The 57088-nt window shown below is 38.2% G+C and carries 64 protein-coding genes and 1 pseudogene; 42 read left to right on the forward strand and 23 right to left on the reverse strand.

Annotation, left to right across the window (positions count from 1 at the left end):
* Positions 1-32 precede the first annotated feature (32 nt).
* The 3 genes and pseudogenes from AC504W_RS28105 to AC504W_RS28115 all read right to left on the reverse strand — a co-directional run bounded on the left by AC504W_RS28105 (position 33) and on the right by AC504W_RS28115 (position 6526).
* The gene (locus tag AC504W_RS28105) at positions 33-464 is read right to left on the reverse strand and encodes a DUF7680 family protein (RefSeq protein WP_494879717.1); all 432 of its coding nucleotides are present in this window, start codon (positions 462-464) and stop codon (positions 33-35) included.
* Between the two features lies 1 nt (position 465).
* Positions 466-3697 (reverse strand): annotated as a pseudogene (locus tag AC504W_RS28110) (ATP-binding protein).
* A gap of 195 nt (positions 3698-3892) precedes the next feature.
* Positions 3893-6526, reverse strand: coding sequence for a DEAD/DEAH box helicase (locus AC504W_RS28115; protein ID WP_494879718.1), 2634 nt, complete (start codon positions 6524-6526; stop codon positions 3893-3895).
* Positions 6527-6995: 469 nt separating this feature from the next.
* On the opposite strand from AC504W_RS28115, the gene AC504W_RS28120 reads away from it, so the two are divergent.
* Both AC504W_RS28120 and AC504W_RS28125 read left to right on the forward strand, forming a co-directional pair.
* Entirely contained in the window at positions 6996-7127 is a 132-nt protein-coding gene (locus AC504W_RS28120; protein ID WP_494879720.1) for a hypothetical protein, read from the forward strand.
* Between the two features lie 3 nt (positions 7128-7130).
* Positions 7131-7349, forward strand: coding sequence for a hypothetical protein (locus AC504W_RS28125; RefSeq protein WP_494879722.1), 219 nt, complete (start codon positions 7131-7133; stop codon positions 7347-7349).
* Between the two features lie 68 nt (positions 7350-7417).
* On the opposite strand, the gene AC504W_RS28130 is transcribed toward AC504W_RS28125, so the two are convergent.
* Positions 7418-7948, reverse strand: coding sequence for a hypothetical protein (locus AC504W_RS28130; RefSeq protein WP_494879724.1), 531 nt, complete (start codon positions 7946-7948; stop codon positions 7418-7420).
* A gap of 821 nt (positions 7949-8769) precedes the next feature.
* Here AC504W_RS28130 and AC504W_RS28135 point away from each other — a divergent pair.
* The 3 genes from AC504W_RS28135 to AC504W_RS28145 are packed head-to-tail and all read left to right on the forward strand — an operon-like array spanning position 8770 to position 12108.
* Positions 8770-10182 carry a TIR domain-containing protein gene (locus tag AC504W_RS28135; RefSeq protein WP_494879726.1) on the forward strand — a complete coding sequence of 471 codons (1413 nt, stop codon included), beginning with the start codon at positions 8770-8772 and terminating at the stop codon, positions 10180-10182.
* Positions 10172-10579, forward strand: coding sequence for a hypothetical protein (locus AC504W_RS28140; protein ID WP_494879728.1), 408 nt, complete (start codon positions 10172-10174; stop codon positions 10577-10579). Before AC504W_RS28135 ends, AC504W_RS28140 begins: the two co-directional genes overlap by 11 nt.
* A 14-nt stretch (positions 10580-10593) precedes the next feature.
* Positions 10594-12108, forward strand: a complete 1515-nt coding sequence (locus tag AC504W_RS28145) for an argonaute/piwi family protein (protein WP_494879730.1) — start codon at positions 10594-10596, stop codon at positions 12106-12108.
* Positions 12109-12349: 241 nt separating this feature from the next.
* Here the strand turns inward: AC504W_RS28145 and AC504W_RS28150 are convergent, their stop codons facing one another.
* A complete protein-coding gene (locus AC504W_RS28150) occupies positions 12350-12550 on the reverse strand; it encodes a hypothetical protein (RefSeq protein WP_494879732.1) in 201 nt (66 codons plus the stop codon).
* 58 nt (positions 12551-12608) lie between these two features.
* Complete coding sequence (locus tag AC504W_RS28155) at positions 12609-12953, reverse strand: ParA family partition ATPase (protein ID WP_494879733.1); 345 nt, start codon at positions 12951-12953, stop codon at positions 12609-12611.
* 255 nt (positions 12954-13208) lie between these two features.
* Between AC504W_RS28155 and AC504W_RS28160 the strand changes: the two genes are divergently transcribed.
* Entirely contained in the window at positions 13209-13607 is a 399-nt protein-coding gene (locus AC504W_RS28160) for a hypothetical protein (protein ID WP_494879735.1), read from the forward strand.
* A 394-nt stretch (positions 13608-14001) separates the two neighbouring features.
* Complete coding sequence (locus AC504W_RS28165; protein ID WP_494879737.1) at positions 14002-14685, forward strand: DUF1822 family protein; 684 nt, start codon at positions 14002-14004, stop codon at positions 14683-14685.
* Between the two features lie 193 nt (positions 14686-14878).
* On the opposite strand, the gene AC504W_RS28170 is transcribed toward AC504W_RS28165, so the two are convergent.
* Complete coding sequence (locus AC504W_RS28170) at positions 14879-15061, reverse strand: hypothetical protein (RefSeq protein WP_494879739.1); 183 nt, start codon at positions 15059-15061, stop codon at positions 14879-14881.
* A 585-nt stretch (positions 15062-15646) separates the two neighbouring features.
* On the opposite strand from AC504W_RS28170, the gene AC504W_RS28175 reads away from it, so the two are divergent.
* From AC504W_RS28175 to AC504W_RS28280, 22 genes are all read left to right on the forward strand, one after another.
* Complete coding sequence (locus AC504W_RS28175; RefSeq protein ID WP_190968801.1) at positions 15647-16054, forward strand: hypothetical protein; 408 nt, start codon at positions 15647-15649, stop codon at positions 16052-16054.
* Positions 16055-16150: 96 nt separating this feature from the next.
* Entirely contained in the window at positions 16151-18472 is a 2322-nt protein-coding gene (locus AC504W_RS28180; RefSeq protein ID WP_494879741.1) for a helicase HerA domain-containing protein, read from the forward strand.
* Between the two features lie 186 nt (positions 18473-18658).
* Positions 18659-19207: a hypothetical protein gene (locus tag AC504W_RS28185; RefSeq protein WP_494879742.1), complete on the forward strand. Its 549-nt coding sequence runs from the start codon at positions 18659-18661 to the stop codon at positions 19205-19207.
* Complete coding sequence (locus AC504W_RS28190; RefSeq protein ID WP_494879743.1) at positions 19204-19761, forward strand: hypothetical protein; 558 nt, start codon at positions 19204-19206, stop codon at positions 19759-19761. Before AC504W_RS28185 ends, AC504W_RS28190 begins: the two co-directional genes overlap by 4 nt.
* A 7-nt stretch (positions 19762-19768) precedes the next feature.
* Entirely contained in the window at positions 19769-20050 is a 282-nt protein-coding gene (locus AC504W_RS28195; RefSeq protein WP_494879744.1) for a hypothetical protein, read from the forward strand.
* A gap of 125 nt (positions 20051-20175) precedes the next feature.
* Positions 20176-20490 carry a hypothetical protein gene (locus tag AC504W_RS28200; protein ID WP_494879745.1) on the forward strand — a complete coding sequence of 105 codons (315 nt, stop codon included), beginning with the start codon at positions 20176-20178 and terminating at the stop codon, positions 20488-20490.
* On the forward strand, positions 20477-20695 hold the full coding sequence (locus AC504W_RS28205) for a hypothetical protein (RefSeq protein ID WP_494879746.1): 219 nt from the start codon (positions 20477-20479) through the stop codon (positions 20693-20695). Before AC504W_RS28200 ends, AC504W_RS28205 begins: the two co-directional genes overlap by 14 nt.
* A gap of 253 nt (positions 20696-20948) precedes the next feature.
* Positions 20949-21527: a hypothetical protein gene (locus AC504W_RS28210; protein ID WP_494879747.1), complete on the forward strand. Its 579-nt coding sequence runs from the start codon at positions 20949-20951 to the stop codon at positions 21525-21527.
* The gene (locus AC504W_RS28215; protein WP_494879749.1) at positions 21524-22237 is read left to right on the forward strand and encodes a hypothetical protein; all 714 of its coding nucleotides are present in this window, start codon (positions 21524-21526) and stop codon (positions 22235-22237) included. Before AC504W_RS28210 ends, AC504W_RS28215 begins: the two co-directional genes overlap by 4 nt.
* Before the next feature lie 4 nt (positions 22238-22241).
* Positions 22242-22517, forward strand: a complete 276-nt coding sequence (locus AC504W_RS28220) for a hypothetical protein (RefSeq protein ID WP_494879751.1) — start codon at positions 22242-22244, stop codon at positions 22515-22517.
* A complete protein-coding gene (locus AC504W_RS28225; RefSeq protein ID WP_494879753.1) occupies positions 22514-22750 on the forward strand; it encodes a hypothetical protein in 237 nt (78 codons plus the stop codon). The genes AC504W_RS28220 and AC504W_RS28225 overlap by 4 nt, the downstream gene beginning before the upstream one ends.
* 74 nt (positions 22751-22824) lie before the next feature.
* Entirely contained in the window at positions 22825-23181 is a 357-nt protein-coding gene (locus AC504W_RS28230) for a hypothetical protein (RefSeq protein WP_494879755.1), read from the forward strand.
* Positions 23169-23747, forward strand: a complete 579-nt coding sequence (locus AC504W_RS28235) for a TrbI/VirB10 family protein (RefSeq protein ID WP_494879923.1) — start codon at positions 23169-23171, stop codon at positions 23745-23747. The genes AC504W_RS28230 and AC504W_RS28235 overlap by 13 nt, the downstream gene beginning before the upstream one ends.
* Positions 23744-24532, forward strand: coding sequence for a hypothetical protein (locus AC504W_RS28240; RefSeq protein WP_494879757.1), 789 nt, complete (start codon positions 23744-23746; stop codon positions 24530-24532). Before AC504W_RS28235 ends, AC504W_RS28240 begins: the two co-directional genes overlap by 4 nt.
* A 148-nt stretch (positions 24533-24680) precedes the next feature.
* A complete protein-coding gene (locus AC504W_RS28245) occupies positions 24681-25919 on the forward strand; it encodes a hypothetical protein (RefSeq protein WP_494879759.1) in 1239 nt (412 codons plus the stop codon).
* Between the two features lie 24 nt (positions 25920-25943).
* Complete coding sequence (locus AC504W_RS28250; protein ID WP_494879760.1) at positions 25944-26357, forward strand: hypothetical protein; 414 nt, start codon at positions 25944-25946, stop codon at positions 26355-26357.
* Positions 26358-26484: 127 nt separating this feature from the next.
* Positions 26485-26679 (forward strand): hypothetical protein, encoded by a 195-nt coding sequence (locus AC504W_RS28255; RefSeq protein ID WP_494879762.1) that lies wholly within the window; start codon positions 26485-26487, stop codon positions 26677-26679.
* Between the two features lie 130 nt (positions 26680-26809).
* Complete coding sequence (locus tag AC504W_RS28260) at positions 26810-26992, forward strand: hypothetical protein (protein ID WP_494879764.1); 183 nt, start codon at positions 26810-26812, stop codon at positions 26990-26992.
* Complete coding sequence (locus AC504W_RS28265) at positions 26970-27713, forward strand: type IV secretory system conjugative DNA transfer family protein (RefSeq protein WP_494879766.1); 744 nt, start codon at positions 26970-26972, stop codon at positions 27711-27713. Before AC504W_RS28260 ends, AC504W_RS28265 begins: the two co-directional genes overlap by 23 nt.
* An 11-nt stretch (positions 27714-27724) precedes the next feature.
* The gene (locus tag AC504W_RS28270) at positions 27725-28138 is read left to right on the forward strand and encodes a hypothetical protein (protein WP_494879768.1); all 414 of its coding nucleotides are present in this window, start codon (positions 27725-27727) and stop codon (positions 28136-28138) included.
* A complete protein-coding gene (locus AC504W_RS28275; protein ID WP_494879769.1) occupies positions 28126-28578 on the forward strand; it encodes a hypothetical protein in 453 nt (150 codons plus the stop codon). Before AC504W_RS28270 ends, AC504W_RS28275 begins: the two co-directional genes overlap by 13 nt.
* Positions 28571-29491, forward strand: a complete 921-nt coding sequence (locus AC504W_RS28280) for a hypothetical protein (RefSeq protein WP_494879770.1) — start codon at positions 28571-28573, stop codon at positions 29489-29491. Before AC504W_RS28275 ends, AC504W_RS28280 begins: the two co-directional genes overlap by 8 nt.
* 591 nt (positions 29492-30082) lie before the next feature.
* Here the strand turns inward: AC504W_RS28280 and AC504W_RS28285 are convergent.
* From AC504W_RS28285 to mobF (AC504W_RS28295), 3 genes are all read right to left on the reverse strand, one after another.
* Positions 30083-30994 (reverse strand): hypothetical protein, encoded by a 912-nt coding sequence (locus tag AC504W_RS28285; RefSeq protein ID WP_494879772.1) that lies wholly within the window; start codon positions 30992-30994, stop codon positions 30083-30085.
* Positions 30915-34130, reverse strand: a complete 3216-nt coding sequence (locus tag AC504W_RS28290) for an AAA family ATPase (protein ID WP_494879773.1) — start codon at positions 34128-34130, stop codon at positions 30915-30917. Before AC504W_RS28290 ends, AC504W_RS28285 begins: the two co-directional genes overlap by 80 nt.
* A 322-nt stretch (positions 34131-34452) precedes the next feature.
* The gene (mobF, locus tag AC504W_RS28295; RefSeq protein ID WP_494879774.1) at positions 34453-35202 is read right to left on the reverse strand and encodes a MobF family relaxase; all 750 of its coding nucleotides are present in this window, start codon (positions 35200-35202) and stop codon (positions 34453-34455) included.
* A 384-nt stretch (positions 35203-35586) separates the two neighbouring features.
* Here mobF (AC504W_RS28295) and AC504W_RS28300 point away from each other — a divergent pair, with 384 nt between their 5' ends.
* From AC504W_RS28300 to AC504W_RS28320, 5 genes are all read left to right on the forward strand, one after another.
* Complete coding sequence (locus tag AC504W_RS28300) at positions 35587-36117, forward strand: hypothetical protein (protein ID WP_494879776.1); 531 nt, start codon at positions 35587-35589, stop codon at positions 36115-36117.
* Between the two features lie 76 nt (positions 36118-36193).
* Entirely contained in the window at positions 36194-36628 is a 435-nt protein-coding gene (locus AC504W_RS28305; protein WP_494879777.1) for a hypothetical protein, read from the forward strand.
* A gap of 68 nt (positions 36629-36696) precedes the next feature.
* Positions 36697-37149 carry a hypothetical protein gene (locus tag AC504W_RS28310; RefSeq protein WP_494879778.1) on the forward strand — a complete coding sequence of 151 codons (453 nt, stop codon included), beginning with the start codon at positions 36697-36699 and terminating at the stop codon, positions 37147-37149.
* Between the two features lie 10 nt (positions 37150-37159).
* Positions 37160-37942, forward strand: a complete 783-nt coding sequence (locus tag AC504W_RS28315; RefSeq protein ID WP_494879780.1) for a hypothetical protein — start codon at positions 37160-37162, stop codon at positions 37940-37942.
* Between the two features lie 42 nt (positions 37943-37984).
* Complete coding sequence (locus tag AC504W_RS28320) at positions 37985-38167, forward strand: hypothetical protein (RefSeq protein ID WP_494879782.1); 183 nt, start codon at positions 37985-37987, stop codon at positions 38165-38167.
* A gap of 225 nt (positions 38168-38392) precedes the next feature.
* Here the strand turns inward: AC504W_RS28320 and AC504W_RS28325 are convergent, their stop codons facing one another.
* The 4 genes from AC504W_RS28325 to AC504W_RS28340 all read right to left on the reverse strand — a co-directional run bounded on the left by AC504W_RS28325 (position 38393) and on the right by AC504W_RS28340 (position 39764).
* Entirely contained in the window at positions 38393-38803 is a 411-nt protein-coding gene (locus AC504W_RS28325; protein WP_494879784.1) for an antirestriction protein ArdA, read from the reverse strand.
* 16 nt (positions 38804-38819) lie between these two features.
* On the reverse strand, positions 38820-39134 hold the full coding sequence (locus AC504W_RS28330) for a hypothetical protein (protein ID WP_494879786.1): 315 nt from the start codon (positions 39132-39134) through the stop codon (positions 38820-38822).
* A 153-nt stretch (positions 39135-39287) separates the two neighbouring features.
* Positions 39288-39515, reverse strand: a complete 228-nt coding sequence (locus AC504W_RS28335) for a DUF2958 domain-containing protein (RefSeq protein WP_494879788.1) — start codon at positions 39513-39515, stop codon at positions 39288-39290.
* A gap of 84 nt (positions 39516-39599) precedes the next feature.
* On the reverse strand, positions 39600-39764 hold the full coding sequence (locus tag AC504W_RS28340; RefSeq protein ID WP_494879790.1) for a hypothetical protein: 165 nt from the start codon (positions 39762-39764) through the stop codon (positions 39600-39602).
* A gap of 494 nt (positions 39765-40258) precedes the next feature.
* Between AC504W_RS28340 and AC504W_RS28345 the strand changes: the two genes are divergently transcribed.
* Both AC504W_RS28345 and AC504W_RS28350 read left to right on the forward strand, forming a co-directional pair.
* The gene (locus tag AC504W_RS28345; RefSeq protein WP_190968815.1) at positions 40259-40504 is read left to right on the forward strand and encodes a hypothetical protein; all 246 of its coding nucleotides are present in this window, start codon (positions 40259-40261) and stop codon (positions 40502-40504) included.
* Positions 40505-40952: 448 nt separating this feature from the next.
* Entirely contained in the window at positions 40953-41210 is a 258-nt protein-coding gene (locus AC504W_RS28350) for a hypothetical protein (protein WP_494879792.1), read from the forward strand.
* 56 nt (positions 41211-41266) lie between these two features.
* On the opposite strand, the gene AC504W_RS28355 is transcribed toward AC504W_RS28350, so the two are convergent.
* Entirely contained in the window at positions 41267-42319 is a 1053-nt protein-coding gene (locus AC504W_RS28355; RefSeq protein WP_494879794.1) for an IS4 family transposase, read from the reverse strand.
* A 566-nt stretch (positions 42320-42885) separates the two neighbouring features.
* Between AC504W_RS28355 and AC504W_RS28360 the strand changes: the two genes are divergently transcribed.
* On the forward strand, positions 42886-43032 hold the full coding sequence (locus AC504W_RS28360) for a hypothetical protein (RefSeq protein WP_494879796.1): 147 nt from the start codon (positions 42886-42888) through the stop codon (positions 43030-43032).
* 708 nt (positions 43033-43740) lie between these two features.
* Here AC504W_RS28360 and AC504W_RS28365 read toward each other — a convergent pair.
* Both AC504W_RS28365 and AC504W_RS28370 read right to left on the reverse strand, forming a co-directional pair.
* Positions 43741-43887, reverse strand: coding sequence for a hypothetical protein (locus AC504W_RS28365; RefSeq protein ID WP_494879796.1), 147 nt, complete (start codon positions 43885-43887; stop codon positions 43741-43743).
* A gap of 167 nt (positions 43888-44054) precedes the next feature.
* Positions 44055-44210 (reverse strand): hypothetical protein, encoded by a 156-nt coding sequence (locus AC504W_RS28370; protein WP_494879797.1) that lies wholly within the window; start codon positions 44208-44210, stop codon positions 44055-44057.
* A 242-nt stretch (positions 44211-44452) separates the two neighbouring features.
* On the opposite strand from AC504W_RS28370, the gene AC504W_RS28375 reads away from it, so the two are divergent.
* Positions 44453-45538 carry an IS4 family transposase gene (locus AC504W_RS28375; RefSeq protein ID WP_494879799.1) on the forward strand — a complete coding sequence of 362 codons (1086 nt, stop codon included), beginning with the start codon at positions 44453-44455 and terminating at the stop codon, positions 45536-45538.
* Between the two features lie 22 nt (positions 45539-45560).
* Here the strand turns inward: AC504W_RS28375 and AC504W_RS28380 are convergent, their stop codons facing one another.
* Positions 45561-45818 carry a hypothetical protein gene (locus tag AC504W_RS28380; protein ID WP_494879792.1) on the reverse strand — a complete coding sequence of 86 codons (258 nt, stop codon included), beginning with the start codon at positions 45816-45818 and terminating at the stop codon, positions 45561-45563.
* A 448-nt stretch (positions 45819-46266) separates the two neighbouring features.
* Complete coding sequence (locus tag AC504W_RS28385) at positions 46267-46512, reverse strand: hypothetical protein (RefSeq protein ID WP_190968815.1); 246 nt, start codon at positions 46510-46512, stop codon at positions 46267-46269.
* Between the two features lie 494 nt (positions 46513-47006).
* On the opposite strand from AC504W_RS28385, the gene AC504W_RS28390 reads away from it, so the two are divergent.
* The 3 genes from AC504W_RS28390 to AC504W_RS28400 all read left to right on the forward strand — a co-directional run bounded on the left by AC504W_RS28390 (position 47007) and on the right by AC504W_RS28400 (position 48378).
* Positions 47007-47171: a hypothetical protein gene (locus AC504W_RS28390; RefSeq protein ID WP_190968814.1), complete on the forward strand. Its 165-nt coding sequence runs from the start codon at positions 47007-47009 to the stop codon at positions 47169-47171.
* Between the two features lie 84 nt (positions 47172-47255).
* Entirely contained in the window at positions 47256-47552 is a 297-nt protein-coding gene (locus AC504W_RS28395) for a DUF2958 domain-containing protein (RefSeq protein ID WP_190968813.1), read from the forward strand.
* An 85-nt stretch (positions 47553-47637) separates the two neighbouring features.
* On the forward strand, positions 47638-48378 hold the full coding sequence (locus tag AC504W_RS28400) for an antirestriction protein ArdA (RefSeq protein WP_494879801.1): 741 nt from the start codon (positions 47638-47640) through the stop codon (positions 48376-48378).
* Between the two features lie 49 nt (positions 48379-48427).
* On the opposite strand, the gene AC504W_RS28405 is transcribed toward AC504W_RS28400, so the two are convergent.
* From AC504W_RS28405 to AC504W_RS28420, 4 genes are read right to left on the reverse strand one after another with little or no spacing between them, the layout of a single operon-like run.
* Positions 48428-48802 (reverse strand): hypothetical protein, encoded by a 375-nt coding sequence (locus AC504W_RS28405; RefSeq protein WP_494879803.1) that lies wholly within the window; start codon positions 48800-48802, stop codon positions 48428-48430.
* A 23-nt stretch (positions 48803-48825) separates the two neighbouring features.
* Positions 48826-49608, reverse strand: coding sequence for a hypothetical protein (locus AC504W_RS28410; RefSeq protein WP_494879805.1), 783 nt, complete (start codon positions 49606-49608; stop codon positions 48826-48828).
* Between the two features lie 10 nt (positions 49609-49618).
* The gene (locus AC504W_RS28415) at positions 49619-50071 is read right to left on the reverse strand and encodes a hypothetical protein (RefSeq protein ID WP_494879778.1); all 453 of its coding nucleotides are present in this window, start codon (positions 50069-50071) and stop codon (positions 49619-49621) included.
* Complete coding sequence (locus AC504W_RS28420; RefSeq protein ID WP_494879807.1) at positions 50064-51179, reverse strand: ParM/StbA family protein; 1116 nt, start codon at positions 51177-51179, stop codon at positions 50064-50066. The genes AC504W_RS28415 and AC504W_RS28420 overlap by 8 nt, the downstream gene beginning before the upstream one ends.
* Before the next feature lie 384 nt (positions 51180-51563).
* On the opposite strand from AC504W_RS28420, the gene mobF (AC504W_RS28425) reads away from it, so the two are divergent.
* Positions 51564-56684, forward strand: a complete 5121-nt coding sequence (mobF, locus tag AC504W_RS28425; protein ID WP_494879809.1) for a MobF family relaxase — start codon at positions 51564-51566, stop codon at positions 56682-56684.
* Positions 56685-57088 lie beyond the last annotated feature (404 nt).

Genomic DNA, 57088 nt, shown 5'->3' on the forward strand with positions numbered 1-57088 from the left:
GTTATCCATTCTCGTTTTACTATAAATTTAGTTTAACTATCTCCCAAAAGCACCCGAATTGCTTTCAAAGCCTGACTACGTTTACCATTACTAATCTTGGCAAACCAATAGTGCGATTCTTCATAACTCATGGCTCTAATCCCTTGAGCAATATTAGCAATGCGTTCTATTTTAGAAAGCGGTTGTAAAGTTTGAAACAGTAACGCTAAATTTATCCCTGATTCCTCATTCAAAATATAGGGAGTTTGGCGATTATAACTTAACGTTTTGGGGTCGTAATTATTCGCTTTCAAACAATCATAAATTGCCTGTTTTACCTGAATTAAAGCATTGCCTTTCAGTCGCCCAATCCGTTTTGCAGAAGGACGCTTTTTTTCGCCGGCTTTCTTATAAGCACATTGATACAACTCCAGGGCAAAGTTATTGTTATCCGTGGGAACTACTCGCAATTGAAACTCTTGCATCTCAGTACGTTACTTTCGCCGTCAAATTCAGCCTATCAACCGGGTTACGATTTAGGGCTTGTTTGATATTACTGATTTCTGCGCCGTTTGTTTGTACTGGAGATGAAAATTTAAATATTAGTTTCAGTGACACATCAGCTTTCACGTCTGGGCTACTTAGTAAGGTGTTAACAGGCCCCTGAAAACTCTGAAATCCTTTGTATGTTCCTTGATATACTAAGCGTGTAAATTGTTCGCCAATAGTAATAGTTGCCGTTTGGTCAATTTGTAAAGGCAGTTTCATCAACATCGGGAAAGCCGTCATCAACTTGCGGTAGTCCACCACTTGTGCAACGGCAAGTTCCAGCAACTCGATACCTTGAACTCCATTATCCTGAATAAAATCGCCCAATTCATTAAATACCCTATCAAGTGTCCCTTCCAAATCAAATTCTTCCGGTTTGGCTTTAAACAGAGGTGAATCATCCCAGGAACCGCCAGTTTGTTCGCTTCCGTTAGGTGTGCGAGGTGTTCCAGTGCCATAAGCCAATATCTTGGCTTGGGTTTCCCTCTCCTCTACTTCGTTATTACCGTAATCAGCTACGATTTTGAAAGTAGTGGTTTTAGCGATCGCCGTTTCGTACTCATCACTAGGACGAAACTGTTCCTCTAGCGAGTTTCCATCCTGATAAAGCTGAATTGTCAAGGCTCCTGATGCTTTCCATCGCACCCGCACGGGTTTAAGTGTATCTGTACTGGGCATGACTTGGGCATTCAGTTCAATTTCTCGCGGTTTCGGTGGTTCTAGAATTCCCCGGCGGTAAAGTGCCATCCGTTCAGAAAATTCAATAGAGTCGGGTAGGGTTATTTTGCCGTCATCAGTTTTAATAAATAACTTTTCTCCTACCTTCATATCCCAACTGCCATTCTGTAAACCCTGACGGATCGTGTCTCGCAACCTTAAAATTTCAGCCTCAAGTAGTATATTTAAACCCAGGTCTTGGCGAAAGCTTCTTTCAGTGCTTTGGTTGTCCAATAAGTTAACCCAGATGGCCATACCTTCTGCAAAATGTAAGCAGGGGCGTAAGCTGGTGCTTCATCAGCACGAATTTTTTGACAATCTTTCAGTGCTTTTAAAATTACATCTTGTTGATTATTTTTACCTTTAACATCACTAGCATCCTGTGCAGCTAAAGGATAGTGCATCAACCCCTTGGGAGCTTTTACTGGGTCAGTAGCAGGGTAAAATAAATGACGATAGGCATTAGTTAAAGATACTCTTACGCCTAAATCCAAAGACCCTTTTTTATCTTTGAGTTGTTTTTGCTGATTTTCTGATAAATCTTGCAAGCGATTGGCAGAATTGAGAATATTTTGAATTGCTCGAAACTCTCTAGCATTGTCAATCGCTCGGTCTAATTCTTGTCTATTGCCAACTAAAAATAACAACCGATTCCTAAATGTGCGAAACTTACCGGATTCGCCTGTTTCATTAAAAATTTTCTCTACAATTGGCGGTGGCCCTTCAGTGGTTGCAGAGATAGTAGCTTCGTTAAAGTCAATTAAACAGAGGGCAATACTATCTGAGACATCATCTACATCTGCGGGTGATTCTGGTGCAGAAACTAACTTAAAGAATTTATCAGCAAAAATGGTATCGCGGCGATTTCGCAAGTCTTCCTTCGCCTCGCTAATTCCAACTTGACCTTTTTCTTCCGCAATGATTTTGTTAATTGATGGTTCTTCTTTAAAACGGGCAAGAGTTGTTATTGGGTCATTTTCCAAGTACCACGCAACTTCACTGAGCCTTTCCAAAGCTGTATCAACAAAACCAATTTCTAGCCCAGGTGTTAGCAGTGATAGATTTAACTCAGCGCGACGAATACCTGCTGCTGTACCTTGGTTGATGGAATGTAAAAAAATGGTACGTGCTACCCAAGTTGAAAAGGGAGGTTTACCAGCAGCTTTCCATTCAGCATCTTGTGATTGGGCGTGTCCTTCTCTCCCAGTTGAGTTATAAATATCTGCTTGAATCGCAATACGCATCAAAGAACGTTCTAAACGAGCAGTTAAATCGCTGGTGATTTCTTCCTCAATACCTACGGGGATGTGGTGAGAATGAATTAGTGGAATCCATACAGTAGTATCTGACCACAAATAACGTATGACTCTGGCAAATAAACGCAAAGCACCTCTAGTGCGTTGAAAGTTGGGAATGGAAGCGATTTTTTTAGTTAGCAGGTTAAATAATTCGGGGTGGAAGGGATAACTCTGCTCGATACTTTCAGCGTAGCGTGAATCTTTACAACCATCTGGTAAGTTAATGCGACTAGCTTTATAACTTTGTAAATATTCTCTGGCAGCATTAGCAGCAGCATCGGCTTGAATACTGCTAAATACCCGTTGTTTGACGATATTGTAAATTTCAATATCGGTACTAGGTTTGAGGATGCGTTCTTGACGGGCAGTAGCAGAAATTGCTTCACGGATTTCCGTAGTTTCTTCACCAAAACTGTCGCTAGAGGAAGCTAGGGTATAGACAAACACTAAATTATTGCAAGCTGCGGCTAAGTCCATCAAGGAGAATAAAAACGCCACAACTTGTTCTGCTAAGTCACTATTACCAACTATGGTGGCTTTGGCTGCTCTCAAATATCTAGCAATTTCATCTAAGATAACTACAGTGGGTTGTCCTTGCATGATCCGTTCTAAAACCACTGTTCCAGGACTAACTCGCTGTTCATCGGAACCTTTAAGTAAGCTATAACCTGCTACTCCCCCAATTTGGTAAGCAATTTCTCCCCAAAGGGTGTAAGTGGTAACGCCAGTATCCTCATGATAAACGCCGTTAACTGGGTCAAGGTCTTGACAGGCGATCGCAGCTGCTTGAATCGGTCGGTCTGGAATTAATTTCAGGTCAGCAAAACGGTCTAGTCCAGAAATGTCCCGCCCATTTTTGGCAATGTGCCACAAAGCAATTTCGTCGTGGGTTTTACCACCACCAAAGCTGGTTTCTAGTCGAATAATCGGAGAACCGACAGCAGCACCGACTAACCGCCCAAACACTTCAGAGATTAATGTTTTTAAACCGTCAGTAGCAAAAGTATTGGCGAAAAATGCTGTCGGAGTCTTGGTATACCTGGGGTGCTTTCCCTTCAACAACAAGGCGTAACTTGGCGGCGAATAATTCAGGAGAGAGTTCCCCTGCTAGTATTCTCTCAAGGAATGCAAGTTTTGAATACTGATGGAAGCATAATAGTATCTATTGACGGTTCACAATTGATAGTTAACAGTTGACAGTCAATCCCAACCGCCAATATCTGTTGTTGTAAAATATACAAATAATAAATTGACTTATTATATACAAAATCATGTTGCTACAATACTGATATAAGTCACAGACTATAACATTTTTCGATATACATCGTACAAATGAGCTAACACTAGAGTTAAATTAGTGATTCCAAAGATGTTGACCAGTTACAGGTTTTTTGTGAGCAGCCTATGTAAATACCCTTATAGCTTTTATATGCAATTGCTTGTTGCTGACAATTTGAACAGTTAATGTTCATAAATCTCATTAAAAGGGTCGTATCTTTCTCATTCATTTTCCGACGAGAATGGTTAGGATTTTTGGAACAGGTAATGTAAGCTCCATATTCAGTGGGGCTATACCAGCGAGGTTGTCTGCAATCTGGACATTGACCAAATGGATTTTCGCCTTGACTGATTTTAGTAGTTATAGAACCTGGATCTTGTTCAGGTACTAAGCGTAAAAAACTATATAGCAATTTTGTAGTTTGTGGTAAATCAATCCGAATAACTGGTGCTAGTGATGAATTCGGATTCAAGTATACCCACAAACACTTATGGTCAATACCAACTAACCCAATATTTGTATTAGTTCTATTATCCCAAACACGAGTATTTTGTAGCCCAGTAGCGATAGAATTACGGCTTTGACCTGTAATAAAAAATCTGACCCCACGAGAATTACACTGCTTTAATGTAGGAATGAGAAATGGGTTATTGCTAGTTGAGTTTGGCCAAGCTATGGCTATTTCTTCCTTAGTTGCAAGTAAGTCTGACTGTATTTGTTTTAAAGTATCCTGGCTTTTAGAAAAGTAAGTTACTCCCGGTAAATTGCTGAGTGGTTGTAAAGCCCATGTGAGTGATTGGGTATTAGCTTGAGCATAGATACGGTCAACAAATTTGCGAAAAATATTAAAAGAGTCAAGTTTTTGCTGAATATATTGATAATTAAATAAACCAATAAATTTACCTTGCGCTCTACTAACAGCGACATTGGCAAGCCGCATAGCTGTACTTTGCGTTCCACCTGTAACCAATTTTCCTGCCTTAGCTTGCGGTGAACCTTCAACAGCGTCAAAAATAATTAAATTCTGTTCTGCCCCTTGAAAGCGATGTACTGTAGCAACTTTTACAGACTTGTCAGTAAGGTGCAAATCTTGCAACAAACGTTGGATTAAACGTGCTTGGGCATTGTAGGGAGCAATGATACCCACACTAGAATTATTAGTTTGGGTACTTTGATAAGCGAGTTTGACTGCTAATAAAGCTGAGATGATGTTAAAACGGCTGTGAGACTGCTGTTCTTTAAAGCAAAAAGCCGAAAGTTTGCTCAAATCATATAGTATTAGGGCTGCCCCTGGATGTGGCTGACTCTGGACAATCGGCATTGTCCTTTGCTCTACACCAGAGCCATCTTGCAATCGACCATCGTAAAAAAGCTGATTTGGTATTTTAGAAATAGCTGGATTCATACGGTACTGTGTTTTTAATAGCACAATCCGTGAATCAATTTGACCCTGATTTACCTTTTGAGTAATACCCGCTTCGTCAAAGATATCTCGTTGTAGCCATTCCTGCACTGCTTCTGTCTTGGCTTGTGAAATTGGCCCTAACTGACGAAAATCACCAAAAATCGCAATGCGGTGATTAGCAAGGGTGCTGACATAAGCACAGTGAGGAATATAAGCCATACTCGCCTCGTCCACTACTATGGCATCAAAGCGACGTTGGTAAATTTCTTTAGCGATCGCTGCCTTTGATAAAGTGCAGCCAACTACTGTTGCTTGTTTAATCAGTTCAGCTTCTTTCAGTTTCAACTGTTCTTTTAGGGGTTGCAAAGCTTGTTTGACAGTTGTAATCTCATTTTGAATATTCTGGCGTTGCAGTTCGGTTAGCTTTTCAATACGCGATCGCTTAACTAAATCTTTGCGTTGTCTTTCTAACTGTTCAATTTGCTCTATTAATTTTGGATTCTGCTGACGTGCTACTCCTCTAACGTGTAACTTAGGAAATTCTTCTAAACTACCAGGAGTTGCAACTCCATAGCGCAATACTAAACCATTCTCATAAATAGGCGCACCTTGCAAATACTGGGCTAGACTTTTCATAGCTGTATCAACAGCAGTGTTGCTATGCGCTACCACCAAAACTGACTCACCAGCTTGAACCAGTGCAGCTACGGTAATGCCCAAAGTTTTAGTTTTTCCTGTTCCTGGTGGCCCCCAAATAAAACTGGCTTGACGATTAAGTACCTTATCAACAGCAGATTTTTGATATTCATTACAATCTATTGGTTTTTGTAATCGCTGCTCAATTTGATTTAACAGTTTTTGGGTATTATTTGTTGAAGAGTTCGTTTCACGTTTATCACCTAATAATATTTCCGCTAGGTTTCTATTAGCTCCTTTTAAATTAGAGCTTTCTAGCAAACGCTTTTTAAGTTCTTCCAATAAAAACCAAGGAGAGGTGTAGAGTATAGCTGTAGGAATTGAATCTCCTAAGTTTTTCTGTAATGCCAAAATAATATCAAAGCCTTCAACAGAGACTAAAATACCACTATATTGTTTCTTGTTATGCTCTAAATCTACTGGAGTATCGTCAGGGAAGCGCAAATCGGTATCTGTTGTAAATGAATATATATATTGACCGCCGCGTTTACCTAAAAATGAACCATCACTCAAGAATGTTTTTTGTCCGCCACTTTTTCGTAATGCGTTAATTTCATCTTCAAGTGCTTTATTAAACTGTTGTTGGTATTCTCGATAACTCATAGACGCAACCTTGAAAATCCTATTGCTAGGATGGTCAAAATTTTGTCTAATCAATACGGTGTAAACCGTATTCGGTTATGTACGGTAGAAATGAATTTATTCTTTCTATACATGAAAGTAAAGTCTTTGTGAAGAAATTAGCATTCAAAAGTGTTGAGTATAAAAGAAAACGTAAATTAGGAAAACTATTGATGTGTGTGGTTAAAACTAGCTACTTGTTTACCTAACCTGGAAACGCCGATCGCTCTTTTTTAAAGCGTAAGTGCTACAGTCTGGGTTTAATTTAAACGAAATAAACTATATAAATTATAAAAACTATATAAATAAAATAAACTATATAAATAGTTTTAACTATTTTACTGTTTGATATCCAGTATTCCTAAAACCTCGTCGTTCAGTACCTCTATTTCTGAAAAGGCAGCTGAGGACTTGTTACCAAATTATGTACTGTCTAACCAAACACAGCAGATTGACAGTAAACTCCCTGATGGGAATTATCCCAACATTAGAGCAAAATAGAAAGCAACCCCAAGATACTAAGTGCGATCGCACAGTACCGGGTAGCGTACAAGATGCGATCGCCGAACAAAAATACACTTAATGGATGATTGGCGATCGCCCCGAAGATGAAGCCGCAGCCCAAACGGCCGGAATAAATTTTATGTGGGCTGATATTTGGAGAATGCGCTTTACACCTGGAATGTATGAAGTAAGGCAAGCAACGCAGCAGCAGATAGAGTTTTTGGAAGGTGTTTCTATCTCAAAAAATTTGACCAATAAACTAGAAATTAATAGCTTGTTATGGTCAAACGATTTGAATTAATTAAAGTGATTAAAAAAGGTGGTTAAACCACCTTTTAATGATTTAAATATTCTTAGAGGATAATTAAGTTAATTTTTAATGTAAACACTTAAACCAGAGTTTGGCCCTGAAGGTAAACCTAAATAAGTATCAATCCCTATGTTCTTACGAAGGTCTAAAAGTAAGGCTTCTGCATTTACTTTTGTTCCAATTTTTGCTTGTGATTCGGGACGAGGACTCGCTACTGCTTTAGCACGGTAAACTGTTAGCTGTCCAGCTTCATTTTCTATAACTTGACGGCATAAAGCACGCATATAAAAACGGTTAAACTCACCTTCTGCTAGAGTTTCAGCAGCAGTTGCAGGAACATTAACAGTAGTGTATCCGCCTTTTGGTTTTTTTCGCTGTTCTGTTGGGTTAATCCTACTATTTGATTGCAATTGCTGAGTAAGCCATTCAGTATCAAAAGCGTTTGCAGCTTCTTTTAAGAAATTTGCATATTCTTTTCTACCATTTTCGCTCAAACGTGTACTTAGATAAAGTTTATCCTGACTAATATCTAGCTCTATTTCAGATAACATCAGTTGTCTAGTTAAATCGTTAAGACTAATAAATTCCATAATTATATTTGCAGTATACAAAATATCAACTGCTAAATTTAACTATGCAAAATTAAAAACAGCCTCAGCAAATATTCTGATATCATTAAATAATTAACTATTTTTTAATATTTTATTGGCTCTATTATCCCACATACCTTGATTGCTCTGTCGCACCCTAAAAGTGACTGTCTCAGCCACGACCGCTTAATACGCCTGAGCAACACTAGCTCTAAAGAACTTTGTTATATCTTGACTTGTGATAAGCCTTGATAAGAAATTAGTTATTAAGTTTCTTAATGCTGTAGAACTCCATCACCCCAGTAAAAGAGCATTTACTCTTATGTGTGATCGCTCTTTTTTCAGTCACAAGTGCTACAGTTTGGGTTTAAGTTAAACGAAATAAACTATATAAATCATAAAAACTATATAAACAAAATAAACTATATAAACAGTTTTAACTATTTTAATGCTTGGTATACAGTATTCTTAAAACCTTGTTGGTCAGTTCCTCTATTTCTGAGTTCACTGTCACATGATGCGCCATGCTTGCGGTTATTATCTGGTGAATTAGGATTACACCACTAGAAAAATTCAGGACTTTTTAGAACTTCGGGATATCAAACACACTGAAAAATATACCAAATTGAATGCTCGACGTTTTCTAAATTTTGATTGGGGAGATGTGTGACATCGGAGTAATCATGTGTTACGCTCTTTCAAATAGTGTTTAGTATTCAGCTTTTTAAATCAGCTTTCAAAAAACACTTAAAAATATTGATAATTTAGATACTTAGTATATATAATAGTACCTATGTACTTAAAATCCTAAATACTCTGCAATGGCAGCTAATCTGATTATCTACTGCCTAGACAAGCTCACAGACTATTCGGAGTTTGAACGTCTTTGCCATGACTTGATGTTTCTAGAAGGATATTTCTCTATTGAACCTCTTGGGGGTTTTAAGGACAAAGGGCGTGATGCTATTTACGTCAGTCCAGCGAAAAAAACAACGATATTTGCCTATAGTGTACGTGAAGACTGGAGAGCTAAACTTGGAGAAGACGCATTCAAGATAAAAAAACACGGCCACACTTGCGATAACTTAGTTTTTATCACAACTGCTCAACCTACAGCTGGTGAACGAGATGAAGCGATTGCTTATATTCGCAATCAATATGGCTGGGATCTAGAAATTTACGGAAGTGAGCGTCTAAGAATACTGCTAGAGACAAAGTATCCACATATCAAAAAGAATTATCCATCTATCTTCCCACCAGAATTTATTATCGCTCTAGAACAAATTAATAAATTTGAGGAACGTAAGCACCTATTTATCAGTTATGCCTCCGAAGATTTAGTACTTGCAGATTGGTTAGCCAAAAGGCTTACAGCAGAAGGATATCTTGTTTGGTGTGAACATCTGAAGCTGCTAGGTGGAGAGAAATTTCCTGATGACATTGAGAAAGCAATTAAAAATCAAGCTTTTTGTATAGTTGCTCTATATTCTCAACCATCACTCACTAAACCTGATTTAATCTTGCAAAGAAGTATTGCTATAAATTTAATTGAAGAAAGGCAAGAAGATTTTCTGATTCCAATTGATGTTGATGGTATCAATAAAACAAACCTCGACCGTAAGACACAGTTATTAAAGTTTATTGAATTTAACAAAAACTGGGCTGAAGGGTTGAAAAAATTATTAAATAAACTGGAATATATCAAATGTCCAAAATCATTACCTGAAAGTGCAAAAGTATCACTATCAGCATTTTTATATGAGGATGCTATTGTAGACGAGACTGAGAATGTATTTTCAAATTACTTAAAATTTCAAAAAATCCCTAGTATAATTTATCTATTTGAGGCTGAAAATCCAAGTTTAAATTTAGAGATTGAAAATTTAAATCTTGAATGGTCTTATCGTCAAATAGATAGTAAAAAATTTTTATCGTTTCACCAACCACCAGCTTGGATATCAGAAAAGTTACAACTTAATTTATCCAGAAATAATTGCTGGCAGGAATTAGTAAATATAGAAGGTATTTCTACTAAAAATTTAGTATCAGAATTGTTAAGAAAAGCTCTCATGGTCAAGTGTCATCAGAAAGGATTGAAGTACTGTTTTGAAACAAAATTGCAGTATTTCCCACAAGGATTTGCCAAAGGAAATCGTCTGAATTATATCAAGTACGATGGTTCAAAATCATTTGTTCAAGCCGTTGGTACTCGAACTTATTGGCGTGCCTGCTAAAGCAGAGGAGTATCAGTATCATCTTGCTCCTACATTTTATATATCTCAAAATTTGTTTAATACGTTTACACTACAAATTCGCATAAGAATTCGTTTGTGCGATTCCAGTGGTATAGCATTAGATAAAAGAAAAGCAGTTTCACGTAGAAAACATTTATGTAAAAATTGGTGGAATAATGATTGGCTCAATCGGATTTTTGCTGTTTGTCAATTTCTGGCTGATGACAATCAAATAATTATTGGAGATAAAGTGAATGAACAAATTTTTATTCATGCAATACCAACCCATTTTACAGCACCAATTGCTATTGATGAAGCTTCTATCAAAAAATTTAAACAGGATAGATTAGACTTGCTAAATATGCGTTCTGGTAGTGAACAAGAAGATATATTGTAATAAAGAAAGTGAAAATGAATGAGTCGCTTATTATATTTGATGAACCAGAATTAGAATTTCGCTACGGTCAGCGACTGAAAGACCCACGCGATGGATTAGCCCTATTTGGCCCTTTTGATGCTGATTCTCCATCACATCCCAAATCATTACCTTATATTGTACTTGGTACTGTTAGCGGAATATCTCAATTTAAGGCTTGGTCAGAGGCAATGAACTGTCCAGCTATATACGCACCTAAAGAGAATTTTCGCCTTTGGTCTCCTTACCCCGGCTTTGAAGCAGCATTTTGCAGTCGATGGTCTAGTGATCCTATTTGGTCTTACCCTATAGATGAACATCAACTTTTAGAAGCTTCTCACACCCGCGAGAAACATGAACGTTCTTATAAAGTTGTAGATATATTTCTCAAAGGGCTGAAAATTGCAGCAGATAAACTAGACCAAAAGCCTGCTGTAGCAGTTTGTGTTGTACCAGATGAAATCTATCAAAACTGTCGCCCTGAATCGATTGTTTCTGAAACCGTTGGAGAACTTATATCTAAAAAAACTGTACGTTCTCGGCAAGCAGGGCAGCTTGAGTTACCACTGTATGGTGAAGTCAATTTAGAGCCTTACAGTCTTTCTCCTGACTTTCGCCGACAACTTAAAGCACGTTCAATGAAATATGATATTCCGCTACAAATTATACGAGAGTCTTCTTTACGATTAACTGATAAGAATCAGTTAGGTCAGCGAACACTTACCCCGCTTTCTGATAGAATGTGGAACATTGGAACTACTCTCTATTACAAATGTGGTGGTAAACCTTGGCGATTAGTTACTGCGCGGGAAGGTGTTTGCTACATTGGTATAGCATTTCGTCGAGCAGAAGATACAGAAAAGGGGAAAACAGCTTGTTGTGCTGCTCAAATGTTTTTAAATACGGGAGACGGAATAGTATTTCTCGGTGACTTTGGCCCCTGGTATTCACCAAAGACAAAACAATTTCAATTAAGCAAAGCCTCAGCATACGACCTTCTAAGAGGAGTATTAAAAACTTATAGTGAGCTAGGAGGTAAAGAACTTACTGAGATTTTTTTACATTCACGTTCCACTATTAGTAATGAAGAATTTGAAGGTTATCAGAAAGCTTGTCCTTATGGTGTCAAACTTGTTGGTATTAGAGTACGTCCTGATATAGGGAATGGTTTCCGTCTTTTTCGGACTGGTGAAATGCCTGTGTTACGCGGAACATTTTTAAGGAATAACGAGCGTTCTGGCTTATTATGGGGAAGTGGATTTAAGCCAAGGCTTGCTACCTATGATGGATGGGAAACTCCAACTCCTCTGCAAATTGACATTCAACATGGAGATGCTGTTATAGAGCGAGTAGCACAAGACATATTTGGGCTTACTAAGCTAAATTACAATGCGTGTCGTTTAGGAGAATCTCAGCCAGTTACCGTTGGGTTTTCTGATGCAGTTGGAGAAATTTTGATTTCAAATCCTACAGTTTCGGATCGTAAACCAAACTTTAAATTTTACATTTGATAAAACTCAATATCAGGTTGGTATTACTTGTAGTCCTTAGTTAATATCCGCTATTTTTATACCTTTATGTATACTGCCAATTACATCAGGTATAACTTTGGTATTGATTTCACAAAATGCGCTATTTTCGACTATCATCTCATCTGCGATCGCTCTAAGGCTTAAGTGCTACAGTCTGGGTTTAATCTAAACAAAATAAACTATATAAACAAAATAAACTATATAAACAGTTTTAACTATTTTAAGGCTTAGTATCCAGTATTCTTAAAACCTCGTCGGTCAGTTGCTCTATTTCTTTGATGGCAGATGAGGACTTATTGCCGAAATTATGCACTGTCTGACCAAACACAGCAGATTGACGATAGACTTGCCGATGCTGTATCTGCGTCTTGGTTAAGGGAATCCCAAACTCAGGTAAAACTGCCAAAGTTTCTTGTGCCAAGGTTGTTTTTGGTTGGCACTGGTTCAAGACAAGCCGGGACTGTAAGGCATCATTAAAATCACCTACATTCTGGATAACCTGTCGAATACCAACTGCTGCCCACATATCCAATGGCGAAGGGATGATTGGCACTAGAGCTAGGTCTGCAATCAGCAACGCGCTTTGCGGGGACAGGGGAATCAGCAGCAGGGGGGCAATCGATGATGATGTAGTCGTAATCATCAATAAATTTTTTGACTTCGCGGTGGACTTTGTTGCTGGCAGCACTCAGGCCGATTACGCCAGCCGGAAAGGGGATTTCGTCTTCTGCTGAGGCGGCCCAACGTGTAGCTGTCCCTTGTGGATCGGCATCAACGACAAGAACTTTGTTGCTGCGTCGAGCGATCGCACCCGCAACCTGCATAGTAACAGTTGTCTTTCCTGAGCCGCCCTTTTGATTGACAACGGCAATGATTTTAGCTGTCATAGAATTAACCGTATTAATGATTTAAACTATATGAATAGTTTTTACTGTTTATAGTTTTTATAGGGTTTAATGTTGATATTGTGACATAAAAGAGAGAATTGGTAAAAAGTATATACAGTTTTAATAATTTATATTGTTAAAATAGTTTACTTAGTTTTTGGCTAACCTAAATTTTTTGATTGCAGAGGAGTTATGACAAAGAAGAGTATGAAATCAGCTTTGACAAATTCATTAAAAGCTGAAGATGAAGCCGTGAGAAGCCGTTTTGAAAAAGCAGAGAGATTGCTAGAAGATAAAACAGAGCCGAATTCTAGCCAACTGACGACATCTCAGCCACAGGACATAGTAGAACCAGCCCAACTACAAAAAGTAATTCGTGATAGTTTCACGCTACCGTCTGGAGATTATGAATTAATCACAACAATTAGGCAGCGATGTTTAAACTCGGCAGTCAATGTCACAAAAAGTGAAGTCGTTCGCGCGGGACTCCATATCTTACAATCTTTATCTGACGAAGAATTAGTACAAGCGATCAATAGTCTAGAAAAGGTAAAAACAGGTAGACCCTCTGCAAAGCAACAAAAACTATAAACTGTTTATATAGTATAAACTGTACAAATAGTTTTACGTAAAATTAGGTGAAGTAATCAGAAGTAATCAATAGTCTAGAAGAGGTAAAAACAAGTAGACTATCTGGAAAGGTGGTAAAAAGTATAAACAGTATAAACAGTTAAAATTGTATAAACAGTACAAACAGTTTTAGGAGTGAGAGAACGAATAGCCACGCGATTACTGATACCACTTTAAATATTAGATCCAAGAGTAAATTTACAGTTGAATCCAGTAGTGGTACAAAAAGAATTATTCGTTGCAAAGCCATTAGCAAGGATTAGATAATGGCGGATGACTAAATCGAAGTTGCTGGAATTATCTTACGTCTTGTTTGTTTCTTTCGCCTTTTTAGAAACTTACTCAGAGGTGTTCGATGGATTTAGTGTTAGAAGTTCCACCAGGGCAACAAGATAGGGTTTGGGATCAAGTTCAGTGTTTAGGCACAGCCGCTACTCGTTTTAGTGCTTATACCAATCAGCTATCTTTATTGGCAGTTCTACCAGAGCTAGAAGAGAGATGGGGAATGAAAGCCTCATGGATCAATAGCTGCTGGGAATTCGTGAATGGTACGGCTATAGATTTTGAATCTACAAGAGTAGTATTGATTCCTAGCGAAGCAATTGAGCAAACCGAACTTCGCATCCCCCAGGAATGGATAGATATTCCTTCTTGGGCAGGCGATTATTATTTAGCAGTACAAGTGAATGCTGAGGATGGAATAGTCAGAGTGTGGGGATATGCAACCCATAGAGAAATCAAACAACTAGGCAATTATGACCAGAGCGATCGCACTTATTCTTTAGATGGACACTTAACACAAGATATGAGTGTGTTGTGGGTAATACGTCAGTTTTGTCCAGATGCAGCAACGAAAACCACAGTTGAACCTCTACCAACTTTATCAGTAGCACAAGCAAATGAACTGCTCGAACAGTTAAGTCATTCGTGTTTGTTTTTCGCTAAACGTGCAGTTGAGTTTAATTTGTGGGGGGCGTTACTGGAAAAGGAGGAGTGGAGAAAACGCTTGCTCTATTCGCGCAGTTGTCAGATTGACTGATGAGAGAAAAATTTTAAATATAACCCCTAATTTGATTAAGCGAAAAAGATGTGATCACAAAAAGTACACTGCAACTGCGGTCGGGCTTCATCTTTTTCATTTTGCTGAATCAAAAAAACTTTAAATTGATCGCAAGTACATTTGGGGCAAGCGATCGCAGTAAGATTAGCCTGAGTCTGAGGTGATCCTTGACTCAGGCTAGAGATTTTGGGTTGGGGTGTCCCTCTGCTTTCCAAGCATCAATAACTAATTGGCGATGAAATTCTGTACCCTTGCCTTTGATCCAATCACGAATTGGTTTCGGAAGTTTGATACAGGCAGGTTTAGGATGCAAACTATCGGGTTGGGGTGTAAATCTTCCGTCCTCGCCTCGCATAATCTCAAATAATGTCACAGAAATACTAAGTAATACGCAAAAGTATGACAGTAAAAATCACAGCTAACAAGTCTAATCTTTCAATAATTTACGAGTAAACACTGAGTAGGTGTAAAAATCATTAAGTCCACCGTATACTGTGGTAGACTATCGATAACAACCGTATACTAAGGTAAAAAAGCGAAAAGTTTGATGTTGCTTTAAATATTTTTTAAAAAAATGGAGTAATAAAAAAGACATTTTGAGAGAAAGGAATTATCTAACAATCAATATATATGCAGTAGGAACAAGTTTTTAAACTTTATAAATAACAACTATTGATTTCTATCTATGCAATTATTTTATTAGCTAACAAATTCATAATTAATATTTAACTCTCAACTATCAAAAGTTAGATATCTGAATAAGACCTGATAATTTAATAAATAGCAATTTGCAATGTTTCTGCTGTATACTTCAATTTATAATATTCATATTAAAGTTGTTTTGTTGCTTGCACATTAGCTAATAGTGCAAAAGCCTGTCAAAATTTTCACTTAGCAAAGAAAGCACTTTCCAGTAAATACCACTCTGGTTGGAGAATCTATGCTGAATAAAAACAGAGCTTCAAAAAGTATAGTTCAGTGGTTGTTTAAAGTACGTTGGCAATTAGTATCAGTTGCAACAACAATTCTAATAGCATTGGAATCAAAACCCGCAAAAGCCCAATTGTTTACTAATGCCCGAACAGCGATGGAGTGTATGATTCGTGGTGCTTCAGTTGGTGGTGGAATTAATAGCGTAGTGCTGAATAACTTGCCAATGATTTTATTTACAGGATTAACAATAGTTTTGTTTGGTTACTTCTGCTTCTCGGTTTTCCAAGGAGTAGCAGCTTATGGACGAGGAGAAGAAGTAAGCAATGTAATACAGCAGCCGATATTTACTTTCATAGCTGTGGTACTCATCGTATTATTCCAATCTTTATTGTTTGGTAACGGCATTTGTAACTAATTGGAAATGGTTAAGCCTGATATAAGTTTTGCATAATTCCCTTATTGATTAGGGGATATGGATATATGTGCATTTTGAATAACTGCTGAAAGCTCTATGAGAGAAGAAATTAGGACAGTCAATCAGAGCTTAGGTGAAAGCCCAAAGTTTGGCCCATTTACAGGCCGACAGTTTGTAATTTTTGCTGGTACATTCTGTGTGGTCTTCGGACTACTATATTTAATTATTGGGATAAATATTTTTTGGGGACTTGGCTGCTCTATATGGGTGAGCTTATCAGTTGCATTACTATCAGGTGATAGACCACACATTTACTGGTCAAAGATGTATCCAGTTGTCCCAAGATGGACAAGAGGATATGCAACCTATACATCGCCGCAATTAAAAAAGAAAGTAGGCACGAAAAGAGTAAAACTAACACGTTCATCTAAACCAAAAGTTCTCAATCCTTTTGAAGATTGGCTAGATTTAACAACAATAGTCAGACTAAAAAAAGATTCGTATCTGATTGGGGCTTATTTATTAAGTAAAAAAAATCTGGCTGAAAGTAGCAATACTTTACAGTTAATATTTGGTTTTTCATGCACTGGGATTCATCCCATATTCAACTCAGAACAAGAAATAGAGGCATTAGCTAAAGCCTTTGAAAGTAGTTGTAAAGAAATTCCTCAAGGTGAAAAACTTACTTTTAGGTGGAGTTCTTTTTGTGAGGATAGCGATGCTGAACAGTATTTAATGCAGCGAATTGAGAATCCATCTTCTCTAGAGTGCGAATTTTTAGATTGGGGAAGATTGGCAAGAACTCAACAGCTTACAAAGTCTAAAGCTAGAAAGAATATTAAATTCAATGTTTATTGGTCGTTTACTGTAACTTCAGAAGCATTAGAAACCGCCGACCCAGTAGATAAATTTTTAGTCAAACTTGCAAATTTTTTACAAAGAAGATTTACAGATTCAGGAGTAAATCAATTAACGAAAAAACGGCTAACCCAAATTTTAACTAAGGGCTTAGAAGCTTCACTAAGATATCAGCAGATTTTAATTCAAATGGGCTTGAAACCACAGCCTAAAACAGACAAAGATTTATGGAAAGAACTATGCCAGAATATCGGAGCTAAAGAGGTAATCATCCCGCATACATTGGTATTTGATGAGCAAGGGTTAAGAGAAGAAATTGATGAAAATGCTGGATTTGACAAGCCCATTGAAATTATCAATCAGCCGCACTTAACCTCAACAGTTTTAAATAAAGGTGTACCGTTTGCTGATAAACGATGGGTATGTTTACCAAAAGGAGAAAGTAATAAGTATGTAGGCGTAATGGTACTGACTCGAAAACCGGAAATTTTTGCTTCTACGAGACATCAAATTCGTTTTTTGTGGGATATATTCTCGCGGAACAATATTTTTGATGTGGAAGTAATCACGGAATTTTCTCCGGCTGATAAAGGCATAACACGCGCTACTCAGCAGATGATAACAAAACGCTCTAGAGCGTTGGATATAAATGTACAGCAGAGAAAATCAATTGATGTTTCTGCTCAAATAAATGTGGAACGCTCGGTAGAAGCCCAAAGACAGTTATATACGGGAGATGTACCATTAAATTTAAGCTTAATAGTTCTGGTTTATCGAGATACACCAGAAGAAATTGATGATGCTTGCCGATTGATTTCAGGGTATGTCACACAACCGACAGAGCTAACCCGTGAAGTTGAATATGCTTGGCTAATATGGTTGCAAACCTTATTAGTGAGATTAGAGCCGATATTGTTGCGACCATATAATAGAAGATTAGCTTTTTTCGCCAGTGAAATTTTAGGACTAACTAATATAGTTCAAAATAGCCAAGCAGATGAGAAAGGATTTGAGTTAATTGCTGATGAAAGTGATTCGCCAGTCAAAATCGACCTATCAACAACCAAAAATATATTAATACTAGGTACAACAGGTTCAGGCAAGTCAGTTTTAGTATCGTCAATCATTGCCGAATGTCAAGCTCAAGATATGAGTGTGCTAATGATTGATCTGCCGAACGATGACGGAACAGGGACATTTGGGGACTATACACCGTATCACAATGGCTTTTATTTTGATATCTCCAAAGAATCTAATAATCTAGTGCAACCATTGGACTTATCAAAAGTCCCGGTTAAAGAATGGAAAGATAGACTTCAAGCTCACAGAAATGATGTGAACTTAATTGTGCTTCAATTAGTTCTGGGAACTCAAGATTTTGATGGATTTTTATCACAGACAATCGAGTCACTTATCCCATTGGGAACAAAAGCCTTTTACGATGATCTCGATATTCAAAGACGCTTTGCTGAAGCAAAGAAAGCAGGATTGGGTTCTGCGGTCTGGATAACACCCAACACTTGCAGACATGGAATACTTTTTTACGAAAGAGCATATTAAATTGGGCTATGAAGATGAAAATGTTGACCGAGCATTGAATTACATCCGTTTACGGTTTCAATATTGGAAAAATAGCAGTATTGGGAAAGCAATCTGTCGCCCCTCTACATTTGATACAGAGAGTCCAAGCTGATTACCTTTGCATTGACTAACTTGCAGTTAAGCAAAGATGCGGAAGTGTTAGGGATGAGCGCGTATATCGCTGCTTCTCGCCAATCTCTATCAGCACCCAATAGTGTTTTCTTTATGGATGAAGCCAGCGTACTACTACGCTTTTCGGCATTATCACGGCTGGTAGGGCGTAAGTGCGCTACTGCTCGTAAAGGAGGCTGTCGTGTGATGTTAGCAGCTCAAGATATTCTGTCGATTGCTAATTCAGAAGCAGGAGAGCAAATATTACAGAATATGCCTTGCCGTTTAATTGGACGTATAGTTCCAGGGGCGGCTAGAAGTTTCACAGAATATTTAGGAATACCAAAAGAGATTATTAGTAAAAATGAAAGTTTTTCTTCCAACTTCAAACAACTATATACGTTGTGGTTATTGGATTATAAAGAAAAATATGTGCGCTGTCGTTACTATCCTTCTTATCCAATGTTGGCATTAGTAGCCAATAGTCGAGAAGAACAAGCAGCCCGTGACAAATTTAAAGCAATGTACCCGGATAAATTTAAATGGGTAGCCGAGTTTGCTAATTACTATGTGGAATGTATTAAGCAAGGTAAACCATTATGAAAAAAATAGAAATAGTAACTGGATTTGCTAACTATAAAGTCTTGTTAGCTATTGTGGGAGTTGTAGCATCAGGTTTGTCTTTTACAGTTTGGAAATGGAATAAAGAACAACATCAAAAATATATTGTCGAAAAGGAGCAAGCTTGTCAGCAAAGCTTGAAAATAGCTGAGAAATATGTACAGAATAATCAATTTTTGAGAGCAGCCTATTATGCAAGTACAACCCAAGATAAATTAAGAATTAAATTAAATCAACCTGGAATAACTACTGAGTTTAAGCCTGATAAAGAATATGTATTGATATATGATAAGGCAGTAGCTTTAATACCTAATAATCCAAGATATGAAGGCAAGCTTTTTGAAAGATTATCAAAGCAACCTGAAAAATATCCGCCAGAACCATTAATGGTAACTGGTAACAAAGTTTTAGGAAATAAAGTAGAAGTCATATCTACTTGCTCACCCCAACCTTTTACAGTATCTTTGGAGAATTTATATGAAATTGCTCAACCAATCGATATTAATCCATATCTGCTGCTGTTCAGTATTTTTTAGTAGTTTTGTGTTTGTATTCATTGTTGCTTCGATTTTACCAGTTGCAGCGAAATCTTCATTCTTGCAACAATTACAGCAAGTAATGATAAGTTTGCAATCGTACATTGATTTATATAAACAAGAATTTGCTAACGAAGCAAAAGACTCTAATGATAAAGATAAAGAAGGAAATGAAGATGACGATTTAGATATAGCCATCACTTCTACGAATGGAGTAATGGGCATACCAGATCCATTAGCAGCAGGTAAAAACATTAAGGCCGTAATTCAAAAAAAGATACTGATTTAGTTCAAACTGATTCTCAGAGCGAAGGTGAAAATGCTCAGAGAAGATGGCATCAAGTCTATACTTATGGGCTATCTGGATTTGTTTTAGGTAAAGATGGACAACTAACTCAAGCACAAGAAGCTGAAATGAGTAATTACGCTGTAGAAACTTCATCGGCATTATCAGATGAATCACAAAATGATGTGATTACTCAAGATATTTTGAAAAAAATGGCTATGCAAAATTTACAAACAGCCATTATGACGAAATCGATTCATAGTGAAGAACAAAAACAGACGAGAGCTTTATCAGCAGCAAATATTAATTTGAGTGATATCTCCAGTAGGCTAGATGAGAATTCTAGAAAAGAACAAATTGAAGCTAATTCCAGTGCCAAACAAATCTTAAATACAGCCGCATTTGCTGATGCTTTTTGGGAATTGAACAATGCTAATCACTAAATTAACTTTGTACTGGCTGCAAGTAACTGGAGATACGAATGCAGAAGATATTGTAGATGGAGCTATTAATGGCTCTCGTATTGTTGTCTCTGCCTTTAACCAAGACTGGTTAGATTTAGCTAATGGTCAAAGTGCAGTTTATGAAGCAGTGGTAAAAGTTTCTGCTTTATTTGGTGTAATTTTGGTTTCTTTCTGGTTTCGTTAGTTGGTATTCTCGGTTAACTCAGGAAGGATTAAATAATGAAATTCTTACTGAGATGATTTACCCATTGATAGTTTGTTTAATGTTGACACTTAATAATGGGCAGTTATTAGCTAATACATCTTTAATGTTTCGCAATATAGCAGTTAGCTTAAACGATAGGGTACTAAGTATAACCAGAAATGGGGTAACTTTAAGAGATGCTATCCGTACAACAAATATGGATTAGGCATTTGCACTTTCAGTTCAAGCACAATTGCAAGAATGTGAAAAACAACCGGAGACTGGAGTAAACGCCAAAGGAGAACCAATTAATCCTAGAGAGATATGTAAAAAAGAAAAAATAAATCAAGCTAAGGAAAATGCTCAAAAGTATAAAGAAAAATATGGTTTATCATCATATTCAAATAGTTGGAATCCAAAGGATATTGCCGGACAGTTTGTTAACTCAGCCGTTCAAACTTTGGTATGGATAATATTTAGTGGTTTGCAAGCAGGGTTTCAATATGTTGTGCAAGTATCATTTTTGATGAATGCCTACATAGCGCCTATATTTCTGGTGCTTTCACTTTTACCTTTGGGAGCTAAACCTATTTATGCGTGGATGTCAGGATGGTTGGCATTAACTTTAGTATTGATATCGTACTCTATAGTTTGTGGAATTGCTGCTAGTTCCATTGTCAATGCTAGTAATAGTAATCCTCTATTTTTGCAGTTAGTACAAGCAATTCTCTCGCCAATTTTGGCTGTAGCGATGGGTGCGGGAGCAGGTATGGCGACCTTTTCCGGTTTTTCTAGCAGTGGCAGGTTAATCTCAGGGAGAGTATTCAGATGAGATTACTTGATAAAAAAGAAATAAACTTTACGCCTTTACTATCTCTAGGGCAAACAGTAATTTTAATATTTGTGTTTTTTATCTGCCTAACTATTTCAAATAGGCTAGGAAAAATTGCTAATAATAAACCAACTTTAGTAGAACTACAAGATGGAACACCGATTAGAGCTATTCCAATTGGAGCAAAAGAGCGTACCGACCAAGCAATTATGAATTTTGTTGGTCGCACTATGATGAATTTGATGAGTTGGAATGCTGTACCAAAATCAGATGAAAACTTAGATCCAAGAAATTTAAAACTAGACTCTGGAGTGCAAATAGGAGATAAAAAACTAACTACAAATACATGGGGTGCAGGATTCGCATTATCAGAAGATTTTCGCGCTAGTTTTTTACGAGAAATAGCAGGACTAACACCATCTGATGTATTTACTGGAGAAACACAATCGGCTTTGTTAGTTCGTTATATATCTCCACCAGAAAAAATATCAGAAGGTCAATGGCGAACAGATATGGTAGCTAATTTAGTAATTTTCAAAGGTAAAGACCAAGCAGGCAAGGCAATTTCATTTAATAAAACTGTGTTTGTGAGAGCTATTGATACTCTACCATTACCAAATAATCCTTCAGCCCAGATGTTAGCAGCTTATAACGCACGAAAAGCAGGGATGGAGATTTACCGAATTCAAGACTTAGATTTAGGAAGGTAGCTTTATGCCAAACCAAATTGTAGAGCAAGAGCAATCTAACCCAGCAATGACAGCTACTAACAGCAATGGCAATCGTAGCGAAGAATTTGCACGGATGAATGGGGTAGAAATTAAAGAAGCTACAACAACTGATTTAACATCAGCTGAGTCAACGAATAATGTACCACCAAACGAGTTAGAAGAAATTGTCACTACTCGTCCTGTAGCGTCACATCCAATTTTAAAAGGATTAACCATATCTGGAGGAGTGTTACTAATAGTCATTGTTTTTGGGCAATGATTAGCTCACTGACAGATGCTTTAAATTCCCCTAGCAATCAACCCGATACTAGGACTGCGAAAACTCAGATCAATAAAGCAAGCAACGAAGAAGACGAAAAAGGAGAGTTAAAAACAGCGATCGCAATTACATCCCAGAAAAGCGAATTGCAGGCGATCGTGAAAAAAGATGATGCGGTAGCAGCAACCCCATTACCAATAGCAAAGCCAACAACTACGGCAGCTGAACAGTAAGAGCGCAGCCAGTAACCCCAAGACAGCCCCAAGTTTACCAAGCACCTAGTAGAAGTTATCAGACTGCGGATAATGTGTCACCTAGAAGGGTATTTTCTCCTGCCCCTTCTACTCGCCAACCTCAAGTGGCAGTGAACAATTCTCGACCATTACCAGTAAAGTCTACTCCTACTGCGAAAGACCCGATGCAGGAATGGATAGCAGCTTCAAATGTGGGGATTTATTCTTCTAATAATGATGAAAGCAACTATGAGCAACCAGATTTAAAAAATCTTCAGGTAGAAGGAGGTATAGGAGTAAAAGCAGTCAATGGCTCTTACCCAAATCAGAATCAAAATGTGTCTTTTTCAATACCAGCTAATCATGGAGGCAAGCAAGTATTAGTAGGGACTCGTGCCACCGGAGTGATGGAAACGCCATCGCATGGGTAAGTAGTAATAGTAATCAGGAACAACAAAATAGCTTGATTCGATTAACTCAACCATTAAAAGGATTTGATGGTTCTGAAGTTTTACCCAAGGGTAGTTATGTTGTAGCAACTATCAGCACGACTAATTCGGAAGTTGTACAAATGAAAGCGACATCGGCACTAATCAATAGTAATGGAGGAACCCTAGAAAAACAATTGCCGACAAATTCTATTTTGATATTAGGTAAAGATGGCGATTTATTAAAAGCTAAATCTCGTAAAGGTGGAAATAATTTAGGTGCATCACTGATGGCATCTTTATTATCTGGATTATCGAAAGCAGCAGAGATACAAAATCGAGCTAATACACAAACAACAATTAGCTCATTAGGTACAACAACGACAATTGATAACCCAGATAAAAATTTAGTAGCTGGCTTTGCTCAAGGGAGTATTAATGAAGTTTTAGAGAGAATGAAAACTGCCAATGAGCAGCAATTACGAGGGCTAGAACAGCAACAACAAGTTTTTGTAATTGAAGCTGGTAAGCAAGTCCAAATTTTTGTTAATAAATCTATTTCAATATGAAAACTCTAGCTGTGCTACTGGCGACTACTTTAGTTTGTGATGCTGGTATATCTTTAGCTTTACCAGCAGCGAGAAACGTCTATTCACAAGATGCTCAATCAAGCAGTAGTAGAGGAATTAATTTAAAAGTTTGGAAAGGATACGGACTAACGATTAACTTCATACCTACAGGAGAAAAAATCAAGCAAGTCTGGCTAGGAGATCCATCAAGATTTGCGTTAACTTCCAATGGTAATTTATGTCAACGCAGTACATCAAATAATGATGAAAGCTGCGGAACAGGAGGAGCTACAGTCTTATTTATAAGACAAATAAAGCCAATTAATTTTCCTTCATTAACAACCTCTCCAGATGGGAGTACAATAATTACAATTATTACGGACGGCGCAGAAGGAGATAAACATTATCAATTTCAGCTAACTCCAGCTAGTGGTAAACCATCTTATACAAGTCTAATTATTCACCCTGAATCTGAAAAACCTTCACCAATTGGGCGACAAGCAATATTAAATACAAGTATAAAAACACCTCAATTAGTAACAACAAATCCACCTGTTCAACAGCCAAAAAAACCTGTAACAGTCAAAAAACCTGTAATAATAGCCAAGCCAGTTACCCAACAAAGAACAGAAACGAGAAGTAACAGCTTGCCTCCTAGTTCTACAAATATTGCAAATAATTCAACGACTAACCCAGCCTTACCTAAATTAGTAACTGAGAGAAATTCAATTACTAGAAATGATGCTAATGCTTTAGCTTATGGACTAAACACAAGCTGTTACTAATAAAGAAATTAAGCCCTATTCAAGGACTTGGCGAAAACTGCAAGATGCTATTCGATTATTACGCAGAGGCAAGAGTCAACAAGAAGCGATTTCTTTATCTGGTGTCCCAGCCGCATTATTTGAAAGCTTAATAAATAGAGGAAGATAAATGCTGAATTTTCCAAAAATATTATTAGGAATTTCAACAATATTAATGGCTACTACGCCAATACAAACCCAAGCCCAAATACCAACCGAAACTCGCACGTTACATCAATATGAAGCAAAAATACCTGATTGGTCAAAGATAACCTGGAATAATTTAGCACCAGTTGGGCAGCCTGGATATCTAAATATTGCACCAGAGTTAGTGAGCAAAATCGGTTATAATCCTTCGCGTTCTTGGTCGGCGGGACAAAAAATAGATTCGATAGTCATGTTAGGAGATGTAGAAGATGCTTTTAAGATGAGTGTTTTCAGTTTAGAAAGTATATCAGCAATAGCACCAATTGATTTTTCTCAATTGACGCTGAAAGACTTAGGATTGCTACAATGGCAAACCCCGAACACTTTAGTTAAAGCAATTCCAGCATTAGGGAACCTTGATATCAGCCAAGTACCACCGATTTATGATTTATTTAATCAAGTTGCTGCCCAAAAAAGAATTATTAATTTAACAGTTGCAGATAATACAAAGTCAAAAATCACAAATAAAAAGCCTTTAAAAATTGCTGTAAGTGGTAATTTATTACGAGTCTTACAGTCTAACCCTCAAGCAGCTAATACACCATTAGGTAAGCTGGATTTGAGCCGTTACCCAATTAATTCAGTACCAGGGCTAAGTAAAACACAATTAGCCAAATTCCCAGGTTGGCAACAGAGTTTTATTAATCAAGTACCAGGATTAAACAAAATTCCATTTGATAAAATGCCTCAACCGATTGATGCAGAGTTTAATGTAGTTGGTATTGCATCGTTAGTTTTGGGAAAAGCGGAACAAGGAGATACAAAAGTCGGCTCAGACTACTTTATATCTGGCAGTGTTAACCGTAGTAGTGTAACCATTCCTGTCGCTTGCGAAAGTCGTCAAGAATGTGCGTATATGGAGTTAGGCGATTTAGCTGGGCAACAAGGGGAACTTTACGGGAAACGTTGGGCCTTTGGTTCTCAAATGGTTAAGGGTGGATTTGGGCTACTGGGTCGGGTGAATGGTAGCAAAGAACCTACAGGTAGACTTGTTTACGGATTTGCCTTTAAGGTTGTACTGACAGGAGTGAATGAATCACAAGGAACAGCAGACTTTGGCTTGTTTTTCAGGATTTGCGCCAATATTCCGTTTGTAGGCAAGACTTCGTGTACCCCATACTTTATTGTGGCCAGTACCTTGGATACCTGTGAGAGAAAATGAGTTAGTGGTTGTGGGGACAAGGTAATGAGTGCAACAACCCAGACCCAACAGAATATTAGTAACCAGATTCTTCCGAGCAACTTTGTCTCTACTTTCTATTCGCCAATGGGTTTAGCATTGCTGATATCTATAGTTGCATTAGTAGTAGCTAAATCTTTAGACGCTAGGGGTAGATTAAGTAAACTAGCAAGGGCAAGGTGGGCAGGAGCTAGAGAAAGAACAGCAGCCCGGAAGTTAGCCATGAAGTTAATTCAAAAACGCAAACATAACCGAGTAGCTCTTTATGTTGGTACTCCAAAAGGAGCTACTTTTGAGGAGGTAGGTAACAAACGCATTATTAATCTTCCAGAAGATAGCTCAATTTTGTATCTGCCGGAAGCCCAACGAGGCATCTTTGTTTGTGGCTGCTGGTGGGGGGAAGACGAAATCAATGATTAATCCTTTGCTTTGGTCTGCGATTGATCAAGGAATACCAATCATTCTTTATGATTTTAAGTTTGATTGACAAAAATCAGCAACAGAAGAAGCCAAAGGACAAGCCCCTCAAATAGCAGGTTACGCTGCGATGCGTGGATATGAGGTGTCGATTCTTGCCCCTGGATTTCAAGAGTCATGTGTAGCTAATCCACTAGATTTTCTGCGGAGCGAAACTGATGCAGAGATGGCCTGCGAATTGGCGATCGTCCTGAATAAAAACTTTAAACTCTCATCAGGTGGTGACTCTTCCGAAAGTGGATTTTTTGTGAATGCAGGGGATTAGTTAGCACAAGCTATCTTCATGCTGGCAAAGGGTACAAACTTCCCGGATATTATGATGTGCCATGCGATTCTGAGTTTACCTAAGTTGATTGAACGCATTCAACAAGCTGATTTAAACCCTTGGGTTCAGAGTGGCTTTTGAGCAATTTTTATCTGTAGCAGGTAGCCCAGAAACAGCAGCGAGTATTGTGGGTACAGCAAGTGGTCTTTTTACTCGCTTCATGACTCCATCAACGCTTTCTGCATTTTGCTGGCCAAACAAACATACCCTTGGATTTAAAAGGACGAAAAATGGTGGTGTTTGGTATGGATAAGGAGAAAAGAGATGTAATTGCTCCTTTATTAGTGTCTATTCTGCACCTTCTATGTACCCGTAATTTAGCTGGTAAACGGACAGATCCTTTAGTTTTAGCATTGGATGAATTACCAACATTGTATCTTCCTGCTTTAGTAGATTGGCTCAATCAAAACCGTGAAGATGGCTTAATTTCTATATTAGGATTGCAAAATTTATCGCAACTTGAGAAAGCTTATTCTAAAGAAACTACTAATGCAATATTTGGGGGTTGTGCTACAAAAATAATCTTTAATCCACAAGATGATGTGGCAGCAGAACGATTTAGTAACTTTTTAGGTGATGAGCAAATTAGACATAAAGAACGCTCTCGTAGCTTTGGCGGTAAAGGTGGTGCAAGCACTTCAATTTCTGAGCAAAATACTACCCGAAAACTATTTGAAATTAGCCAATTTAATTCTTTACCTCCTGGTAGAGCAGTAATTATCAGTCCTGGTTTTCGCTCTGGTAAAGATGTAGGATTACCTTTATTAGAGCAAATTCCTGAAAATATTTTATCAGTTGACTGCGTAGCTAAAAGTATTGAGAAATGGTATGAAGTGCAGCAAAAAATTATTTTACGTTCTACTTTACGCGAACCATCTGGAGAAGAGTTAGAAAAACGGCGTTTAGAAGCAGAAAGATTACTACCAATAGTTGATAACTATGTGGCAGCTAATGACAGAATGAAGAATATTTAGGAGAAAAATACATGATTGAATTTTCTGATTATGAATTAAAAGCATTAAGTAAGTTACCTTTCGATATTGCGGTTTTAGCCAATAACGAATTTTATCGCAATAGTCTAATGAATGCGGCTGATTATTGGGATGAACCACCATTTCCTGAAAATCATATTCCCGAATTTATTGAAGTTTACTACGGAGATGCTGATAGTCCTCATATTTTTATAGTAAATGGGGAACTACAAGATTATGACGTAGCCAATTTACCTGATACGAGTAAAACAATTTCAGTTTTAGTTGATGACCAATGGACATACATAGAAATTGAAGGGAAAGTAATTCTTAATCGATTAGGAGGAGCTATTTTACCAGATATATTAGTAAGTCCATCAAGTCTTGTTGATTCACTTATAGGAGTAAGAAAATCATGGATGAAATAAAGTCTGAAGCTAAACAAGTGCAACATGATTATCTAGAAATCCTTAATGACATTTTAAACAAGTTATCAGAGAAGGGTAAATTTCAATCCTTAGATACCAGTAAAAATTTATCAATTTATGTTGGTAGTAAAGCAAAGTATAAAATTAGTTCTGATGGTGAAATTTCTGTAAATTTGATGACCCCAGAAGTGGTTGAGACAATTAAAACTGCTATCAATGACCCACAAAATCTAAAAGGTTCTGTGCGGATAATGGTAGGCAATCAGAAAGTTTATCATGCTAAAGATGGAAAAATTTTAACTGATAAACTTGGATTAAATCAAACTCAACTACAGTCTCGACAAGCTGAATCTGTAGAGGAATCATCAAGTATTGAAAGTCTTCAAAAGCAAGTAGAATCTTTACAACAAAAAGTTCAAGACTCAGCAGGCTGTGATTGATAGGTTTGTTCAGCAAGAGAACTCAAGTGTTGAATCTACTCAAAAGCTATCAACAGATTTAGCTAATCTTAAGCAAGCATTTGATACACAGCAAAAAACCATTGAGCAATTACAAAAAGGATTGGAGGCAATAAATAAACAGAATCTTCCTGTCGTTAAAAATGAAAGTCTAAGTAAGTGGCTTAACTCAATTGAGAGTAAGGCTAAGAATACTGCTAAAAATCTTTATGAACAAGTAAAAACTGCGCTGACACCTAAAGTTGATAAAGTCAAAGCTCAATTAGAGACTCAAATCACTGCTTTAAAAGAGCAGATTAATCAACAAATGGAATCTGTTAAGGCAGAGATGAAATCACAAATAGCGGCTATTAAAAGTGAGTTTGAATCACAAGTAGGTGTAGTAAAAGATGGGATTGCTGAAGTTAAGCAATTAGCCAGTAACGAAGTTCAGTATGGCATAGAACGTCATCAAGCTGCTACAAGTGCTATTCAAAGTAAAATTTCTGAGGAAGTAAATACAGTTCATAAGCAAGTAACTAAAGCAGTTGGTGATATACACTCAAGAGTCAATCACACTGTCAAAGAGAACGTAACAAAAGTGACTAACAGTGTGATGGAAGTTAAGGGTAAAGCTTTTTCTAAAAGCATAGATTCTATGCTACGTCTATTTGGAAATCAAAACTCTGATGGTTCCCGAAGTTATGAAAGTAAAAATTACAATTTTTACCAAAAAGGAGATAGCATTACTGTTACCGCCAAAGATGGTCGGGCAGTCATGGTAGATAATAGTTTGACTACTCAAGCTACAGAGAAAGATGTTGAATCTTTGGAGGAAGTAGGACAGGTAGTTTCTGATTATCTAAAAAGTAATCACACTCAATCACAATCACAATCAATCAAACCTAGAAGATAACGTTTTTTAAGAATTCAGGATTCAGAAGGGTTAAAGAATTAGAAGAAATATTTGATGAATCAATTTACTAATCTACTAAATAAGCAGGCAGGTACGAATAAACCCAACTATGTAACAGAATATAAATTTTTCAAAACCCTTACGATTGCTTGACTCCACTTTTTTTCGTTTGCAGTAACGTAGTTATAAATTTTCGTGTCCACCTACTTACTTCTAAATTCTGAACCTTTGATAAGCTCAGGGTATCGCTTCTGACTCCTGGCTTCTAAATTTATATATACAAAGATGTTTGTTATGATAAAACGCTTGACAATCAAAAGAGTTTTTATCTACTTAATTTTTTACTTAATGGTTTGGATACGTCCTATTTTTATCCGAATTGGAAAGCTAATCGGGTTTTTTTTGATGCTAGTCTTTATTATGGGGCTAGTACAATTATTTATATTGCCTAATAATATTGGCTGGACAAGAACAATTGGAATTGGAGTGACGAGCTTTATTGTGTTTATGATAACAGAATATTATGATAATATATTATTGAGATTGAATCCTACTAGTAATACTCTTTTTCTAGGAAAATGAAAGAGCATTTTATCGCCTTAAGCCCATAAAATGATTTGTGTTTTGGCTGTTTTGATATCTAATTCTTGATTGAGATTGTTGGTGCTGTTTTTGTCGCAATAATTCATTTTTAATAGTAGATAATCGCTCTTGTAATGGTGCTGATTGTAAAACAAGAGTAAGAGTTTTCATATCAATAGTTTCTTGTTTCCTATCCCAAAATTGATAGTTTTGAGTCTGGATTTCCCAGTCTTTTATAGAGGTTCCTAATTGTTGTTTTTGAGTAAATAGCTCTTGGATAGTGTTAATAGTTTTCAATTGTTGGTTAACCACTAAATTATATTTATTACTTAATTGGTGGAATGGTAAACGCTCCAGAGATTTAATAATTTTTTCTTGTTGAGCGTGTTCTTCCCACAAACTATTAATTTGTTGCTGTAACTGGTTAATTTGATTCTCAATGGCTTGCCTGTCGATTGGCAGAGGCTTTTGAGCCACTGGTTGTGAGAAATATTCTTTAACAGCTTGCTCTAAATACAGTAGCTCTTGATTAGTGAGTGAATCGATAGATTTTTGAAATGCTTCAAATTCTGGCAATTGAGAATTTTCTGGAATAGCCTTGATTGTTTGGATTTGCCTTTTTTTATCTTTAACTGCCTCGATGACAGGCGGTAAAGTTTCAACTAGGGCTGATGATAATGTTTGTTGCTCCACAAAATCTGCGATCGCATTTAAAACCTTCTTTGTTGATGGTGGAGCGATCGCTGTTTTATTGAGAGGAGTTGGCACAGGCAACTGTTTGAGTTGCTCAACAACTTCCTCAAGTTTCTGAACTAATACAGGTGATTCAACGGCTGCCAAGTCAATGTGTTGTGCGATCGCCGTTATCGCCCTGTGTTGAGTTGCTTGGTCGATGTGCTGGCTTTGAGGGCTGCAAATCACGAATGAGAGATTGCAACCGTTCAATATCGATAGCTGATTCAATAGCGGCGTTGTCTAAAAATTCAGAGATAGCATTTATAGCGTGTCCACTTGATTTAAGGCTGACATCAGTTTTTGGGTTGTTAAGACTTGCTGTATTGAGTTGTTGAGTGTCATCTGGGTGCTGCGCTGTTCTTTGACCTCGAAACTCATCTGATGCAAGGCTTCTGTTAAGTTCTCTAAGGTGTCCTTCAAGTTGCTCGACTTCTTCGAGTTCAAGGTGTCGGCTAATTGCTCCAAGAACGCGCTCAAATTTTGGGCTTGTGCTTGTTCTACGTTGTGGATTTCCTGTCTCAATTCGTGGTTCTGAGACTCTAACTGTTCGATTTTGGCATTCATCTGCGCTTGGTTGATCAACAGTTGATCCATTTTTTGAATTAATAATGCGATTTCGGATGGTGGCTGAGTGCTGGGATTGCTGATGGTTGAGGTCATGATTTTGCTCCTTGATATGGTTTTGTGATGTAGCTAACCTTTGCTGACGTTCTTGCAGTGTGAGTTTACGAGGTGGTTGATAAGGTGGTTTTCGTTGCTGTTGATTGCGCTGCTGCCAATCTCGTAAACTTATAGCCTCATGGTTGACCTTTTCATAAGCCAGTGGCCCTTGGGCTACTATCAAATCATCAACACCTTTATCTGGCCCTGGCAGAGTTACCACACTGACAAAGGCTCCTTGTTTCTCCAACAGTTGCCCAGTGCGAGAGATGGCAATCTCTATATTTTGTTTAGTTTCTGGTCGAGTTTCATAATCAAAGCAGAAAGTGATTTCGCGTTCTGGAGTGGCGAAAACAGCTAACTCATCCATGAGTTTAGCTTTCACCTTTTCCCCGAACTCGTCTTTACTACGATAACCAGCATAAATCCCAGGCAAACCGATAGCCGGATGACTTTGACTTAATAAACTGGCAGCTTTCTTAGCCCCTTCAGTAATTGTGGTTGGGAGGTTATGTTTCCAGACACAATACCAAAAGCCACTAGTGCGATTTGCTTGGGTTGGCTCGACTCCATATTTTTTATAGATGCGGTTTGCTAAATCATCAGGCACATCTAACAGGAAGATACTTAAATCAGTTTTAGGTGGATGCTCATATTTAATGAATTTGCCTGGTTTATCAGGTTTCTCCCTGGGATTATTCGGCTTGTAGCATCCCCACAATGTTCTATCGGGTTGATCCCCTGGTTGCAAATTAGCGAAAGATTTGGGATTAACGCCAGCATCGCACCACCAACCACCGTCCTCGATATGAGAGTATTTGCTAATCATACCTGTAGAAAGTCTACCTGTATTGGTGCGTGGTAGCTGCTGACTGTACATTAAATGTTCCCATGCTTCATGTTCCCATTCAAAACCCTGATGCAGAGACTTGAAATTTAAAGTGGCGATCGCCGGATGAATAGCACTACCTTCTACCAATTCCCGCCAGTGTTGAGCGTCAAGTGTTTCTGGAGGTTCATGAGAACTGCTAGGAGTCCAAAATGCTATCTGTCGTAGTGTTTTAACCTGCGATGGTTTAGGAAGTGGTGGAGTGGAATTAGGTTTAGATTCAGTTTTAGCTGGCTGATTTACTAATATTGTGACTGGTGATGAAGCGTCTGCTATCCGCTGTGATGCTTGCTGCTTCTCCAATTGTTTTTGGCGTAGTAAAGACAGTGCGTTTTCTTTGGCTTTGCTCGATTGTGCTAAGGAGAGTAAATCTTGTTTATCTTCGGTGTAGAGCTTCAAGGAATACCTAGCACGGCTAACAGCAACATAAAAGCTTTCTTGTCCAATAGTGTGATCTGCTGCGATGAGAACTCTATCAGCCGTTTTCCCTTGACTACTATAGGTTGTACTGACGAGGGCATAATCTAAATGTTGTGCTTGTTTTAAATCAATAAATTCAATTTGACCACTATCTAAATACTCGATTTGAGCGTCAGAATCAGCAATTGCTTTAACGACAAACTCCTGACCGTTGCGCCGTCCTAATTGACGGTCGTTTTTTGTCCAGCGTAGGCGATCGCCTACAGCGATTTCAATCTCAAGAGATTGGTAAACTGCTTTATCAAATCCCGTATCTACTTGAAAATGCTTACCATCACTATCTCTAAGAGTGAGGCTGTCATTGTCTTTGCCCACAACCTTATAGAGCTTGCCTTTCTCTAGCCCCCGGCGTTTGTAATTGCGGGTGGGCATGACCATATCACCTTTGTCAAAGTTGTGGGTATAACGCTTTTGTACAAGAGTTAAATCTTTGGCTTGCAGTTGGGTGATGATAGCATTTGTTCCCAAACTGCCCTCAGCCTTGAGATGTTCTCGAATGGCTTGGGTGATAGCCAATCGCTCTTTATTTGTACCGGTGAATACTAGAGTTTTCGCCCGTTGTTCAGGTGTGGCTGTTATATATTCATTTGCGATCGCTGCAATTTTTGATTCTGGTGTTACAGTCTCAATGCAGCCGTTCTCATCCAGACGTTTAAAACCTTCCTCAATAGAGCCAGAGGCAATCAAATCTACAGCCAGTTTCAGTTTTGGCGCACGTTGCCTATTAGATTCGTTTAAGTAACTGGTCTTAATCCCCGCCTGTTGCAGCGATTTGAAGGGATTGCCAGCTTCTACAGCTGACAATTGCTTTGTATCGCCTACTAACAAAACCCTGGCTTCCTCTTTTTCTGCCCGTTCTAAAAGAGTAAGGGCATCTTTAGCACTGAGTAAACCTGCCTCATCCACCACCCAGATTTGATAAGGTTCAATTTGTTCTGGTGGTTCGGAGACTAACAATCTGGCAACAGTTTCAGCTTGAATATCTAATTCTTGCCCCAAAACCTTAGCCGCCATTGAACTGGGAGCAAAACTTTTAATAGTGTAGCCACTGATGGCAGCGATCGCTTTCAGTTCCTTGAGTGCGAAAGTCTTACCAGCCCCGGCGACTCCCTGCCATGCTGTAAATTGGTCAGTTGTAGTTGCTGCGTCTAAGACGGCGCGACGCTGATCCCGATTTAGAGCAGTTTTTTCTAAATAACTTTCGGCTATTTCTGGGTGTACCAGTGGGTTAACTTTTCCTTGCCCAGATTGCATCAACTTAATAGTTGCTATTTCTCTGTTGACTGCCGACAATGTAGTAAAATCGCGTCTTTGTTCGGACAGGCTGAGTAATTCAGTATTAACCTGAATTAGTGGTTCAATCTGAGTTATGTCTGTAGTCAGCCCTTGCTCAAGGATGAATTTCTCTAAATCCTCCTGGGTAAAGGAGACATTTCGTTCTGAGCAGTGAGCGATCGCGGCTTCTAAATGCTCTTGGTTAATAGACCTCGGCTGAAAGTCAGGCTGTGGAGCTTCCCAGTGTATAAATTCAATGCCAAAGAAAAGTGCTTCTTCTTGCCACTTGGCTTTTAGTTCATCTGGGGCAATCTTCTGCTTGGCTGCACGAGTAATTCGATCAAGCCCCCTCTCGCTCTGCCCAGGTTGAGTTTTCCCCTACTACCTTTAATATCTGCTGTCTGCGTTTAGAAAATTCCTCTAAGTCTTCTTCGCGGAAACCTTTAATTTCAAACTGTCCGTGTTTCCTTGGTTCTACTTTATAACCTAGTTTCTGAACTTCAGATGCTAAGTGATGCTGATAGACCATACCGAGGAATTTCTTGTTTTTAAAAATTTCTCTGTTTGAGAGGCTTTGCCATTTACCATCATCAAGCTGAGTCATATTCATGATCAGCGTATGAGTATGTAAATGAGGATTTAGCTCTCTGCTTTCAGTGTGGTCAAATTCAGCGATTACTAAATTCCCTGTTCTGGTAGGTTCTCGTCCTGTATCTGTTGTAGTTCTAGTAAAGCTATAGCGAGACTCAATCAACTCCAATGTTTTCTGCACTGCCAAAGAGTGAGCTTTAATTAGCCTTTCATCTCCACCTACTAACGCTTGTAGGCTTACACTCTTTGGTGCAGAGAAGGTGAAATCAGTAGCTGCTAATCTTTCGGAGCTTGTCTTTTTAGCGTAGAGGGTTTGGCTGCCATCTGGCCATTGTCCATTCACGATATTGGTAAAAATTTCTTTATTGTTAATTGCTCCTGACAGTCCAAGCTTTTCAGCACCTTTGCCAAACCAGCGAGAGTTTTTGACTTCATGGCTATATTCTTCCATGAAGTAGTTTACTGCTTGCTGTGGTTTAGTATTTTTGCCCGTTAGCATTCAGCTAAATGTTACTTTTGTAGTATTTAATAATTCAAATACCAATAAAAATTTTTTTGCTTATTTTAATTCTAAAACTAACCCGTATTTCTTGCCAAATTTTTTAGGCATAATGTGCGAAAAAGGGGTTTTTAAAAGTGTCATAAATTTACCATAAAAATGCCAGAAAAAAGCCATAAAAATACCAGAGGTTTACCATAAGTTTTCCATAGCTTAATTTTTATAAAATTAGAGTTACCATAAAACTGACATGGTTTTAACATAAAAGTGCCATGATATTGCCATGTAAATACCATAGTTTTACCATAAAACTCCCCTTATATACTGATACGTTTTGCTACTAATTTTTGGTGTACTGAGTCTTCAAGTAAGTCATTAAATTTTATGAGTCCACTAAAACTTGCAGTAGATTCGGGTGGTTCATTTCTCAAATGTTTCTATACTTTGGAGAGCTTTAAACCGGAATTGCTTTTGATGGAGCCGGAAGTTGCAACAGTTCCTTTAGAAAGCTTACAAGCTTATGAACAGAGTAAAATCGGTAATTCTTCACCTGAGAATAGTGCTTGGATTGAATATCAGAACAGCTTTCAAGCTGTAGGGTTTTTGGCTCGAAAGCGATTCAATGCAGATTTACAACTGCAACGCCGCAAATTTGAATTAGCTTTGCCGAAAGTTCTGGCTATGGTTGGCGCGATCGCTACGAAACACGATTTACCCAATAACTCAGCTATCCAATTAGGTATACTGCTGCCGTGGGGAGAGTACCAAGATAGAGCTTTATTTGGAGAATTAATCACTAAAGCATTAGCTGACTATAAGTTCAAGGGACAAGCTAAGTCTTTTAAATTGGATGCTTTTGTCTGTCTTCCAGAAGGGGGAGGTATTCTCACAAGAGGCCCGTGCCCCAGGCTCTAGCATCAGAGATTAGACAATTGCTGTGATTATGTTAGGGTACAGAGACACTTCTATCCTAGTGATTGAACGTGGAGAAATGAGCAAAGGTAAAACAGAGCCGTTGGGATTTTCCAAAATGATTGAGTCTGTGATGTCCCAAACATCTGGTTTAAATCCTCATCAACTAACGGCAGCAATTTGTAAAGCGGGACGGAACATTAATAATAAAGCCTTAGAAGAATTGGCAATGGTAGATGCAGCTTACAAAGAGCATGAAATAACCACAATTAGAAATGCAATCACTAATGGCAGGAAAGAGTATTGGATGATGTTATCCAATTGGTTGAAGTTGCAAGTACCTCGTGATGTTGACGAGGTAATTATGGGTGGTGGTACGGCTCATTATTTTCGTTCTCAATTGAACAACTTATTTTCTACAACAAAAGTTAATTGGTGCGATTATTTGGAGTCACAAATTACCGATAATTTTTCCCAAAGTTGCTGCCAAGTCATTACAATACCGACTAACTGATGTTTATGGTTTATTTTTCTACCTGTGCGGCAGCACTTTGAAGACTAAAGTGCAAGTAGGTACTGCCAATGGCTAAACAAATAGAATATCGATTCCGTATTGCTTTGGAATCTCAAGACTTGAATACTGCCCTGGTCAATTTCCTCAAAGCGAAAGACCCACTTTTTACCGAACGTGACAAGTTATTTTCTGCCCTAAATGCTTATTGGCTACCATTTGCAATGAAAGAGGCAGGTTACTCTGATGAGGAGTTAAGACAATGTGCTAAGAATGCTATTTATCGTTTGAAATTGCATATTAGCTATTTAGCTGAAAGCTTTGGTTTGGAACTAGACGATGATGCTGTATTACAACCAGCCGCCACTACAAAAGCATTTCCACCTGTCGCTAAACCACCAAAGCTTAATGATATTAACTTGCAACCATCAACTGCTACAGAAGTCATAAGCACTGGTTCTCAGCCTTTGGATGATTTGATATATCACGAAGACGACAGCACTTTTGAAGGATTATTTAGTTAATGGAGTTAATATGCCATATACAAAAGAAGCATTGCAAAATATGTATTCTTTATCCCCAGAGGATGTCAAAGCAGCTTTGGAAATCTGTGAACTATCTACAGATAAGGAAGAATATAGCGATGAAGAGATTACAGCAGTTGACTTTCAGCAAGCAGTGGAACTAGTAAAACAACAGCATTCTCAAGCCTCTGCTACTCCAGAAAATGATGTTACAGAAGGTAAGAAGAGAAGGAAGGCTAAACCATTAGATATTACTGAATTATTGAGTAAAGCTCGTAATAAAGGATTTAAGCTGACTCTCATGGAAGCGATGCAAGTATTACAAGCCTGTGGTCTAGAGGAAAAAGATGAATACTCTTCGGCAGAGTGCCATCGCTTCCTTGAAGCTGGTGACTTAATCAAAAATCAACGTAAATCTGTTCAGGAAGTAGCACAACATTTTGGATTAACTACTAATACCAATGCTTCCACATCTAATTTAGATGCAGATACAGATACGCTTTTGGAGCAGTTAGGCGAAACTACAGCTTTATTAGGCCAGGAGGAACGAGAGTTAATTAGAGAAATGGTCAAGCAGAAAGCTAAAGGTGATATGGCTGGCCTACCTAAACTGTATTTGCAATCCCTACTAGAAGAAATGCGATCGCCCGAATTTCAAAATGAATGGCAGCAGCTAAGAAATGCTTTTAAAGACAAAATTATGGGAAAAAAGCCAACTTCCCCGATATTCCCGCAGCCGCAGCCTTTGATGACCTTGCCACCGACATCGGACAATGGGTTAGTATCCGAATAGCAGAAGAAAAGCATACTATTGAGGTGAAAGCCCATCAAGTTATTGAGGAAAAGGGCCAGGCTTCGAGCCACCCAAATAGCTTTAAACAAACTCAATGAATCACAGCAATGGATTGAGGCTGAACAAAAACGCTCCGAACTTCGCAGCCAGCGATCGCAGCAATTTAGAATAAACCTGATTCACTTTGCCCGTTGGGTTGGTTCGGGTTGGTTCGAGGCTGGCTAATTTATCTGGGTTCTTTTGTTACTACTCTGTGCATTGGTTATGCAGTGGGGATTAATTCACCTTCTGCGATCGCTTGTCCTAATACTAAAAGCTACTGCTACCTGTTAAGACTAAATAAGGAAACAGTAGTTTTTCCAAGTCCTAAACCTCAACAACAAAAACCTCAAAAAAACTAAAGATATATTGAAACCAGAGGATTTATCCCTCTGGTTTAATTTTTCTTTATTAAAAGCGGCTGAATATATAGACTTTGTTATAACTTTCTTCTACTGAATAATAAGAATCAATGAACCAATCACGGGCTATTGCTTCTAGGTTGAGGTAAGAACTAGGAATTCCCATTTCTTCTAATTTTTTTAACACTCCTTGTTCTTCAAGTTGTGTATAAACAAAATCTTCCTCGCTTTCATATTCACCGTAATAACGTTCTTGAAAGTCTTCTATACTAGCTGAGGTACTATCGTAGTTATAATATGCGGCATAAGCTTCTCCATTTTCAGAAAGCATCTGAGCCAGTTCAGCTAATTTCTCTATGTCTTCATACTCATTGATATAAATACCGTGCCAATTTTGATAATCATGAATTGCGTATTCTTCGCAAGGTTCATCATCACGGCAAGGCGACCAAGACAACATCCACTCAATGTCTTCTCTAATAGCCTCTACATCTTGGGTACAGTCGATTCCAAATTCCGTGTAGCATCCCAGAATTGTAGGCAGATAAACAAGCTACATAAATTTGTGGAGCGTCATCATCTTTACATTCGCGCTCGTGTCTTGGAAAAGGTAATTGGCATTGTGCGCCAATAATTAAAATATTAGCTAGACTGATTGCTAAATCAACAGCTAGTTTTTCTTGTTTAGGAAATTTTAAAATATTGCCTTCAACTTGGCAGTTGTAAAGTTGTTCAGCTACTAATTGTGCTTCTAATTCTGAACTAAAGACTACAAAATTTGTTGGCTGCATATATTGTAAATCTTCCTTAAGATTTGCCTTTAGAAAAAGCACTTTTAGTTTTGGTAAGTGCTTTTTCTTTTGAGTGCTAAAGCTTTTATTTTGTTTTGCGAAGTTGTGATAGAGGTGTAGGCTTAAAGTACAAATCGCGTTCAATTGGTAGTCCTAAAGGCCACGAGCCTCGGATAATTCACTAAAACTGAAATAGCCGAGTTCTTCTGCAAATCCTTGTACTAACCCGAAAAACAAGTCTTCACGGTCAAATTCAAGTACATACCAAGTCCATTGAGAGTCAGGAGTGAAAAATTTGATATACGCAATAGGATTATCAGCTTGCTCTTGTGCGTACAGTACAGGTAGTTGAGCAATAATCTCAGGTGTTAATAATTGCATTTTGAAAATATTCTTGTTTGAAGCGAGACAAATAGGTTTCAACTGTGGTTTTTTGAAGGGAGGTTCATTGCCTCCCTTAAGTAGTTAGAAAGGAGTGTTACCAGTTTCGAGAGTTTTGTGAAGATAACCTTGCCAGTAGTCGCCGGAGTAAGATTGAGGAGGTAAGCCGATAGCGGCATCAAATTCACCATCGTAGTAGCTATCAGATGGAGCTTGAGCTTGGTTTTGTGGATTAATTTGAGTTAGCATACAGACATCCTTTTTATATGAGGCGGGTAAAATCCCGCTTTCCTTAACTAGTTCTATATTAAAAGAACTAGTTATTTAAGTCAATAACTAGTCCTATAAAACTTAATTATGTAACGTTATTCTAAATATAGAACTAGTTATTAATGAGAAAATTACGTATTGATGCCCTGTTGTCGAAATCCTCTCACTGTCCTACTATTAAAGATATAGGCTATACCATGAAAACTTGAACTAAAATCTTATCCATGAGTTAGTATAACCACTTATTTTATTAATAACCAGTTCTATTTCAGGAAGAACGGTTAAGATATAAAGCCTAAGTTACCTAAATCTATGAAGCATGGATGCAGCAGCTTTCAAGAGAAGTGATTATCTGAGTGTTATCACTAAACTAAAAGTAATGTATATAGATACAGTGTTGAAGCTTGAGTATAACTGTACAGTACTCAACCTTTAGTGCTAACTGCTAACTGTGGACTAATGACTAATGACTAATGACTATGGAAATTCATGAATTAACAGCCCAAAAAGCAAACTCACTTAACATAGAATATATTGATGATCTGATCAAGCAAGGCGTAAAGCAACTAAACGACGAGCAAAAAGCGATAAACAATGCACTTTCTGCTTTTGAAATGATGGTTTTTTGGAGTAGTCGTGATTGCCAAAGAGAAAAACAATACGCCGATGAATTCGGATTGCCTAAACCAATACTAGAAAAGTGGTTAGTAGATAAATAAGACTGAGACGAAATACAAATTATGGAATATTGCGTAGTTGAAACATATTGCCAAAGAATAGGTCGCTTTTTGTACAAAATAAAAAAGCATATTCGTGATGACGACAGTGTTATTTTTGTCTCAGATAGCTATCAAGTATGCAAAGAATTTGTATCGGAGCTTGATTCTTATAATTCATGTGGTGTTTGAGCAAAATACAAATTTTGATTTGTTATGCGGTCAGAAACTAATCTGGGTTAGCAGTTCAATATGCTATGCCGTAATCTGGAGGAAATGAGAGAAGCGATTATCAGCCCTGTCATGACTGTACAAAACAATTTAAACAGTGATATTGCCCTTTAATTTGTCACTATACAACTGGCTTTTGGAGATTAACTGAGAAAGGGCGAATATTTCAGCCCGACATTAGAGAAATAACTCACCCAAGTCAATTGATGAAATGATTAGCATGGATATTCCAGATATTCCATTTGATTTAGTAGAAATAGTGCAGGGTGTCAATAATGACTATTTCATCATTGATACCCTTGAAAAAGATGCTTTTATGTCACTGCCTGCTGATATAGAATCAATTTTTAATGCTTGCCACTGCGCTCAATATAGAGGCTCTTATTTCGATAATAAATATGCACTCGTCTTGGATATTTTGATTCAAGGGGCGACAAGCTCCCTAAAGTGCTTGCTGTATAAGCTCCATAGCCCTTAAACCTCGCTGATAATATGCTTGCTTATTGCGAATGGAAGTGACCAGTTCCTCGACTTTCATGCTTGACACCCTTGCCAAGCAACTATCCAATTAAAACCATACAAACCTATCCAAAAATTGCTGTGCCTTTTTTCAGCTTTACTTTGCTCTTGAGAACGACAGACATAAGATTGTTGTCGCTGTAATTTAATTTTTTGACCTTGTAACCAAGCACTCGTCATTGCTAAAGCAATTAAGAATATTAAACGTACAAGTCTATCAGGGTTGGCTTGGGAACTTTCTAAATTATACCCGCCTGTTTTACAATCTTTGAACATCGCCTCAATCCCAAAACGTTGAGCATATATTTTGATGGCAGTGTTTAAATCAGGTAAATTAGTTAATAAATACCAAGCTTCCTTATCTTGCTTTCCCCGATACTTCCTTTTCCAATAAACAGCTAAATTGAACCAACCAAAACCTTGTTTTTGAGTAACTTTAACATCGGTATAAAAGGAGCGAATACCAGGATAAATCTCAATGCTACTTAAAGGCTGAAACTTCTGTCTTTTTTTCCGAAAAGTAGTATCTTTTTTTTGACGGAATACAAAACTCAGGTTCTGCTTGTGGAGCCATTGTGCCAGTTCTATACTGTGAAATTCTCTATCCCCAATAATTACTAGTTTGTATTTTTTTAATAAGCGAATTACTGGGCGTAATACTTTTTGCTGTTCTTCTAGGTTACTGCAACCATCTTTCCCTAACAAACACCAATATATTGGCCAAGCTCTTTTTTGATAAATCACGCTCACCATCAACACATTATTTTCTTTCCACTGTGTTCTATCCATCGCAATGGTTAATTGTGACCCTATTTTAAAATGTTGGTTAATTATGGCTTCAATGATGGGAAACCACAATAAGACTACACTCAAAGTATTCGATGTTAAAAACCTTTGTATATGCCGTCTACGACTGTTTTGTTGTATTGGTAGAGGTAAGGTTGCTGCCAGTCTTTCTATCTTCACCTGTTTCTGATTTTGTAATAACCACACCAACATCTTTAGGGTGACTAACTGTGCTTTATTTAGGTATTTTTCTAAGAAGTTTTGGTAGAATGATGCCAGCATTTTGATGACGGTCTTGATTAAATTACGAGACCGTTTTTTTTTACCATTAAACTGTACCCTACAGGTAGCTGCTTAATAACTGTACAGTTCATTCTCAATAAGTACCCAATTTTTTCAAGGGGTCTGTGTCTCCAAAACCATTATCTGGCATGGTTTAGAGGCGATTGTCGCCCCCTGAACTGAAAGAGATTGTGAAGAGAGGTAAAAACCCGGAGTATACGTGCCATCAGCACATAGGCAGAGTGGGAAGTAGCACAGGGCTACCGACTGACGAAGTGGTTCATAGAAGCATATCAAGAATGGAATAATCGTAAGCGTTTAGAAGCAATTGATACAGCCATACAAGAGATAAAAATGGTGCTGAAAAAAGTTATGCTGTCAGAAACTAATGAGGCATAACTTAAAATACAGCGATCGCTGCTATGCCTATACAAGCTTGTATATAGATAATAAGTGTTAGCCTTTGTTATGGGTAAATAAAAGAGTAGAGTTAATGTTAGCGATCGCTTGTATTGTTATGGCTGTACTAATGGAAATGTGCATAGATGTTAAAAGTTAACCTTCGCATGGGTATACAAGAGGGTAAGAAAAATGGATACGATGCCTGTGGTGGTAGTAGCGATCGCCTGCCAAGCTATACCTATACAAGAGGCTTAGTCAAAGTAAGGAAGGACAGCGATCGCCTGTTAAGATGCCAATACAAGAGGGTATGAATGCAGATATCACTGTACAAAAATGTTGAGCCATACCTATATAAGAGGGATAAGGAATGGATATACAAAAGGATATAAATAGAGGCATCCCTATACAATAGGGAAAATATACAAATAATCTCTAGACAAGAGAGTAGGAATGCAGATATCTCTGTACAAGATGGTGAAGCCATGCCTATACATTAGGGTAAGTATGCAGATATGCCTAGACAAGAGGGATAGAGCATAGGTATACAACAGGGTATAAGCAGAAGTATCCCTATACAAGAGGATATGGGAGGTCACGAGAGAATAGCCAGTAGTATCCATGCACAAGAGTAATTGAATAGTCCTTACTAACATTCCTTGTTCTCTAGAGAACAAGGAATGTTAGTAAGGACTATTCAATTACTCTTGTGCATGGATACTACTGGCTATTCTCTCGTGACCTCCCATATCCTCTTGTATAGGGATACTTCTGCTTATACCCTGTTGTATACCTATGCTCTATCCCTCTTGTCTAGGCATATCTGCATACTTACCCTAATGTATAGGCATGGCTTCACCATCTTGTACAGAGATATCTGCATTCCTACTCTCTTGTCTAGAGATTATTTGTATATTTTCCCTATTGTATAGGGATGCCTCTATTTATATCCTTTTGTATATCCATTCCTTATCCCTCTTATATAGGTATGGCTCAACATTTTTGTACAGTGATATCTGCATTCATACCCTCTTGTATTGGCATCTTAACAGGCGATCGCTGTCCTTCCTTACTTTGACTAAGCCTCTTGTATAGGTATAGCTTGGCAGGCGATCGCTACTACCACCACAGGCATCGTATCCATTTTTCTTACCCTCTTGTATACCCATGCGAAGGTTAACTTTTAACATCTATGCACATTTCCATTAGTACAGCCATAACAATACAAGCGATCGCTAACATTAACTCTACTCTTTTATTTACCCATAACAAAGGCTAACACTTATTATCTATATACAAGCTTGTATAGGCATAGCAGCGATCGCTGTATTTTAAGTTATGCCTCATTAGTTTCTGACAGCATAACTTTTTTCAGCACCATTTTTATCTCTTGTATGGCTGTATCAATTGCTTCTAAACGCTTACGATTATTCCATTCTTGATATGCTTCTATGACCACTTCGTCAGTCGGTAGCCCTGTGCTACTTCCCACTCTGCCTATGTGCTGATGGCACGTATACTCCGGGTTTTTACCTCTCTTCACAATCTCTTTCAGTTCAGGGGGCGACAATCGCCTCTAAACCATGCCAGATAATGGTTTTGGAGACACAGACCCCTTGAAAAAATTGGGTACTTATTGAGAATGAACTGTACAGTTATTAAGCAGCTACCTGTAGGGTACAGTTTAATGGTAAAAAAAAACGGTCTCGTAATTTGATCAAGACCGTCATCAAAATGCTGGCATCATTCTACCAAAACTTCTTAGAAAAATACCTAAATAAAGCACAGTTAGTCACCCTAAAGATGTTGGTGTGGTTATTACAAAATCAGAAACAGGTGAAGATAGAAAGACTGGCAGCAACCTTACCTCTACCAATACAACAAAACAGTCGTAGACGGCATATACAAAGGTTTTTAACATCGAATACTTTGAGTGTAGTCTTATTGTGGTTTCCCATCATTGAAGCCATAATTAACCAACATTTTAAAATAGGGTCACAATTAACCATTGCGATGGATAGAACACAGTGGAAAGAAAATAATGTGTTGATGGTGAGCGTGATTTATCAAAAAAGAGCTTGGCCAATATATTGGTGTTTGTTAGGGAAAGATGGTTGCAGTAACCTAGAAGAACAGCAAAAAGTATTACGCCCAGTAATTCGCTTATTAAAAAAATACAAACTAGTAATTATTGGGGATAGAGAATTTCACAGTATAGAACTGGCACAATGGCTCCACAAGCAGAACCTGAGTTTTGTATTCCGTCAAAAAAAAGATACTACTTTTCGGAAAAAAAGACAGAAGTTTCAGCCTTTAAGTAGCATTGAGATTTATCCTGGTATTCGCTCCTTTTATACCGATGTTAAAGTTACTCAAAAACAAGGTTTTGGTTGGTTCAATTTAGCTGTTTATTGGAAAAGGAAGTATCGGGGAAAGCAAGATAAGGAAGCTTGGTATTTATTAACTAATTTACCTGATTTAAACACTGCCATCAAAATATATGCTCAACGTTTTGGGATTGAGGCGATGTTCAAAGATTGTAAAACAGGCGGGTATAATTTAGAAAGTTCCCAAGCCAACCCTGATAGACTTGTACGTTTAATATTCTTAATTGCTTTAGCAATGACGAGTGCTTGGTTACAAGGTCAAAAAATTAAATTACAGCGACAACAATCTTATGTCTGTCGTTCTCAAGAGCAAAGTAAAGCTGAAAAAAGGCACAGCAATTTTTGGATAGGTTTGTATGGTTTTAATTGGATAGTTGCTTGGCAAGGGTGTCAAGCATGGGTTCGAGGAACTGGTCACTTCCATTCGCAATAAGCAAGCATATTATCAGCGAGGTTTAAGGGCTATGGAGCTTATACAGCAAGCACTTTAGGGAGCTTGTCGCCCCTTGAATCAAAATATCCAAGACGAGTGCATATTTATTATCGAAATAAGAGCCTCTATATTGAGCGCAGTGGCAAGCATTAAAAATTGATTCTATATCAGCAGGCAGTGACATAAAAGCATCTTTTTCAAGGGTATCAATGATGAAATAGTCATTATTGACACCCTGCACTATTTCTACTAAATCAAATGGAATATCTGGAATATCCATGCTAATCATTTCATCAATTGACTTGGGTGAGTTATTTCTCTAATGTCGGGCTGAAATATTCGCCCTTTCTCAGTTAATCTCCAAAAGCCAGTTGTATAGTGACAAATTAAAGGGCAATATCACTGTTTAAATTGTTTTGTACAGTCATGACAGGGCTGATGATCGCTTCTCTCATTTCCTCCAGATTACGGCATAGCATATTGAACTGCTAACCCAGATTAGTTTCTGACCGCATAACAAATCAAAATTTGTATTTTGCTCAAACACCACATGAATTATAAGAATCAAGCTCCGATACAAATTCTTTGCATACTTGATAGCTATCTGAGACAAAAATAACACTGTCGTCATCACGAATATGCTTTTTTATTTTGTACAAAAAGCGACCTATTCTTTGGCAATATGTTTCAACTACGCAATATTCCATAATTTGTATTTCGTCTCAGTCTTATTTATCTACTAACCACTTTTCTAGTATTGGTTTAGGCAATCCGAATTCATCGGCGTATTGTTTTTCTCTTTGGCAATCACGACTACTCCAAAAAACCATCATTTCAAAAGCAGAAAGTGCATTGTTTATCGCTTTTTGCTCGTCGTTTAGTTGCTTTACGCCTTGCTTGATCAGATCATCAATATATTCTATGTTAAGTGAGTTTGCTTTTTGGGCTGTTAATTCATGAATTTCCATAGTCATTAGTCATTAGTCATTAGTCCACAGTTAGCAGTTAGCACTAAAGGTTGAGTACTGTACAGTTATACTCAAGCTTCAACACTGTATCTATATACATTACTTTTAGTTTAGTGATAACACTCAGATGATCACTTCTCTTGAAAGCTGCTGCATCCATGCTTCATAGATTTAGGTAACTTAGGCTTTATATCTTAACCGTTCTTCCTGAAATAGAACTGGTTATTAATAAAATAAGTGGTTATACTAACTCATGGATAAGATTTTAGTTCAAGTTTTCATGGTATAGCCTATATCTTTAATAGTAGGACAGTGAGAGGATTTCGACAACAGGGCATCAATACGTAATTTTCTCATTAATAACTAGTTCTATATTTAGAATAACGTTACATAATTAAGTTTTATAGGACTAGTTATTGACTTAAATAACTAGTTCTTTTAATATAGAACTAGTTAAGGAAAGCGGGATTTTACCCGCCTCATATAAAAAGGATGTCTGTATGCTAACTCAAATTGATCCACAAAACCAAGCTCAAGCTCCATCTGATAGCTACTACGATGGTGAATTTGATGCCGCTATCGGCTTACCTCCTCAATCTTACTCCGGCGACTACTGGCAAGGTTATCTTCACAAAACTCTCGAAACTGGTAACACTCCTTTCTAACTACTTAAGGGAGGCAATGAACCTCCCTTCAAAAAACCACAGTTGAAACCTATTTGTCTCGCTTCAAACAAGAATATTTTCAAAATGCAATTATTAACACCTGAGATTATTGCTCAACTACCTGTACTGTACGCACAAGAGCAAGCTGATGATCCTATTGCGTATATCAAATTTTTCACTCCTGACTCTCAATGGACTTGGTATGTACTTGAATTTGACCGTGAAGACTTGTTTTTCGGGTTAGTACAAGGATTTGCAGAAGAACTCGGCTATTTCAGTTTTAGTGAATTATCCGAGGCTCGTGGCCCTTTAGGACTACCAATTGAACGCGATTTGTACTTTAAGCCTACACCTCTATCACAACTTCGCAAAACAAAATAAAAGCTTTAGCACTCAAAAGAAAAAGCACTTACCAAAACTAAAAGTGCTTTTTCTAAAGGCAAATCTTAAGGAAGATTTACAATATATGCAGCCAACAAATTTTGTAGTCTTTAGTTCAGAATTAGAAGCACAATTAGTAGCTGAACAACTTTACAACTGCCAAGTTGAAGGCAATATTTTAAAATTTCCTAAACAAGAAAAACTAGCTGTTGATTTAGCAATCAGTCTAGCTAATATTTTAATTATTGGCGCACAATGCCAATTACCTTTTCCAAGACACGAGCGCGAATGTAAAGATGATGACGCTCCACAAATTTATGTAGCTTGTTTATCTGCCTACAATTCTGGGATGCTACACGGAATTTGGATCGACTGTACCCAAGATGTAGAGGCTATTAGAGAAGACATTGAGTGGATGTTGTCTTGGTCGCCTTGCCGTGATGATGAACCTTGCGAAGAATACGCAATTCATGATTATCAAAATTGGCACGGTATTTATATCAATGAGTATGAAGACATAGAGAAATTAGCTGAACTGGCTCAGATGCTTTCTGAAAATGGAGAAGCTTATGCCGCATATTATAACTACGATAGTACCTCAGCTAGTATAGAAGACTTTCAAGAACGTTATTACGGTGAATATGAAAGCGAGGAAGATTTTGTTTATACACAACTTGAAGAACAAGGAGTGTTAAAAAAATTAGAAGAAATGGGAATTCCTAGTTCTTACCTCAACCTAGAAGCAATAGCCCGTGATTGGTTCATTGATTCTTATTATTCAGTAGAAGAAAGTTATAACAAAGTCTATATATTCAGCCGCTTTTAATAAAGAAAAATTAAACCAGAGGGATAAATCCTCTGGTTTCAATATATCTTTAGTTTTTTTGAGGTTTTTGTTGTTGAGGTTTAGGACTTGGAAAAACTACTGTTTCCTTATTTAGTCTTAACAGGTAGCAGTAGCTTTTAGTATTAGGACAAGCGATCGCAGAAGGTGAATTAATCCCCACTGCATAACCAATGCACAGAGTAGTAACAAAAGAACCCAGATAAATTAGCCAGCCTGACCAACCCGAACCAACCCAACGGGCAAAGTGAATCAGGTTTATTCTAAATTGCTGCGATCGCTGGCTGCGAAGTTCGGAGCGTTTTTGTTCAGCCTCAATCCATTGCTGTGATTCATTGAGTTTGTTTAAAGCTATTTGGGTGGCTCGAAGCCTGGCCTTTTCCTCAATAACTTGATGGGCTTTCACCTCAATAGTATGCTTTTCTTCTGCTATTCGGATACTAACCCATTGTCCGATGTCGGTGGCAAGGTCATCAAAGGCTGCGGCTGCGGGAATATCGGGGAAGTTGGCTTTTTTCCCATAATTTTGTCTTTAAAAGCATTTCTTAGCTGCTGCCATTCATTTTGAAATTCGGGCGATCGCATTTCTTCTAGTAGGGATTGCAAATACAGTTTAGGTAGGCCAGCCATATCACCTTTAGCTTTCTGCTTGACCATTTCTCTAATTAACTCTCGTTCCTCCTGGCCTAATAAAGCTGTAGTTTCGCCTAACTGCTCCAAAAGCGTATCTGTATCTGCATCTAAATTAGATGTGGAAGCATTGGTATTAGTAGTTAATCCAAAATGTTGTGCTACTTCCTGAACAGATTTACGTTGATTTTTGATTAAGTCACCAGCTTCAAGGAAGCGATCGCACTCTGCCGAAGAGTATTCATCTTTTTCCTCTAGACCACAGGCTTGTAATACTTGCATCGCTTCCATGAGAGTCAGCTTAAATCCTTTATTACGAGCTTTACTCAATAATTCAGTAATATCTAATGGTTTAGCCTTCCTTCTCTTCTTACCTTCTGTAACATCATTTTCTGGAGTAGCAGAGGCTTGAGAATGCTGTTGTTTTACTAGTTCCACTGCTTGCTGAAAGTCAACTGCTGTAATCTCTTCATCGCTATATTCTTCCTTATCTGTAGATAGTTCACAGATTTCCAAAGCTGCTTTGACATCCTCTGGGGATAAAGAATACATATTTTGCAATGCTTCTTTTGTATATGGCATATTAACTCCATTAACTAAATAATCCTTCAAAAGTGCTGTCGTCTTCGTGATATATCAAATCATCCAAAGGCTGAGAACCAGTGCTTATGACTTCTGTAGCAGTTGATGGTTGCAAGTTAATATCATTAAGCTTTGGTGGTTTAGCGACAGGTGGAAATGCTTTTGTAGTGGCGGCTGGTTGTAATACAGCATCATCGTCTAGTTCCAAACCAAAGCTTTCAGCTAAATAGCTAATATGCAATTTCAAACGATAAATAGCATTCTTAGCACATTGTCTTAACTCCTCATCAGAGTAACCTGCCTCTTTCATTGCAAATGGTAGCCAATAAGCATTTAGGGCAGAAAATAACTTGTCACGTTCGGTAAAAAGTGGGTCTTTCGCTTTGAGGAAATTGACCAGGGCAGTATTCAAGTCTTGAGATTCCAAAGCAATACGGAATCGATATTCTATTTGTTTAGCCATTGGCAGTACCTACTTGCACTTTAGTCTTCAAAGTGCTGCCGCACAGGTAGAAAAATAAACCATAAACATCAGTTAGTCGGTATTGTAATGACTTGGCCGCAACTTGGGAAAAATTATCGGTAATTTGTGACTCCAAATGATCGCACCAATTAACTTTTGTTGTAGAAAATAAGTTGTTCAATTGAGAACGAAAATAATGAGCCGTACCACCACCCATAATTACCTCGTCAACATCACGAGGTACTTGCAACTTCAACCAATTGGATAACATCATCCAATACTCTTTCCTGCCATTAGTGATTGCATTTCTAATTGTGGTTATTTCATGCTCTTTGTAAGCTGCATCTACCATTGCCAATTCTTCTAAGGCTTTATTATTAATGTTCCGTCCCGCTTTACAAATTGCTGCCGTTAGTTGATGAGGATTTAAACCAGATGTTTGGGACATCACAGACTCAATCATTTTGGAAAATCCCAACGGCTCTGTTTTACCTTTGCTCATTTCTCCACGTTCAATCACTAGGATAGAAGTGTCTCTGTACCCTAACATAATCACAGCAATTGTCTGATCTCTGATGCTAGAGCCTGGGGCGCGGCCTCTTGTGAGAATACCTCCCCCTTCTGGAAGACAGACAAAAGCATCCAATTTAAAAGACTTAGCTTGTCCCTTGAACTTATAGTCAGCTAATGCTTTAGTGATTAATTCTCCAAATAAAGCTCTATCTTGGTACTCTCCCCACGGCAGCAGTATACCTAATTGGATAGCTGAGTTATTGGGTAAATCGTGTTTCGTAGCGATCGCGCCAACCATAGCCAGAACTTTCGGCAAAGCTAATTCAAATTTGCGGCGTTGCAGTTGTAAATCTGCATTGAATCGCTTTCGAGCCAAAAACCCTACAGCTTGAAAGCTGTTCTGATATTCAATCCAAGCACTATTCTCAGGTGAAGAATTACCGATTTTACTCTGTTCATAAGCTTGTAAGCTTTCTAAAGGAACTGTTGCAACTTCCGGCTCCATCAAAAGCAATTCCGGTTTAAAGCTCTCCAAAGTATAGAAACATTTGAGAAATGAACCACCCGGATCTACTGCAAGTTTTAGTGGACTCATAAAATTTAATGACTTACTTGAAGACTCAGTACACCAAAAATTAGTAGCAAAACGTATCAGTATATAAGGGGAGTTTTATGGTAAAACTATGGTATTTACATGGCAATATCATGGCACTTTTATGTTAAAACCATGTCAGTTTTATGGTAACTCTAATTTTATAAAAATTAAGCTATGGAAAACTTATGGTAAACCTCTGGTATTTTTATGGCTTTTTTCTGGCATTTTTATGGTAAATTTATGACACTTTTAAAAACCCCTTTTTCGCACATTATGCCTAAAAAATTTGGCAAGAAATACGGGTTAGTTTTAGAATTAAAATAAGCAAAAAAATTTTTATTGGTATTTGAATTATTAAATACTACAAAAGTAACATTTAGCTGAATGCTAACGGGCAAAAATACTAAACCACAGCAAGCAGTAAACTACTTCATGGAAGAATATAGCCATGAAGTCAAAAACTCTCGCTGGTTTGGCAAAGGTGCTGAAAAGCTTGGACTGTCAGGAGCAATTAACAATAAAGAAATTTTTACCAATATCGTGAATGGACGATCGCCAGATGGCAGCCAAACCCTCTACGCTAAAAAGACAAGCTCCGAAAGATTAGCAGCTACTGATTTCACCTTCTCTGCACCAAAGAGTGTAAGCCTACAAGCGTTAGTAGGTGGAGATGAAAGGCTAATTAAAGCTCACTCTTTGGCAGTGCAGAAAACATTGGAGTTGATTGAGTCTCGCTATAGCTTTACTAGAACTACAACAGATACAGGACGAGAACCTACCAGAACAGGGAATTTAGTAATCGCTGAATTTGACCACACTGAAAGCAGAGAGCTAGATCCTCATTTACATACTCATACGCTGATCATGAATATGACTCAGCTTGATGATGGTAAATGGCAAAGCCTCTCAAACAGAGAAATTTTTAAAAACAAGAAATTCCTCGGTATGGTCTATCAGCATCACTTAGCATCTGAAGTTCAGAAACTAGGTTATAAAGTAGAACCAAGGAAACACGGACAGTTTGAAATTAAAGGTTTCCGCGAAGAAGACTTAGAGGAATTTTCTAAACGCAGACAGCAGATATTAAAGGTAGTAGGGGAAAACTCAACCTGGGCAGAGCGAGAGGGGGCTTGGTCAATTACTCGTGCAGCCAAGCAGAAGATTGCCCCAGATGAACTAAAAGCCAAGTGGCAAGAAGAAGCACTTTTCTTTGGCATTGAATTTATACACTGGGAAGCTCCACAGCCTGACTTTCAGCCGAGGTCTATTAACCAAGAGCATTTAGAAGCCGCGATCGCTCACTGCTCAGAACGAAATGTCTCCTTTACCCAGGAGGATTTAGAGAAATTCATCCTTGAGCAAGGGCTGACTACAGACATAACTCAGATTGAACCACTAATTCAGGTTAATACTGAATTACTCAGCCTGTCCGAACAAAGACGCGATTTTACTACATTGTCGGCAGTCAACAGAGAAATAGCAACTATTAAGTTGATGCAATCTGGGCAAGGAAAAGTTAACCCACTGGTACACCCAGAAATAGCCGAAAGTTATTTAGAAAAAACTGCTCTAAATCGGGATCAGCGTCGCGCCGTCTTAGACGCAGCAACTACAACTGACCAATTTACAGCATGGCAGGGAGTCGCCGGGGCTGGTAAGACTTTCGCACTCAAGGAACTGAAAGCGATCGCTGCCATCAGTGGCTACACTATTAAAAGTTTTGCTCCCAGTTCAATGGCGGCTAAGGTTTTGGGGCAAGAATTAGATATTCAAGCTGAAACTGTTGCCAGATTGTTAGTCTCCGAACCACCAGAACAAATTGAACCTTATCAAATCTGGGTGGTGGATGAGGCAGGTTTACTCAGTGCTAAAGATGCCCTTACTCTTTTAGAACGGGCAGAAAAAGAGGAAGCCAGGGTTTTGTTAGTAGGCGATACAAAGCAATTGTCAGCTGTAGAAGCTGGCAATCCCTTCAAATCGCTGCAACAGGCGGGGATTAAGACCAGTTACTTAAACGAATCTAATAGGCAACGTGCGCCAAAACTGAAACTGGCTGTAGATTTGATTGCCTCTGGCTCTATTGAGGAAGGTTTTAAACGTCTGGATGAGAACGGCTGCATTGAGACTGTAACACCAGAATCAAAAATTGCAGCGATCGCAAATGAATATATAACAGCCACACCTGAACAACGGGCGAAAACTCTAGTATTAGCCGGTACAAATAAAGAGCGATTGGCTATCACCCAAGCCATTCGAGAACATCTCAAGGCTGAGGGCAGTTTGGGAACAAATGCTATCATCACCCAACTGCAAGCCAAAGATTTAACTCTTGTACAAAAGCGTTATACCCACAACTTTGACAAAGGTGATATGGTCATGCCCACCCGCAATTACAAACGCCGGGGGCTAGAGAAAGGCAAGCTCTATAAGGTTGTGGGCAAAGACAATGACAGCCTCACTCTTAGAGATAGTGATGGTAAGCATTTTCAAGTAGATACGGGATTTGATAAAGCAGTTTACCAATCTCTTGAGATTGAAATCGCTGTAGGCGATCGCCTACGCTGGACAAAAAACGACCGTCAATTAGGACGGCGCAACGGTCAGGAGTTTGTCGTTAAAGCAATTGCTGATTCTGACGCTCAAATCGAGTATTTAGATAGTGGTCAAATTGAATTTATTGATTTAAAACAAGCACAACATTTAGATTATGCCCTCGTCAGTACAACCTATAGTAGTCAAGGGAAAACGGCTGATAGAGTTCTCATCGCAGCAGATCACACTATTGGACAAGAAAGCTTTTATGTTGCTGTTAGCCGTGCTAGGTATTCCTTGAAGCTCTACACCGAAGATAAACAAGATTTACTCTCCTTAGCACAATCGAGCAAAGCCAAAGAAAACGCACTGTCTTTACTACGCCAAAAACAATTGGAGAAGCAGCAAGCATCACAGCGGATAGCAGACGCTTCATCACCAGTCACAATATTAGTAAATCAGCCAGCTAAAACTGAATCTAAACCTAATTCCACTCCACCACTTCCTAAACCATCGCCGGTTAAAACACTACGACAGATAGCATTTTGGACTCCTAGCAGTTCTCATGAACCTCCAGAAACACTTGACGCTCAACACTGGCGGGAATTGGTAGAAGGTAGTGCTATTCATCCGGCGATCGCCGCTTTAAATTTCAAGTCTCTGCATCAGGGTTTTGAATGGGAACATGAAGCATGGGAACATTTAATGTACAGTCAGCAGCTACCACGCACCAATACAGGTAGACTTTCTACAGGTATGATTAGCAAATACTCTCATATCGAGGACGGTGGTTGGTGGTGCGATGCTGGCGTTAATCCCAAATCTTTCGCTAATTTGCAACCAGGGGATCAACCCGATAGAACATTGTGGGGATGCTACAAGCCGAATAATCCCAGGGAGAAACCTGATAAACCAGGCAAATTCATTAAATATGAGCATCCACCTAAAACTGATTTAAGTATCTTCCTGTTAGATGTGCCTGATGATTTAGCAGACCGCATCTATAAAAAATATGGAGTCGAGCCAACCCAAGCAGATCGCACTAGTGGCTTTTGGTATTGTGTCTGGAAACATAACCTCCCAACCACAATTACTGAAGGGGCTAAGAAAGCTGCCAGTTTATTAAGTCAAAGTCATCCGGCTATCGGTTTGCCTGGGATTTATGCTGGTTATCGTAGTAAAGACGAGTTCGGGGAAAAGGTGAAAGCTAAACTCATGGATGAGTTAGCTGTTTTCGCCACTCCAGAACGCGAAATCACTTTCTGCTTTGATTATGAAACTCGACCAGAAACTAAACAAAATATAGAGATTGCCATCTCTCGCACTGGGCAACTGTTGGAGAAACAAGGAGCCTTTGTCAGTGTGGTAACTCTGCCAGGGCCAGATAAAGGTGTTGATGATTTGATAGTAGCCCAAGGGCCACTGGCTTATGAAAAGGTCAACCATGAGGCTATAAGTTTACGAGATTGGCAGCAGCGCAATCAACAGCAACGAAAACCACCTTATCAACCACCTCGTAAACTCACACTGCAAGAACGTCAGCAAAGGTTAGCTACATCACAAAACCATATCAAGGAGCAAAATCATGACCTCAACCATCAGCAATCCCAGCACTCAGCCACCATCCGAAATCGCATTATTAATTCAAAAAATGGATCAACTGTTGATCAACCAAGCGCAGATGAATGCCAAAATCGAACAGTTAGAGTCTCAGAACCACGAATTGAGACAGGAAATCCACAACGTAGAACAAGCACAAGCCCAAAATTTGAGCGCGTTCTTGGAGCAATTAGCCGACACCTTGAACTCGAAGAAGTCGAGCAACTTGAAGGACACCTTAGAGAACTTAACAGAAGCCTTGCATCAGATGAGTTTCGAGGTCAAAGAACAGCGCAGCACCCAGATGACACTCAACAACTCAATACAGCAAGTCTTAACAACCCAAAAACTGATGTCAGCCTTAAATCAAGTGGACACGCTATAAATGCTATCTCTGAATTTTTAGACAACGCCGCTATTGAATCAGCTATCGATATTGAACGGTTGCAATCTCTCATTCGTGATTTGCAGCCCTCAAAGCCAGCACACATCGACCAAGCAACTCAACACAGGGCGATAACGGCGATCGCACAACACATTGACTTGGCAGCCGTTGAATCACCTGTATTAGTTCAGAAACTTGAGGAAGTTGTTGAGCAACTCAAACAGTTGCCTGTGCCAACTCCTCTCAATAAAACAGCGATCGCTCCACCATCAACAAAGAAGGTTTTAAATGCGATCGCAGATTTTGTGGAGCAACAAACATTATCATCAGCCCTAGTTGAAACTTTACCGCCTGTCATCGAGGCAGTTAAAGATAAAAAAAGGCAAATCCAAACAATCAAGGCTATTCCAGAAAATTCTCAATTGCCAGAATTTGAAGCATTTCAAAAATCTATCGATTCACTCACTAATCAAGAGCTACTGTATTTAGAGCAAGCTGTTAAAGAATATTTCTCACAACCAGTGGCTCAAAAGCCTCTGCCAATCGACAGGCAAGCCATTGAGAATCAAATTAACCAGTTACAGCAACAAATTAATAGTTTGTGGGAAGAACACGCTCAACAAGAAAAAATTATTAAATCTCTGGAGCGTTTACCATTCCACCAATTAAGTAATAAATATAATTTAGTGGTTAACCAACAATTGAAAACTATTAACACTATCCAAGAGCTATTTACTCAAAAACAACAATTAGGAACCTCTATAAAAGACTGGGAAATCCAGACTCAAAACTATCAATTTTGGGATAGGAAACAAGAAACTATTGATATGAAAACTCTTACTCTTGTTTTACAATCAGCACCATTACAAGAGCGATTATCTACTATTAAAAATGAATTATTGCGACAAAAACAGCACCAACAATCTCAATCAAGAATTAGATATCAAAACAGCCAAAACACAAATCATTTTATGGGCTTAAGGCGATAAAATGCTCTTTCATTTTCCTAGAAAAAGAGTATTACTAGTAGGATTCAATCTCAATAATATATTATCATAATATTCTGTTATCATAAACACAATAAAGCTCGTCACTCCAATTCCAATTGTTCTTGTCCAGCCAATATTATTAGGCAATATAAATAATTGTACTAGCCCCATAATAAAGACTAGCATCAAAAAAAACCCGATTAGCTTTCCAATTCGGATAAAAATAGGACGTATCCAAACCATTAAGTAAAAAATTAAGTAGATAAAAACTCTTTTGATTGTCAAGCGTTTTATCATAACAAACATCTTTGTATATATAAATTTAGAAGCCAGGAGTCAGAAGCGATACCCTGAGCTTATCAAAGGTTCAGAATTTAGAAGTAAGTAGGTGGACACGAAAATTT

The sequence above is a fragment of the Nostoc sp. C96 genome (assembly GCF_059384975.1).

What these genes read in the sequence shown, in the direction of transcription:
- AC504W_RS28250 (WP_494879760.1), top strand. Translation starts at nt 25,944, where the DNA reads ATGAGTGCAACAACCCAGACCCAACAGAATATTAGTAACCAGATTCTT.
- AC504W_RS28185 (WP_494879742.1), top strand. Translation starts at nt 18,659, where the DNA reads ATGAGCGCGTATATCGCTGCTTCTCGCCAATCTCTATCAGCACCCAAT.
- AC504W_RS28270 (WP_494879768.1), top strand. Translation starts at nt 27,725, where the DNA reads ATGATTGAATTTTCTGATTATGAATTAAAAGCATTAAGTAAGTTACCT.
- AC504W_RS28325 (WP_494879784.1), bottom strand. Translation starts at nt 38,803, where the DNA reads ATGTTGTCTTGGTCGCCTTGCCGTGATGATGAACCTTGCGAAGAATAC.
- AC504W_RS28215 (WP_494879749.1), top strand. Translation starts at nt 21,524, where the DNA reads ATGAGATTACTTGATAAAAAAGAAATAAACTTTACGCCTTTACTATCT.
- AC504W_RS28125 (WP_494879722.1), top strand. Translation starts at nt 7,131, where the DNA reads ATGATTGGCGATCGCCCCGAAGATGAAGCCGCAGCCCAAACGGCCGGA.
- AC504W_RS28205 (WP_494879746.1), top strand. Translation starts at nt 20,477, where the DNA reads ATGCTAATCACTAAATTAACTTTGTACTGGCTGCAAGTAACTGGAGAT.
- AC504W_RS28155 (WP_494879733.1), bottom strand. Translation starts at nt 12,953, where the DNA reads ATGCAGGTTGCGGGTGCGATCGCTCGACGCAGCAACAAAGTTCTTGTC.
- AC504W_RS28315 (WP_494879780.1), top strand. Translation starts at nt 37,160, where the DNA reads ATGCCATATACAAAAGAAGCATTGCAAAATATGTATTCTTTATCCCCA.
- AC504W_RS28145 (WP_494879730.1), top strand. Translation starts at nt 10,594, where the DNA reads ATGAATGAGTCGCTTATTATATTTGATGAACCAGAATTAGAATTTCGC.
- AC504W_RS28410 (WP_494879805.1), bottom strand. Translation starts at nt 49,608, where the DNA reads ATGCCATATACAAAAGAAGCATTGCAAAATATGTATTCTTTATCCCCA.
- AC504W_RS28175 (WP_190968801.1), top strand. Translation starts at nt 15,647, where the DNA reads ATGCTGAATAAAAACAGAGCTTCAAAAAGTATAGTTCAGTGGTTGTTT.
- AC504W_RS28255 (WP_494879762.1), top strand. Translation starts at nt 26,485, where the DNA reads ATGCGTGGATATGAGGTGTCGATTCTTGCCCCTGGATTTCAAGAGTCA.
- AC504W_RS28190 (WP_494879743.1), top strand. Translation starts at nt 19,204, where the DNA reads ATGAAAAAAATAGAAATAGTAACTGGATTTGCTAACTATAAAGTCTTG.
- AC504W_RS28380 (WP_494879792.1), bottom strand. Translation starts at nt 45,818, where the DNA reads ATGGATATTCCAGATATTCCATTTGATTTAGTAGAAATAGTGCAGGGT.
- AC504W_RS28350 (WP_494879792.1), top strand. Translation starts at nt 40,953, where the DNA reads ATGGATATTCCAGATATTCCATTTGATTTAGTAGAAATAGTGCAGGGT.
- AC504W_RS28135 (WP_494879726.1), top strand. Translation starts at nt 8,770, where the DNA reads ATGGCAGCTAATCTGATTATCTACTGCCTAGACAAGCTCACAGACTAT.
- AC504W_RS28420 (WP_494879807.1), bottom strand. Translation starts at nt 51,179, where the DNA reads ATGAGTCCACTAAAACTTGCAGTAGATCCGGGTGGTTCATTTCTCAAA.
- mobF (WP_494879809.1), top strand. Translation starts at nt 51,564, where the DNA reads ATGCTAACGGGCAAAAATACTAAACCACAGCAAGCAGTAAACTACTTC.
- AC504W_RS28300 (WP_494879776.1), top strand. Translation starts at nt 35,587, where the DNA reads ATGAGTCCACTAAAACTTGCAGTAGATTCGGGTGGTTCATTTCTCAAA.
- AC504W_RS28375 (WP_494879799.1), top strand. Translation starts at nt 44,453, where the DNA reads ATGCTGGCATCATTCTACCAAAACTTCTTAGAAAAATACCTAAATAAA.
- AC504W_RS28245 (WP_494879759.1), top strand. Translation starts at nt 24,681, where the DNA reads ATGCTGAATTTTCCAAAAATATTATTAGGAATTTCAACAATATTAATG.
- mobF (WP_494879774.1), bottom strand. Translation starts at nt 35,202, where the DNA reads ATGCTAACGGGCAAAAATACTAAACCACAGCAAGCAGTAAACTACTTC.
- AC504W_RS28105 (WP_494879717.1), bottom strand. Translation starts at nt 464, where the DNA reads ATGCAAGAGTTTCAATTGCGAGTAGTTCCCACGGATAACAATAACTTT.
- AC504W_RS28330 (WP_494879786.1), bottom strand. Translation starts at nt 39,134, where the DNA reads ATGCAGCCAACAAATTTTGTAGTCTTTAGTTCAGAATTAGAAGCACAA.
- AC504W_RS28240 (WP_494879757.1), top strand. Translation starts at nt 23,744, where the DNA reads ATGAAAACTCTAGCTGTGCTACTGGCGACTACTTTAGTTTGTGATGCT.
- AC504W_RS28365 (WP_494879796.1), bottom strand. Translation starts at nt 43,887, where the DNA reads ATGGGTATACAAGAGGGTAAGAAAAATGGATACGATGCCTGTGGTGGT.
- AC504W_RS28165 (WP_494879737.1), top strand. Translation starts at nt 14,002, where the DNA reads ATGGATTTAGTGTTAGAAGTTCCACCAGGGCAACAAGATAGGGTTTGG.
- AC504W_RS28115 (WP_494879718.1), bottom strand. Translation starts at nt 6,526, where the DNA reads ATGAGTTATCGAGAATACCAACAACAGTTTAATAAAGCACTTGAAGAT.
- AC504W_RS28385 (WP_190968815.1), bottom strand. Translation starts at nt 46,512, where the DNA reads ATGACTATGGAAATTCATGAATTAACAGCCCAAAAAGCAAACTCACTT.
- AC504W_RS28360 (WP_494879796.1), top strand. Translation starts at nt 42,886, where the DNA reads ATGGGTATACAAGAGGGTAAGAAAAATGGATACGATGCCTGTGGTGGT.
- AC504W_RS28275 (WP_494879769.1), top strand. Translation starts at nt 28,126, where the DNA reads ATGGATGAAATAAAGTCTGAAGCTAAACAAGTGCAACATGATTATCTA.
- AC504W_RS28200 (WP_494879745.1), top strand. Translation starts at nt 20,176, where the DNA reads ATGAGTAATTACGCTGTAGAAACTTCATCGGCATTATCAGATGAATCA.
- AC504W_RS28180 (WP_494879741.1), top strand. Translation starts at nt 16,151, where the DNA reads ATGAGAGAAGAAATTAGGACAGTCAATCAGAGCTTAGGTGAAAGCCCA.
- AC504W_RS28310 (WP_494879778.1), top strand. Translation starts at nt 36,697, where the DNA reads ATGGCTAAACAAATAGAATATCGATTCCGTATTGCTTTGGAATCTCAA.
- AC504W_RS28395 (WP_190968813.1), top strand. Translation starts at nt 47,256, where the DNA reads ATGCAATTATTAACACCTGAGATTATTGCTCAACTACCTGTACTGTAC.
- AC504W_RS28225 (WP_494879753.1), top strand. Translation starts at nt 22,514, where the DNA reads ATGATTAGCTCACTGACAGATGCTTTAAATTCCCCTAGCAATCAACCC.
- AC504W_RS28345 (WP_190968815.1), top strand. Translation starts at nt 40,259, where the DNA reads ATGACTATGGAAATTCATGAATTAACAGCCCAAAAAGCAAACTCACTT.
- AC504W_RS28265 (WP_494879766.1), top strand. Translation starts at nt 26,970, where the DNA reads ATGGTGGTGTTTGGTATGGATAAGGAGAAAAGAGATGTAATTGCTCCT.
- AC504W_RS28160 (WP_494879735.1), top strand. Translation starts at nt 13,209, where the DNA reads ATGACAAAGAAGAGTATGAAATCAGCTTTGACAAATTCATTAAAAGCT.
- AC504W_RS28415 (WP_494879778.1), bottom strand. Translation starts at nt 50,071, where the DNA reads ATGGCTAAACAAATAGAATATCGATTCCGTATTGCTTTGGAATCTCAA.
- AC504W_RS28390 (WP_190968814.1), top strand. Translation starts at nt 47,007, where the DNA reads ATGCTAACTCAAATTGATCCACAAAACCAAGCTCAAGCTCCATCTGAT.
- AC504W_RS28355 (WP_494879794.1), bottom strand. Translation starts at nt 42,319, where the DNA reads ATGCTGGCATCATTCTACCAAAACTTCTTAGAAAAATACCTAAATAAA.
- AC504W_RS28130 (WP_494879724.1), bottom strand. Translation starts at nt 7,948, where the DNA reads ATGGAATTTATTAGTCTTAACGATTTAACTAGACAACTGATGTTATCT.
- AC504W_RS28400 (WP_494879801.1), top strand. Translation starts at nt 47,638, where the DNA reads ATGCAGCCAACAAATTTTGTAGTCTTTAGTTCAGAATTAGAAGCACAA.
- AC504W_RS28305 (WP_494879777.1), top strand. Translation starts at nt 36,194, where the DNA reads ATGAGCAAAGGTAAAACAGAGCCGTTGGGATTTTCCAAAATGATTGAG.
- AC504W_RS28335 (WP_494879788.1), bottom strand. Translation starts at nt 39,515, where the DNA reads ATGCAATTATTAACACCTGAGATTATTGCTCAACTACCTGTACTGTAC.
- AC504W_RS28170 (WP_494879739.1), bottom strand. Translation starts at nt 15,061, where the DNA reads ATGCGAGGCGAGGACGGAAGATTTACACCCCAACCCGATAGTTTGCAT.
- AC504W_RS28220 (WP_494879751.1), top strand. Translation starts at nt 22,242, where the DNA reads ATGCCAAACCAAATTGTAGAGCAAGAGCAATCTAACCCAGCAATGACA.
- AC504W_RS28340 (WP_494879790.1), bottom strand. Translation starts at nt 39,764, where the DNA reads ATGCTAACTCAAATTAATCCACAAAACCAAGCTCAAGCTCCATCTGAT.